Source organism: Rahnella sp. CJA17(1/100), from assembly GCF_963881615.1.
Classification (GTDB): Bacteria; Pseudomonadota; Gammaproteobacteria; order Enterobacterales; family Enterobacteriaceae; genus Rahnella; species Rahnella aceris.
The window spans coordinates 1-57,671 of record NZ_CAWOJA010000064.1 but is presented as its reverse complement, the minus strand read 5'-3'; the positions used below and the strand labels follow the sequence as shown (position 1 = coordinate 57,671).

At 48.3% G+C, this 57,671-nt stretch carries 47 protein-coding genes and 8 pseudogenes (1 of these 55 running past the window's edge); 32 read left to right on the top strand and 23 right to left on the bottom strand.

Annotated features, from left to right (window positions below; translation table 11 throughout):
* Positions 1–254, top strand: the 3' end of a protein-coding gene (locus tag AACU55_RS20915) for a glycoside hydrolase family 32 protein (protein ID WP_134706047.1). The gene continues 1,180 nt to the left of window position 1, outside the view; only the last 254 of its 1,434 coding nucleotides appear in the window; its start codon lies off the left edge, out of view; the stop codon is at positions 252–254.
* A 123-nt stretch (positions 255–377) separates the two neighbouring features.
* Entirely contained in the window at positions 378–1,730 is a 1,353-nt protein-coding gene (locus AACU55_RS20910) for a carbohydrate porin (protein ID WP_134706046.1), read from the top strand.
* A 291-nt stretch (positions 1,731–2,021) separates the two neighbouring features.
* On the opposite strand, the gene AACU55_RS20905 is transcribed toward AACU55_RS20910, so the two are convergent.
* A complete protein-coding gene (locus AACU55_RS20905; protein ID WP_037035923.1) occupies positions 2,022–2,807 on the bottom strand; it encodes a MipA/OmpV family protein in 786 nt (261 codons plus the stop codon).
* 140 nt (positions 2,808–2,947) lie between these two features.
* Here AACU55_RS20905 and AACU55_RS20900 point away from each other — a divergent pair, with 140 nt between their 5' ends.
* The 4 genes from AACU55_RS20900 (at position 2,948) to AACU55_RS20885 (ending at position 8,252) form a co-directional block, all read left to right on the top strand.
* Complete coding sequence (locus AACU55_RS20900; protein ID WP_013574943.1) at positions 2,948–3,112, top strand: hypothetical protein; 165 nt, start codon at positions 2,948–2,950, stop codon at positions 3,110–3,112.
* Between the two features lie 26 nt (positions 3,113–3,138).
* Positions 3,139–4,281 carry an efflux RND transporter periplasmic adaptor subunit gene (locus AACU55_RS20895; RefSeq protein WP_134706045.1) on the top strand — a complete coding sequence of 381 codons (1,143 nt, stop codon included), beginning with the start codon at positions 3,139–3,141 and terminating at the stop codon, positions 4,279–4,281.
* Positions 4,278–7,352 carry an efflux RND transporter permease subunit gene (locus AACU55_RS20890; protein ID WP_134706044.1) on the top strand — a complete coding sequence of 1,025 codons (3,075 nt, stop codon included), beginning with the start codon at positions 4,278–4,280 and terminating at the stop codon, positions 7,350–7,352. Before AACU55_RS20895 ends, AACU55_RS20890 begins: the two co-directional genes overlap by 4 nt.
* Positions 7,353–7,463: 111 nt before the next feature.
* Complete coding sequence (locus AACU55_RS20885) at positions 7,464–8,252, top strand: alpha/beta fold hydrolase (RefSeq protein ID WP_134706043.1); 789 nt, start codon at positions 7,464–7,466, stop codon at positions 8,250–8,252.
* Between the two features lie 94 nt (positions 8,253–8,346).
* Here the strand turns inward: AACU55_RS20885 and sacB are convergent, their stop codons facing one another.
* Together sacB and AACU55_RS20875 are read right to left on the bottom strand one after the other, a co-directional pair.
* Positions 8,347–9,594 (bottom strand): levansucrase, encoded by a 1,248-nt coding sequence (gene sacB / locus AACU55_RS20880; RefSeq protein ID WP_037035912.1) that lies wholly within the window; start codon positions 9,592–9,594, stop codon positions 8,347–8,349.
* A gap of 308 nt (positions 9,595–9,902) precedes the next feature.
* Positions 9,903–11,165: a multidrug effflux MFS transporter gene (locus AACU55_RS20875; RefSeq protein WP_134706042.1), complete on the bottom strand. Its 1,263-nt coding sequence runs from the start codon at positions 11,163–11,165 to the stop codon at positions 9,903–9,905.
* A 36-nt stretch (positions 11,166–11,201) separates the two neighbouring features.
* Between AACU55_RS20875 and AACU55_RS20870 the strand changes: the two genes are divergently transcribed.
* Together AACU55_RS20870 and AACU55_RS20865 are read left to right on the top strand one after the other, a co-directional pair.
* Complete coding sequence (locus tag AACU55_RS20870) at positions 11,202–12,074, top strand: LysR family transcriptional regulator (RefSeq protein ID WP_037035909.1); 873 nt, start codon at positions 11,202–11,204, stop codon at positions 12,072–12,074.
* A gap of 54 nt (positions 12,075–12,128) precedes the next feature.
* The gene (locus tag AACU55_RS20865) at positions 12,129–12,641 is read left to right on the top strand and encodes a GNAT family N-acetyltransferase (protein ID WP_013574950.1); all 513 of its coding nucleotides are present in this window, start codon (positions 12,129–12,131) and stop codon (positions 12,639–12,641) included.
* 86 nt (positions 12,642–12,727) lie between these two features.
* Here the strand turns inward: AACU55_RS20865 and AACU55_RS20860 are convergent, their stop codons facing one another.
* On the bottom strand, positions 12,728–13,618 hold the full coding sequence (locus AACU55_RS20860) for a LysR family transcriptional regulator (RefSeq protein ID WP_037035906.1): 891 nt from the start codon (positions 13,616–13,618) through the stop codon (positions 12,728–12,730).
* 229 nt (positions 13,619–13,847) lie between these two features.
* On the opposite strand from AACU55_RS20860, the gene AACU55_RS20855 reads away from it, so the two are divergent.
* From AACU55_RS20855 to AACU55_RS20845, 3 genes are read left to right on the top strand one after another with little or no spacing between them, the layout of a single operon-like run.
* Positions 13,848–15,044, top strand: a complete 1,197-nt coding sequence (locus AACU55_RS20855) for an MFS transporter (protein WP_134706041.1) — start codon at positions 13,848–13,850, stop codon at positions 15,042–15,044.
* 10 nt (positions 15,045–15,054) lie between these two features.
* Positions 15,055–16,083: an alpha/beta hydrolase gene (locus AACU55_RS20850; RefSeq protein WP_134706040.1), complete on the top strand. Its 1,029-nt coding sequence runs from the start codon at positions 15,055–15,057 to the stop codon at positions 16,081–16,083.
* Positions 16,084–16,131: 48 nt separating this feature from the next.
* On the top strand, positions 16,132–16,560 hold the full coding sequence (locus tag AACU55_RS20845; RefSeq protein WP_134706039.1) for a cyclophilin-like fold protein: 429 nt from the start codon (positions 16,132–16,134) through the stop codon (positions 16,558–16,560).
* Positions 16,561–16,886: 326 nt separating this feature from the next.
* Here AACU55_RS20845 and AACU55_RS20840 read toward each other — a convergent pair whose 3' ends face one another.
* Positions 16,887–17,783: a LysR family transcriptional regulator gene (locus tag AACU55_RS20840; protein WP_134706038.1), complete on the bottom strand. Its 897-nt coding sequence runs from the start codon at positions 17,781–17,783 to the stop codon at positions 16,887–16,889.
* A 97-nt stretch (positions 17,784–17,880) separates the two neighbouring features.
* On the opposite strand from AACU55_RS20840, the gene AACU55_RS20835 reads away from it, so the two are divergent.
* Entirely contained in the window at positions 17,881–18,936 is a 1,056-nt protein-coding gene (locus AACU55_RS20835) for an SDR family oxidoreductase (RefSeq protein WP_134706037.1), read from the top strand.
* Between the two features lie 21 nt (positions 18,937–18,957).
* Here AACU55_RS20835 and AACU55_RS20830 read toward each other — a convergent pair whose 3' ends face one another.
* Complete coding sequence (locus AACU55_RS20830) at positions 18,958–19,161, bottom strand: hypothetical protein (protein WP_205960133.1); 204 nt, start codon at positions 19,159–19,161, stop codon at positions 18,958–18,960.
* A 42-nt stretch (positions 19,162–19,203) separates the two neighbouring features.
* Between AACU55_RS20830 and AACU55_RS20825 the strand changes: the two are divergent.
* Positions 19,204–19,347, top strand: a pseudogene (locus AACU55_RS20825) (TolC family protein); the annotation flags it as partial.
* Positions 19,348–19,445: 98 nt separating this feature from the next.
* On the opposite strand, the gene AACU55_RS20820 reads toward AACU55_RS20825, so the two are convergent.
* Positions 19,446–19,928: a MarR family winged helix-turn-helix transcriptional regulator gene (locus AACU55_RS20820; RefSeq protein WP_134706036.1), complete on the bottom strand. Its 483-nt coding sequence runs from the start codon at positions 19,926–19,928 to the stop codon at positions 19,446–19,448.
* Positions 19,929–19,998: 70 nt separating this feature from the next.
* On the opposite strand from AACU55_RS20820, the gene AACU55_RS20815 reads away from it, so the two are divergent.
* Entirely contained in the window at positions 19,999–20,934 is a 936-nt protein-coding gene (locus tag AACU55_RS20815; protein WP_134706035.1) for a quinone oxidoreductase family protein, read from the top strand.
* 480 nt (positions 20,935–21,414) lie between these two features.
* On the opposite strand, the gene AACU55_RS20810 is transcribed toward AACU55_RS20815, so the two are convergent.
* The gene (locus AACU55_RS20810; protein WP_134706034.1) at positions 21,415–22,314 is read right to left on the bottom strand and encodes a LysR family transcriptional regulator; all 900 of its coding nucleotides are present in this window, start codon (positions 22,312–22,314) and stop codon (positions 21,415–21,417) included.
* Positions 22,315–22,454: 140 nt separating this feature from the next.
* Between AACU55_RS20810 and AACU55_RS20805 the strand changes: the two genes are divergently transcribed.
* From AACU55_RS20805 to AACU55_RS20790, 4 genes and pseudogenes are all read left to right on the top strand, one after another.
* On the top strand, positions 22,455–23,030 hold the full coding sequence (locus AACU55_RS20805) for an NAD(P)H-dependent oxidoreductase (protein ID WP_134706033.1): 576 nt from the start codon (positions 22,455–22,457) through the stop codon (positions 23,028–23,030).
* A 15-nt stretch (positions 23,031–23,045) separates the two neighbouring features.
* On the top strand, positions 23,046–23,324 hold the full coding sequence (locus tag AACU55_RS20800; RefSeq protein WP_134706032.1) for a YciI family protein: 279 nt from the start codon (positions 23,046–23,048) through the stop codon (positions 23,322–23,324).
* Between the two features lie 44 nt (positions 23,325–23,368).
* Positions 23,369–23,521, top strand: a pseudogene (locus AACU55_RS20795) (putative quinol monooxygenase); the annotation flags it as partial.
* 1 nt (position 23,522) lies between these two features.
* Positions 23,523–23,909: pseudogene (locus AACU55_RS20790) on the top strand (putative quinol monooxygenase); the annotation flags it as partial.
* A 219-nt stretch (positions 23,910–24,128) separates the two neighbouring features.
* Here the strand turns inward: AACU55_RS20790 and AACU55_RS20785 are convergent.
* The 3 genes from AACU55_RS20785 to AACU55_RS20775 form a co-directional block, all read right to left on the bottom strand.
* Positions 24,129–24,752 (bottom strand): pyridoxamine 5'-phosphate oxidase family protein, encoded by a 624-nt coding sequence (locus tag AACU55_RS20785; protein ID WP_134706031.1) that lies wholly within the window; start codon positions 24,750–24,752, stop codon positions 24,129–24,131.
* Between the two features lie 228 nt (positions 24,753–24,980).
* A complete protein-coding gene (locus tag AACU55_RS20780) occupies positions 24,981–25,520 on the bottom strand; it encodes a LysE family translocator (RefSeq protein ID WP_134706030.1) in 540 nt (179 codons plus the stop codon).
* A 4-nt stretch (positions 25,521–25,524) separates the two neighbouring features.
* Positions 25,525–25,821 carry a chorismate mutase gene (locus AACU55_RS20775; RefSeq protein ID WP_013574966.1) on the bottom strand — a complete coding sequence of 99 codons (297 nt, stop codon included), beginning with the start codon at positions 25,819–25,821 and terminating at the stop codon, positions 25,525–25,527.
* Between the two features lie 337 nt (positions 25,822–26,158).
* On the opposite strand from AACU55_RS20775, the gene AACU55_RS20770 reads away from it, so the two are divergent.
* Positions 26,159–26,776 (top strand): dTMP kinase, encoded by a 618-nt coding sequence (locus AACU55_RS20770; RefSeq protein WP_112151781.1) that lies wholly within the window; start codon positions 26,159–26,161, stop codon positions 26,774–26,776.
* Between the two features lie 137 nt (positions 26,777–26,913).
* Complete coding sequence (locus tag AACU55_RS20765) at positions 26,914–27,396, top strand: glutathione peroxidase (RefSeq protein WP_134706029.1); 483 nt, start codon at positions 26,914–26,916, stop codon at positions 27,394–27,396.
* Here AACU55_RS20765 and AACU55_RS20760 read toward each other — a convergent pair.
* The 9 genes from AACU55_RS20760 to AACU55_RS20720 all read right to left on the bottom strand — a co-directional run bounded on the left by AACU55_RS20760 (position 27,393) and on the right by AACU55_RS20720 (position 38,411).
* Entirely contained in the window at positions 27,393–28,088 is a 696-nt protein-coding gene (locus AACU55_RS20760; RefSeq protein WP_134706028.1) for an ABC transporter ATP-binding protein, read from the bottom strand. The genes AACU55_RS20765 and AACU55_RS20760 overlap by 4 nt on opposite strands.
* 10 nt (positions 28,089–28,098) lie before the next feature.
* Positions 28,099–29,787: an ABC transporter permease gene (locus tag AACU55_RS20755; protein WP_134706027.1), complete on the bottom strand. Its 1,689-nt coding sequence runs from the start codon at positions 29,785–29,787 to the stop codon at positions 28,099–28,101.
* Positions 29,771–30,808: an extracellular solute-binding protein gene (locus tag AACU55_RS20750; RefSeq protein ID WP_134706026.1), complete on the bottom strand. Its 1,038-nt coding sequence runs from the start codon at positions 30,806–30,808 to the stop codon at positions 29,771–29,773. The genes AACU55_RS20755 and AACU55_RS20750 overlap by 17 nt, the downstream gene beginning before the upstream one ends.
* A 213-nt stretch (positions 30,809–31,021) precedes the next feature.
* Positions 31,022–31,936 (bottom strand): GGDEF domain-containing protein, encoded by a 915-nt coding sequence (locus AACU55_RS20745; protein WP_134706025.1) that lies wholly within the window; start codon positions 31,934–31,936, stop codon positions 31,022–31,024.
* Between the two features lie 573 nt (positions 31,937–32,509).
* Positions 32,510–33,283 carry a FadR/GntR family transcriptional regulator gene (locus AACU55_RS20740; protein ID WP_134706024.1) on the bottom strand — a complete coding sequence of 258 codons (774 nt, stop codon included), beginning with the start codon at positions 33,281–33,283 and terminating at the stop codon, positions 32,510–32,512.
* Between the two features lie 16 nt (positions 33,284–33,299).
* On the bottom strand, positions 33,300–34,085 hold the full coding sequence (locus AACU55_RS20735) for an ATP-binding cassette domain-containing protein (protein ID WP_013574976.1): 786 nt from the start codon (positions 34,083–34,085) through the stop codon (positions 33,300–33,302).
* Positions 34,082–35,878: a dipeptide/oligopeptide/nickel ABC transporter permease/ATP-binding protein gene (locus tag AACU55_RS20730; RefSeq protein ID WP_037035881.1), complete on the bottom strand. Its 1,797-nt coding sequence runs from the start codon at positions 35,876–35,878 to the stop codon at positions 34,082–34,084. The genes AACU55_RS20735 and AACU55_RS20730 overlap by 4 nt, the downstream gene beginning before the upstream one ends.
* A complete protein-coding gene (locus AACU55_RS20725; protein ID WP_013574978.1) occupies positions 35,875–36,822 on the bottom strand; it encodes an ABC transporter permease in 948 nt (315 codons plus the stop codon). Before AACU55_RS20725 ends, AACU55_RS20730 begins: the two co-directional genes overlap by 4 nt.
* Positions 36,823–36,836: 14 nt before the next feature.
* A complete protein-coding gene (locus tag AACU55_RS20720; RefSeq protein ID WP_134706023.1) occupies positions 36,837–38,411 on the bottom strand; it encodes an ABC transporter substrate-binding protein in 1,575 nt (524 codons plus the stop codon).
* Positions 38,412–38,554: 143 nt separating this feature from the next.
* Here AACU55_RS20720 and AACU55_RS20715 point away from each other — a divergent pair, with 143 nt between their 5' ends.
* The gene (locus tag AACU55_RS20715) at positions 38,555–39,205 is read left to right on the top strand and encodes a DUF1028 domain-containing protein (protein WP_112151786.1); all 651 of its coding nucleotides are present in this window, start codon (positions 38,555–38,557) and stop codon (positions 39,203–39,205) included.
* A 563-nt stretch (positions 39,206–39,768) separates the two neighbouring features.
* Here the strand turns inward: AACU55_RS20715 and AACU55_RS20710 are convergent.
* Positions 39,769–40,476 (bottom strand): annotated as a pseudogene (locus AACU55_RS20710) (transposase); the annotation flags it as partial.
* A gap of 388 nt (positions 40,477–40,864) precedes the next feature.
* On the opposite strand from AACU55_RS20710, the gene AACU55_RS20705 reads away from it, so the two are divergent.
* From AACU55_RS20705 to AACU55_RS20685, 5 genes are all read left to right on the top strand, one after another.
* Positions 40,865–42,538 carry an Eco57I restriction-modification methylase domain-containing protein gene (locus AACU55_RS20705; protein WP_240785654.1) on the top strand — a complete coding sequence of 558 codons (1,674 nt, stop codon included), beginning with the start codon at positions 40,865–40,867 and terminating at the stop codon, positions 42,536–42,538.
* Positions 42,531–44,843, top strand: coding sequence for a sensor histidine kinase (locus tag AACU55_RS20700; protein WP_167686149.1), 2,313 nt, complete (start codon positions 42,531–42,533; stop codon positions 44,841–44,843). The genes AACU55_RS20705 and AACU55_RS20700 overlap by 8 nt, the downstream gene beginning before the upstream one ends.
* Positions 44,830–45,936, top strand: coding sequence for a hypothetical protein (locus AACU55_RS20695; protein WP_134706019.1), 1,107 nt, complete (start codon positions 44,830–44,832; stop codon positions 45,934–45,936). Before AACU55_RS20700 ends, AACU55_RS20695 begins: the two co-directional genes overlap by 14 nt.
* Positions 45,933–46,676, top strand: coding sequence for a hypothetical protein (locus AACU55_RS20690; RefSeq protein ID WP_134706018.1), 744 nt, complete (start codon positions 45,933–45,935; stop codon positions 46,674–46,676). The genes AACU55_RS20695 and AACU55_RS20690 overlap by 4 nt, the downstream gene beginning before the upstream one ends.
* Positions 46,677–46,863: 187 nt before the next feature.
* A complete protein-coding gene (locus tag AACU55_RS20685) occupies positions 46,864–48,207 on the top strand; it encodes a potassium channel family protein (RefSeq protein WP_134706017.1) in 1,344 nt (447 codons plus the stop codon).
* 486 nt (positions 48,208–48,693) lie between these two features.
* On the opposite strand, the pseudogene AACU55_RS20680 reads toward AACU55_RS20685, so the two are convergent.
* Positions 48,694–48,921: pseudogene (locus tag AACU55_RS20680) on the bottom strand (integrase core domain-containing protein); the annotation flags it as partial.
* A gap of 66 nt (positions 48,922–48,987) precedes the next feature.
* On the opposite strand from AACU55_RS20680, the pseudogene AACU55_RS20675 reads away from it, so the two are divergent.
* Positions 48,988–49,230: pseudogene (locus AACU55_RS20675) on the top strand (IS110 family transposase); the annotation flags it as partial.
* Positions 49,231–49,455: 225 nt separating this feature from the next.
* On the opposite strand, the pseudogene AACU55_RS20670 reads toward AACU55_RS20675, so the two are convergent.
* Positions 49,456–50,273 (bottom strand): annotated as a pseudogene (locus tag AACU55_RS20670) (IS3 family transposase); the annotation flags it as partial.
* A gap of 71 nt (positions 50,274–50,344) precedes the next feature.
* Here AACU55_RS20670 and AACU55_RS20665 point away from each other — a divergent pair.
* The 5 genes and pseudogenes from AACU55_RS20665 to AACU55_RS20645 form a co-directional block, all read left to right on the top strand.
* Positions 50,345–51,121, top strand: a pseudogene (locus tag AACU55_RS20665) (transposase); the annotation flags it as partial.
* Positions 51,122–51,273: 152 nt separating this feature from the next.
* Positions 51,274–52,071: a tetratricopeptide repeat protein gene (locus tag AACU55_RS20660; RefSeq protein ID WP_134706016.1), complete on the top strand. Its 798-nt coding sequence runs from the start codon at positions 51,274–51,276 to the stop codon at positions 52,069–52,071.
* A 416-nt stretch (positions 52,072–52,487) separates the two neighbouring features.
* A complete protein-coding gene (locus AACU55_RS20655; RefSeq protein ID WP_134706015.1) occupies positions 52,488–53,432 on the top strand; it encodes an ArdC family protein in 945 nt (314 codons plus the stop codon).
* 842 nt (positions 53,433–54,274) lie between these two features.
* Positions 54,275–56,431 carry an AAA family ATPase gene (locus AACU55_RS20650; RefSeq protein WP_134706014.1) on the top strand — a complete coding sequence of 719 codons (2,157 nt, stop codon included), beginning with the start codon at positions 54,275–54,277 and terminating at the stop codon, positions 56,429–56,431.
* Positions 56,428–57,561, top strand: coding sequence for an McrC family protein (locus tag AACU55_RS20645; RefSeq protein WP_240785653.1), 1,134 nt, complete (start codon positions 56,428–56,430; stop codon positions 57,559–57,561). The genes AACU55_RS20650 and AACU55_RS20645 overlap by 4 nt, the downstream gene beginning before the upstream one ends.
* The last annotated feature ends 110 nt before the right edge of the window (positions 57,562–57,671 follow it).

The window sequence follows — 57,671 nt, the reverse complement described above, 5'->3', positions numbered from 1 at the left end:
TGCAGCGTCTGGTGCTGGAGCGCCGCTACCCGCAGTACGGATTATGTGGCACGCGCAGCGTACCGTTGGTGCCCGGCGCTCCTCTGGCTTTACGTGTGTTTATCGACAGCTCATCCGTCGAGGTATTTGTTAATGACGGCCAGGCCTGCCTCAGTAGCCGGATATATCCTGATGCCGGTCGCCGCGAATTAAATTTATTTGCCTGGCATGGAACGGCAACATTATCCGATGCCGGAGCCTGGCAGCTGGAATAAATTCTGTTCAGCGTCGCGAATAACCCGTCTTTGATGATGGGCGGGTTATTACTGCGTTTATCTTCGGGCTGTATTTATACAAAAAATGACACACTAATATAAATAATAAGAAGGTCTTTTCCGATGAATAAAATCTGGGTCGGATGTATGTTGACGTCTGTATGTACCTCAGTAGCCAATGCACAGGATACGCTTTCCCTCGAACAACGGCTGGAACAAATGGAGCAGCGGCTGAAAGTCACCGAGCAACGCGCTGCGGGTGCGGAGGCAGAAATTCGCGCCCTCAGGCAGGAGAAGCAATTAGCCTCCGTGGTAAACAATACGCCCGCAGTTCCCGCGACTCCCGCTATTCAGCTCACCGGGAATAGTAATATTAAATTTTACGGGGACGTTGAATTTAATATGGACGGTGCCAGCCGCACGGGCAGCCTGACGTCGGTAAAAACCAGTACAAATAAAAACTGGGCACCCGGAGATAAAGAACGCTGGGATATGAATGGTCGTATTCTTCTGGGGTTTGATGGTCTGCGAAACGGGGTTAATGGAAAATATGCCGGATTCACTGTTCAGCCACTGGCTGATATAAACGGAAAAATGAATCTCGACGATGCGGCATTTTTCTTTGGTCAGCAGGATGACTGGAAAATTAAAATAGGTCGCTTCGAGGCCTGGGATATGTTCCCGCTGAACCAGGATACGTTCATTGAGTATTCCGGTAATACCGCCAACGATCTCTACAGTGACGGTTACGGTTATATCTACATGATGAAAGAGGGGCGCGGGCGCAGCAGCAGCGGTGGCAATTTCCTGCTCAGTAAGACACTCGATAACTGGTATTTCGAACTCAACACGCTTATAGAGGATGGCAGTTCGCTATTTGTCGACAATAACTATCACGGCAATGCGTTAGATAACCGTAAAAATGTGGTTTATGCCCGCCCGGTCGTGGCCTGGCAATCCGGCGCGTGGTCGGTTGCCGCCGCTGTCGAAAGCAACCTGGTGAACAATGCCTATGGATATCAGGATACTCGGGGTGTTTGGGTAGACCAGTCGGGCCGGACCGGTTACGGCATGACGATGAGCTGGAACACGCTTAAAACCGATGCAGAAGACGGTGCGGTTGTTAACCTGAGTACGGCTTATCTCGACGCCGCTGACGAAAAAGATTTCAGCGCAGGCATAAATGCCTTATGGCACCGCGTGGAACTGGGTTACATCTATGCGCACAACAATATCGACAAGTTCAATATGGCCGGGGTAGCCAGTGACTGTGACAGCGACTGCGCGATTCTGGCGCCGGGGAAATATGACATTCACACCATCCATTCCTCATGGCACCTGCCTGATATCATGGATATGCCTGACTTCAATATTTATCTTGGGGCTTATGCCTCCTGGCTGGAATCGCCGTCGGTAAAAACCGGTAATACGGATGACCGTTATGGTGCCCGTGTGCGCTTTAAATATCTTTTCTAAACAGCGCCAGCCCGGGAATGTGTGCTTATTTTTCTGTGATCACACATATATTTTTTCAGTTTAAGAGGACATCCAGAATATGCCGGAAATGACCGCCGAATTGCGGAGGAGATAACGTCAAAAAGACGCAATAGTATGAGAAAATATAAAACAAAATAATTGAAACCAGCGTTGCGATATCTCCTTTCATGTGTTCTGCCTTTATTATCAGAAAGGTTGTGACTTTGTGTTTTTGGGCCTATGAAAAAGTCGCCGTTCGGGACGACTTTTCATAGGTTCATGTTCATTGCATCAGAAGGTATAAAGCACACCCAAATTGTAAGTCGTGCCGCCACGCTTAACGACAATCGGGCTGTTACCGGCTTTGTCGTCCAGCCAGGTGTAATCGGCACTGATAACGCCGCCCCAGTGGGACGTGAACTGATGGCTCCAGGTCAGGCTGCTGTCCACGCCATAGAAACCCCCGGCCGACTGATAAGGCGCGAAGTCAGTGCGGTCGCTTTGTTCGCGGCTCACCCCATAAAAGGTATTCATATAGCGCCGGTCGCCAAAGAGCGCTGCCGACTGAAGTGCAACAGTGTCAGTGTCGTTTTGCAGCGGCAGTACCGTGACGGAAGTCTGATAATGCACACCTTGCCCGTCCGTCAGTGGCAGGGTGGCTTTGCCTTCAAAAGAGAGCCACGGCGTTGCAGACCAGCCCACCGCGAGCGCGGTATTCATGGTCGCATCGATATTCCCCATGCCTTTGAGCTTATTCGAGCCATCCCGCCAGGTGGAATCTCTGTCTGTCCGCCCGAGGCTGTATCCCAGCGTATGTTCCAGATACAGGCCGTTATCCGCCTGCAGGTCATAACCCACGCCTTTGAGCGAATCGAAGAAAAAGGCGCCATCGCGCGCCTGAATGACCGGCCCGACCAGCCAGTGGCGCTGATCCGAACCGCTGTAGCGCGGCGCGCTTTGTGCGCCCATGCCGACGGTAAACGTCGGCGCAGACGGCGTGGTGTCGGCCATTGCCTGCAGCACTGTGGCGGACAGGCTGAAACAGGTCATCTGCAGCATTAGTTTTCTGGATGTCATTGTGATTCCTCATCACCTAAACGTTGGTTCGTAGCGGATTGCAGCCGCGTCTGAAACCCGAAGTATGAAGAGGCAGTGTCAATAAACTGTCGGGGAATTATGAAGAAACCGTCAAGATGACCTGTATGGAGACCAGGCAGATGCTGATTATTGAAGACGACGATGCGGTGGACGTTGCCGATGTTGATTTACATGCTGCACGTCCGCTGTCACTGCGCCGGTCAGCCATCTTGCAAAAAAGTGCGCATCTTGACGGTTTCTTGATGAAATATTACGGGAATCTGGACAGTGATTGGATTGAATAGCGACATCTCAATTCAGGAAGACTGTCATGGCTGTTACCTTCACCGATTATGCGCGTCACGCCGTTCGCCATTTATCCGCCACCGGTCGGATGCTTCCCTTCATTCCCGCCGCCTGTCTGATCATCGTTGCCATTGTGCTGACTGGTTGTGGTGACAAAGCCCATAAACAAGCGCCCTCTGTCAGGCCGGTGCGCACCATTTCCGCACCGCCTCCTGTTGCTTTGAGTTCCCTGATTCAAACGGGTGAAATACGCGCCCATGAAGAGGTGACGCTCGGGTTCCGGCTGGACGGGCGTATTCTGACGCGGCAGGCTGAGGTGGGGGATCGTGTGATCGCCGGTCAGGTTCTCGCTACCCAAGAAAGCGAGACCAGCCGCAACCAGTTCAGCAGTGCGCAGGCCGATCTGAACAGTGCCCGCGCGGCAGAGCAGGTTGCGGCGCTCAGTCTCAGGCGTATGCAGTTACTGATGCCTTCCGGGGCTATCGCACGCTCGCAGCTTGATAGTGCGCAAGCTGACTGGCAGGCTGCCCGCGCGAAGCGTCAGAGCAGTGAAGATGCGCTCAAAAATGCGCAGGAAAACGTGTCCTGGACAAAACTCACGGCTCCGGCTGACGGCGTGATTACCCAGGTCAGTGCGTCGGCAGGACAAGTGGTCAGTGCCGGACAGTCGGTGATCACCCTGGCCAGTGGCAGCCTGCGTGATGCCGTATTTGATGTGGCCGATCCCCAGTCTGTTCCTCAGCAAGCTGACAGCCTGTTTACTATATCGTTACTTTCTGCCCCTTCCGTGGTTGCGCAGGGGCATTTCCGCGACGTCAGCCCGCAGGCCGACCCGCAAACCCGCACCTGGCGCCTCCGCATTACCCTCGATAACCCGCCACCGGCCATGGCACTCGGTGCCAGTGTTCAACTGACACTTAACGCGTCAGGTCCGCGTCTGATTGCATTGCCTGCTTCTGCGCTGACCCGATCCGGTGATAAACCGGCGGTTTTTGTTGTTGATGAGAAAACGCTGACGCTGCATTTACGGCCCGTGGTTATCGGGCGTTACAGTACCTCTGAAATATTCCTGTCTGCCGGTGTACAGCCTGGCGAAAGGGTGGTCATTGCCGGTGTGAGTAAACTTCGTGAAGGTGAAAAAGTCATGCCCGGGGAGGACAGCGAATGAAACCGTCTTCCCCGGTCGGGGCCTTCAATCTTTCAGCCTGGGCGCTGAATCATCAGTCACTGATTGCCTTTTTTATGCTGCTGTTAATGGCGGCGGGTGTCATCAGCTATGAGCAACTCCCCCGTAATGAAGATCCGGCGTTTACCATTAAAACTGCCGTGGTGTCCGCGAGCTGGCCGGGGGCGAGCGTGGAGGATACGGTTAATCTGGTTACCGATACGCTGGAGAAAAAACTGCAGGAAACGCCTTATCTTGATTTTGTGCAAAGCGAAACGCGTGCCGGGCAATCGGTTATTTTTGTGAATCTTCGCGATAACACGCCCCCTTCAGAGGTGGCGGGTATCTGGTATCAGGTGCGCAAAAAGATGCAGGATATCGCGCCGTCACTGCCAGCGGGTGTGCAGGGTCCCTCGGTGGATGACGAATTTGATGACACGTTCGGCACCATTTATGGCTTTACTGCGGAAGGTTTCACGCCGCGTGAGCTTCGTGACAAGGTCGATGATATCAGCCGCAGTCTGATGTCGCTGCCGGATATGGGAAAAGCCAGCCTGCTGGGCGTGCAGGAGGAGAATATTGTTCTCGCATTTTCACCGGCACAACTGGCGGGAATGGGGCTGGATCTCCAGCAAATCACCGATGCACTGAAGGCGCAAAATGCGGTAGAACCTTCGGGCGTCTTGCGAAGCGATCGTGAAAACATTGCCTTGCGTGTGAGCGGCGCCCTGACGTCAGAGCAAAGTTTACGCGCCGTGACGCTGCATATTGCCGGGCGCTACATTCCGCTGACGGATATCGCGACCATTAGCCGCCAGGATGCCGAGCCCCCGTCACCGGCATTTCGGGTCAACGGTCAGCCCGCGATCGGTCTCGCCATTTCCATGGCTTCTACAGGCAACATGCTTTCTTTTGGCAAGGCGCTGAGTGACCGGATGGCCGTGATTAGCGCACAGCTCCCGCACGGCATTGAGATGGTTAAAGTCGCGGATCAGTCGGCCGTAGTATCGCAGGCGGTAAGCGGCTTTATCCGTGTATTGATTGAAGCGGTGGTTATTGTGCTGGCGGTGTCCTTCGTCTCATTAGGCACCCGTGCCGGGCTGGTGGTGGCTGCGGCGATCCCCATCGTGCTGGCGATGACGTTTATCGGCATGATGCTCGCCGGCATCGGGTTACAACGTATTTCGCTGGGGGCGTTAATCATCGCCCTGGGTTTGCTGGTGGACGATGCCATGATCACCGTCGAGGCGATGGTCTCCCGTATTGAGGCCGGTGATTCTAAATGGCGGGCGGCGACTTACGCATTTGAAACCACCGCCTTCCCGATGCTGACCGGCACACTGGTGATGATAGCGGGCTTTATTCCGGTAGGCTTTGCCGCCTCAAGTGCGGGAGAGTATTGCTATTCTCTCTTCGCCGTGGTGCTGATTGCGCTTTTATGTTCCTGGGTAGTGGCCATTCTGTTTTCACCGCTGATCGGAACCTGGCTGTTACCTGAGAAACTGGCATCACACGCTGAAAAACAGGGCAGACTGATGCGTTTCTATCAGCGTCTGCTGAATCAGGTTTTGCAAAGACGCGTGGCGACTCTCAGTTTCGCCTGCCTTTTGTTAGGGCTTGCCGCTTATGCGACCACGTTTATGCAGGGCGAATTTTTCCCGGCGTCCGATCGCCCGGAACTGCTGGTCAGCCTTACGCTTCCCGGTAACGCTTCGCAAAGCGACACGGCACGCCGGGCGGAGAGGCTGGAGCACGCCCTGAAAGACAATCCGAATGTAGATCATTTTTCTACCTACGTGGGGTCAGGCGCGGTGCGGTTTTACCTGCCCATGGATGTATTACTGAATGATGAGAATACGGCACAACTGGTTGTTGTCGCCAAAAGTCTGGAGGACAGGGATAAGTTACGTGCGCAACTGGACACTATTTTGGCCCGGGATTTCAGTGATATCACGACGCGCGTTTCGCCGCTGGAACTGGGGCCGCCGGTCGGCTGGCCGGTAAAATATCGCGTCAGCGGACCGGATTATGCGAAGGTCAGGCAGATTGCGCAACACCTCGCCAGCGTTCTCGGAAACAGTCCCCGGACCCGCGAAGTTAATCTGACCGCCGGTGAACCTGAGCGGGTCATCACGTTACAGGTGAATCAGACCGCAGCACGAGCGGCGGGTGTGTCTTCCGAAAGTCTCGCCACGTTGCTCAACACTGTCTGGTCTGGCAGCGTTGTCACCACCGTCAGGGATAAAAACCGGCTGATTGACGTTGTTCTGCGCGGGAATAAGCGCGAACGTCAGGATTTGACCACGCTGTCCGGGCTGATGATCACCACGGCAAGCGGGCAGAAAATCCCCCTGAGTCAGGTGGCGACGCCGGTCTGGGGAGTTGATGACCCGGTTATCTGGCGTCGGCAGCGCCTGCCGTTTATCACGGTACAGACGGATTTAGCTGCAGGTCTGCGGGCAGAGGCTGTTTCTCAGCAACTCTCTCCTTTGGTCTCACGTATCAGGGCAAGCTTACCGCCGGAATATACGATAGAGGAGGGCGGTGTGGTAGACGAGTCGGACAAAGGCAACAGCTCGGTGTTCGCGGTGTTGCCGGTCACACTGTTTGTTATGCTGATCCTGCTGATGGTCCAGTTGCAGCGCTTCTCCCGCATGCTTCTCGCGTTGTTCATGGCGCCATTCGGACTGATTGGCATTGTGCTGGCGATGTTGCCGACGGGTACGCCGATGGGATTTGTTGCGTTGCTCGGTATCATCGCATTAGCAGGCATGATTATCCGCAATGCGGTGATCCTCATCAGTGAAGTGGACAATAACGTCAGGGAGGGGCTTGACCGCGATGAAGCCATCAAAGCGGCGGCACAACACCGTTCCCGGCCCATATTGCTCACGGCGTGCGCTGCCATACTGGGAATGATCCCGATTGCTGAGCAGGTTTTCTGGGGGCCGATGGCCTATGCGATTATCGGCGGGCTGATCGTTGCCACTTTCGTCACGCTGACTGTTTTGCCCGCTGCGCTGAGTCTTATTATGCAGTTCGAAAATAATCGCGTTAATCAAAAGGTCAGTTAGCGATCTCTCGGGAGATAAGACATTAGCGCCAATTAAACAAGTAAATTCTTGTTTAATTGGTGGGGGATCGGATAGGTTAGTTATCCACTCACTTCACTACGGGGCGAAAACATGCCTATTTTGCATACAGAGCATGGCGATATCGATTATCAGGATATCGGTACGGGTGACATAACGCTGTTCCTTATGCCAGGCTGGTGCCAGCCAAAAACTGTCTTCAATGACTTCTCTGAACTGGCCGCTGCTTTTTTCCGTGTTGTTATTATTGACTGGCGTGGTCATGGAAAATCATCGACCGATGGCAAGGATTTTGACGGTGCGGCGTTATTAACAGACGCTTTGACACTCATTGACCATCTCGGTCTGACCCGCGTAGTACCGGTTTCCGTTGCACATGCCAGCTGGATAGCGGTTGATTTGGCTGAAAGTTTGAAAGAACGTGTGCCTGCGGTGATATTCCTTGACTGGATCATGAATCAGCCTGCAACGGCGTTTTTCACTTCAATCAACGAGATGCAGCATGAAGATCGCTGGCAGTCTGCACGGAACCAGCTGTACGAATTTTGGCTGGCAGGAAGCGAGTCACCCACCATGATCCATCATTTCAAAACCGAAATGTCTGAATCCAGCTACCCGTTGTGGCGACTTGCAGGGCAGGTGATCGCCGATGCCTATCAGACATACGGTTCGCCGCTCCAGCGCCTCCAAAAACTCAAAAACCCACCGAAGGCTACTCATATCTATTCCCTCGACAGAAACGACGAATACCTTGCTTTACAGCAGCGTTTCGCTATGGCGCATGATTTTTTTGAGGTGAAACGTTTGGAGAATGCCAGAACTCACCTGGCCGTGCTTGAAAGGCCGGGAGATGTATTGGCAGGGATTTTGGAATCAATATAAATCTTTAATCGTTCAGCCAGCGGGGGGCCGGGGCCGTTTTAATCCAGTTGCACTGCCTTTCCGCAAAGCCTATGCGGAAAGGCAGATCACCTCATTAATTTAAAATAATATTCTTCATCGGCGGGATATACCCATAATCAAACACGCGTTCTACAAATGAACGGTTTCCGGTAAGGACAATTTTTACAGTAGGAGCCTCTGTCCCGCCAATACGATAATTACCGTCGGTGGTCGGAACGTTATCAATAAAAGATGTCACCAGGCCATTGGGCATTACGCAGTGCGAGTAAGTCTGGAAGGGCTGAGAAGGTGGATTACCTAATACCAAACCGGAGCCGTTCATCGGAGAATAAGGGCCGGTAAGGCGATCACTCAGGAAACCGTACACACCATCAGGCCCCGTCAGACCCTCCGCATAGGTAAACTTATGACTGATCGTGAACAGGTAATATTTTCCATCCTGGAAGACAAAATGAGGGCGTTCGGTTTGATCATTGACGCCGACAGCGGTCACCAGAGGAGGGAGAATTTCCCATTCATCTCCTGAAAGATCTTTGGCGACGGCCATACCAATACAGCCCGCCTGGTATCTTGCATTGCCCACATCACGATGGTCCGGCGGAAGGGTACCCATTTCCTGTTTGCCAATGACGTGAGAACCCCGCTCACCCGCCACGTTACCTTCAAACACCATGTAGAGTTTACCGTCATGAGGATCGATAAACGGGCTTGGATCCCTGAAGTTCCAGTATGGATTCTGGCTTTCAGTCTGGTAATACACACCGTCGGCTGAAAATAATGATTTAACCTCGTTGAAACCGGCCAGTGTTACGCCTTCTTCTGAGGTCAGCACTTTGCCTCTCACTTTTGCAATGGTCGCACCTGGCGTGACACAGGTATAATAAAGATCAATATCGCCGTCTTCATTGAGCAAAATTGGCGTCCCTGCCCATTCGCGGGTCGTAGGGGAAACACCTTCAGCCATCACACGGCCACCAAAAATCCAATCCTTACCCGTACGGGAATACCAGTAACAAATTTTGGCGCGCCCGTGGCGATTATTCCAGTCACTGGTAATATCATAATTTCCGTCTGCATCGAGATATTCTGAATTATTGTTATTACGCTGCGCTGTCAGCGTGAAAATAACGGACCATCCGTCGACAGAAACCACCGTGCCGTCTAATGACCGAAGCGGCATCGTATCCCAAATGAATACTTCATCACTCATAACCGGAAAATCGGCGCTAACAACAGGCTGTGTGGTGGTCGGGTCATTTTCGTTGACCTTCAGAGCATCAGCACGTGTCCAGATTGTCGGTTTATAATTTAAATTTGTCATGCAAATATCCTTTAATTAAATAGATGTTAATACTGTTTGACGTTTGAAGTCGTGAGAATATTGGCATGATCAAAAAAGGCATGCACTCAATGAGTGTTGTGCCATTATTTATACATTATTTATATAAAACTCCGGGATATGTATTTGCGGGAAGACAATTGCATCGTTGATGACCTGTTATTTGTTAATCCTGAAGAAATTCATTAATAGTGAAAATAATGCGCTATTTTAAACTTTGATTAATTACTCTTATTTCGAGACAGAAATAAACATTACAACTTTCACAGCCGGTCAGGCAGGTCAGCGGCTCAACGAGAGGATTGAATATGATGGCGCCGGATACGCTGTTTACGGCAGGCCACAAGTGCGGTGAGAGCCAGCAATAAAACTGAAGAGCCCAGTACCGGCTGGCTGAAACCAAACTCTGCACTTATGAAGTTGGCAAAAACAGCCGCGCTGCCTATCTGCATAAAACCAATCATTCCGGAGGCCGTGGCGGCATGACCCTGCCCGCTGCTGATTGCCCCGGATATTGCCAGTGAAAGGCTGGAGCCGTTTGCCAGACTGACCAGGCACATAGGAAGCAAAATAGATAAAATCCCTTTTTCTGCCGTAAACATTACTGTGGCATAAGCCAGACCACCCAGCACAAAACACATGATGCCGGCAGTAACAATGCGATCATATTGCCAGAAGTTTAAAAGCCGTTTCGTTAACACATTGGCACTGATAATACCTGCCGTTAAGGGAATATAGAGCCATCCTCGCGTCTCCTCACTCATCCCGAGCTGCGCAAATAAAAAAGGAGACTGAGTCAGATAAATAAACCATGCACTGTAGATGCAACAGACGATAAGCGTATAACGCCGGAACCCCGTATCGCTGCAAATTACCCTAAATCCTGAAAACGGCGAGGCCGGAGCAGAGATATTTTCAGGTCGCGTCTCGCGCATGAAAATGATCATCAGCATGGTAGCCATGCCGAAAATGGCGACGAAAATGAAATCCGTATGCCACCCAAATGTGGCGGCGAGATGTCCCCCTATCATCGGTGCTATTGCAGGTGACAATGAGACCAGCGGATAGATGACCGAGTAGACCCTGGCAGAAATGGCTTTATTACAGGTATCCGCGATCAGCGTGCGACCAATGACGAGACCAGCCGCTGCACCTGCCCCTTGCAGCAGGCGAAAGAGCAGAAAAGAAGAATAGCTTTCAGCAACGGCACATCCCAGCGATCCGCCAATGTAAATCGCAATGCCAGCGAGCAGTACGGGTTTTCGCCCAAGGCGATCTGCAAGCGGACCGTAAAAAAGCTGACATATGGCCAGTGCCAGTAAATAGGCTGAAATGGTCTGAGATATCTGCGATGGATCCACCGCAAATTCGCGTGCCATATCTGGCATCGCCGGAAGATAAATATCGGACGCGATGAGACCGAACGCGCTCAGCATAGCAACGGTAATAATAAAAGAGAGTCGAGGCATAAAATTCCCGGTGTTGAAAAGGGTTATCAGCAGAAGAATTGCGTAGCTTAACGGCTGTTTCATCCTGCTTAAATGCATTATCATGCAGGCAATACCTGCAAAAATGCAGCATGAGGAACGATGAACTGGGATGATGTCCGGATTTTCCTGGCGGTATACCGCGCAGGTACTTTACGCAGCGCGGCTGAGCAGCTTTCAGTTGATCAGACTACCGTAGGCCGCAGACTCAATACGCTTGAAAAATTATTGGGGAGTAAACTATTTTTAAAAAGCCGTCAGGGCTGGGTTCTGACCGCTGGCGGGCGAAAAATACTCTCACTTGCAGAAGAGATTGAACGCCTGACGGTCAGCTTTGAACGTCGCGGCTCCGGGGATGATGACCGGCTTGAAGGAGAAGTGCATGTGACTGCCACTGACTCGCTGGCCATTGATTTTGTTTTACCGGCAATCGAGCGCGTACAGCATAACTTTCCCAATATTCGGGTAAATCTGACCACCACCACACGCCTGCTGGATATCGGCCGACGCGAAGCGGATATAGCGGTACGCACCATTCGGCCAGAACAGCCGGATTTGATTACCCGTAAACTGGCCTCCAGGGAGGTGGGACTTTTTGCGACGCATAAGTATATTGACAGGTTTGGCATACCAGAACCCGGCAAAGGCTTTGACGGGCACCGTATCGCGCTTTACCAGTCAGGCATTACGCGCTCTCAGGATGGACTGCTGGCAGGAGAACCGAGACATAAAGGGCGCGTAGTGGCAGAGCTGGACTCCAGCATGATGTTAGCAACGTTTATTCGCGCAGGGCTGGCCCTGGGTGAGCTGCCAGATTATCTTGCGAAAATGTACCCGGAACTTATCCGCCTGTGGCCAGAAAGAACGCGTAAAAGCCCTTATGAGGTCTGGCTGGTTATGCATCAGGATCTGTCGCACACTGCAAGAGTCAGGGCAGTGATGAATACCCTTGCTGAAGAGTTCGACCGTTATTAAAGTAAGTTTGATATGTTAAGTCATTCCAATTTATTGCTGGTTTAAGGTTTCTGCATGAATATAAATACACGAATCGCCCACCCGGTAGATGCCAGCCTGTTGCGCAGCCTGGCTTTCAATATATATCCGGCGCACTTCAGACATATGTGGTTGTCAGAGCGCGAAATGAATACGTATCTGGAAAGTGAATTCTCTTTGTCCGCACTCAATGACGGACTAAGGGATCCAAAAGTTTGCTGGTTTCTTGCGCAAAACGATAAACCGGTTGGATTTGCCAAACTCACGTGGATCAATACGATTCCGGGAACGGCTATTTCTGGGGTATCGCTTGACCGGCTTTATCTTGCACCGGAAGCGACGGGTAAACACTTTGGAAAAGAGATATTTAAAGAAATCGTTACAGCTGCGCAAAAGCAAGATAAGAAATTTTTGTGGCTTTCGGTGAGAGAGAAAAACGATCGCGCTCGTAAATTCTATGAAGCTTCAGGCATGCGACACATAACTGATACTGAATTCAGAACGGAATCACAGATAAGTAAGTTGCACATCATGGGCATGGAAATTTAGACGCCATATGTCGGCCTGCCACTGGCTAACATAACAAGACCTGGTCATCTCTTCGCTCATCGTTGCCTGAAGGCCCGCGGGCTTTTCTATGCCTTGTGGCGTAAGGCATCAGCGACCAGTGAAAATGCGGGTGAGGGTTGCTTACGGCTGGGATAATACAGGTAATAGCCGGGAAATGGCTGGCACCACGGTTCAAGCACGCGTATCAGGCGCCCCTCCTCAATATGTGATTCAAACTCTTCTTCCGGCAGAAAAGCGATGCCAAGCCCGGCTAATGCCGCGTCCACCATGTGTGCTGTCGTATTAAACGTCAGTTGCCCGGTAACCCGGACATTTACCGGGCCTTCTTCATTGTCGAACTCCCAGACGTAAAGTCCCCCTGACGTCGCTTGCCGCATATTAATGCAGTTGTGCTGGAGAAGGTCGTGTGGCGTCTGCGGCATCGTATGGGTAGCAAAATACTCAGGCGATGCGACCGCAGCCATTTGCAACTTCGGGCTAATCGGTATCGCTATCATATCCTTATCGATGGTGTCACCCAGACGGACGCCCGCGTCAAACCTGTCGGCGACGATGTTGCGAAAACCGTGGTTAGCGTCAAACTCCAGTCTGATATCCGGATAGTGTTTCAGCAGAGGCGATAATTTGGGCAACAGTATGGTTTTCAGAACATGGGGGCCGCAGGTGATGCGAACAGTTCCTGCGGGTTTATCACGCATCTCAGTCAGCATGTCTAACTCGGCGAGTATGCCATCAACATGATCGCCTATGGTCAGTAGCAACCGTTCTCCGGCAGAGGTCGGCGATACGCTACGGGTTGTACGCGTCAGCAGGCGAATTTGCATATCCTCTTCAAGTGCCGAAATCGCCTGGCTCAGTGCGGATTGGGTGACGCCCAGCTTGGCAGCGGCGCGGGTGAAGCTGCTTTCACGGGCAACCGTAATAAAATAAAGAAGATCGTTCAGGTTGCGTTTCATAAAGTCCTTCCCGCCTTATTAATAAGTAATGCTTATAAGCCCATTCAGTATCCATTAGCTAGTAATGATGCACACCGCGTGTAAAATTTTCAACAAGAGCTTATTCCGCGAGGGAAGATTAACGCTCTTATTTTTTCATCTTTATTTCACGTTTTATTTTTTACGTTATTTCTGCGAATAGCGTTCAGCGGGTGTGCAAATAACCCTGGATTATTGGGAATTACTATTTATGTCCGCATTGCCGAGTCATACAAAACGTCAAAAAGAGCACGCTTACTGGAGCGGGGTTTTCGCGATGACGTTATGCGTCTTTGCGCTCATCGCTTCGGAATTTATGCCTGTGAGCTTGCTGACGCCGATATCAGCCGATTTAGGTGTCAGTGAGGGACGCGTGGGGCAGGGGATCGCGATTTCCGGTCTGTTTGCGGTACTGACCAGTCTCTCCATTTCTGCGCTGGCCGGAACACTCAACCGCAAGGTATTGCTGCTGAGCATGACGTTGCTGATGGCCGTTTCCGGTGCAATTATCGCGCTGGCACCCGGTTATCTGATTTACATGGTGGGCCGCGCATTAATTGGTATCGCGATTGGAGGATTCTGGTCACTTTCTGCCGCTACGGCTATTCGCCTGGTTCCGGCGCATCGGGTTCCCCGTGCACTGGCTATTTTTAACGGCGGTAACGCGCTGGCAACCGTTATAGCCGCTCCGCTGGGGAGTTATCTCGGGTCTGTCATCGGCTGGCGCGGGGCGTTCTTTTGCATCGTTCCGGTGGCGGTCATTGCCTTTATATGGCAGTGGTTCAGCCTGCCTGCAATGACCACGGAGAAGGCCGGTAAGAGGACTGCCAATGTTTTTCGTCTTTTTGCTAACCCGCTTGTGGCCGCTGGCCTTACCGCCTGCGGATTGTTCTTTATGGGGCAGTTTTCCTTATTCACCTATTTGCGCCCGTTCCTTGAGACAGTCACGCAGGTAAATATCACCACGCTGTCGCTCATTTTGCTGACCATCGGTATGGCAGGCTTTATCGGCACCCTGGTGATTGGCACGTTTTTGAAGACCGCCTTTTATCCCACACTTATCACCATTCCCTTGCTGATGGCTGCAATCGCCGGGGCGCTGATCGCTTTTGGAAACAGTGTATGGATCGTTGCGCCGTTGCTGGGGTTGTGGGGATTAATCGCCACGGCGGCCCCCACCGGATGGTGGACATGGATTGCCAGAACCCTGCCGGAAGATGCGGAGGCGGGCGGAGGTCTTATGGTCGCCATCGTGCAACTGTCAATCGCCATGGGCTCCACTCTCGGGGGTTTTGCCTTTGACCATAGTGGCTATCAAAGCACTTTTCTCATCAGTGCCATTTTACTCGTCATCGCGGCTGCCCTGGCTTTATTAACGTCACGTAAAGATATCCATCCAACCCACTGAGGATTCATCAATGAAAGTATTTACCCTGATGTTAGGGCTGTTAATCAGCTCATTTGCTGCGACAGGAGCCGATATGTCTAACGGAGCCGATAACTTTTACCAAAGCGATAAGGTCACCCGGCAAAAAGTGACCTTTAAAAACCAGTATCAAATGAAAGTCGTCGGTAATTTGTTTATACCGAAAGGGATGAAGCAAGACGTGCAGCATCCCGCTATTGTCATTGGTCATCCGATGGGGGCGGTGAAAGAACAAAGCTCAAATTTATATGCCCAGAAACTGGCGGAACAAGGGTTCGTGACGCTGGCGATTGATCTTTCCTTCTGGGGGGAGAGTGACGGCAAACCCGGTCATCTGATTTCCCCTGAAATCTATGCGGATGACTTTAGTGCTGCAGTCGATTATCTCAGCACTCAGCCTTATGTTGATCCGCAGAGAATTGGTGCACTGGGTATCTGTGGTAGCGGCAGCTTCGTTATCAGTGCTGCCAAAATTGACCCGAGAATGAAGGCCATTGCCACCGTCAGCATGTATGACATGGGGTCTGTGTTCCGTCATGGTCTTAATCATTCCGTGACGCCTGAACAGCGCAAAGCGTTTATTACGTCTGCTACAGAACAACGGCTGGTCGAGTTTAAAGGCGGCGATATTGCCTATATCCCCGGAACCGTGAACAAGCTTGATGATTCAACCTCTGCGGTTCAGCGGGAATTCTTCGATTTCTATCGCACACCACGGGGGGGTTATACGCCACAGGGCGAGAAAGAAGAGCTGACAACAAAACCGATGCTGAGCAGCATAGGGAAGTTTATGAACTTCTATCCGTTCAATGATATCGAAACGATTTCTCCGCGCCCGATGCTTTTCATCACCGGCGACCAGGCGCATTCGAAGGAGTTCAGCGAAGATGCTTACAAACGTGCCGGACAGCCGAAAGAATTGTATATCGTCCCGGGTGCTGGCCATGTCGATTTGTACGACCGTACCGATTTGATCCCTTTCGCCAAGCTGGCGTCATTCTTTAAAACTCACCTCAGTTAAACGCCAAAGCCACATCCTGCCGGGTGTGGCTGCTCTTCCGGAGGTCATGTGAAATATTTACTCACGAGCCTGTTTTGGGTGTGCGCTTTTGCAAGCCATGCCGACACCACACTGCGTAAGGATAACGTCATGAAGGCGAGAATGATCATTAATGGTCAACCATTTGAAGTCAGAATTCACGACAATCCGGCGGCTAAATCCTTTGTTAATATGTTACCTCTGCAACTCGAAATGACTGAGTTAAATGGTAACGAGAAATTTGCCGAACTGCCTCATCGCTTGCCTTCCAGCCCGGTGCGGCCGGGGACCCTTCATGCCGGTGATCTCATGTTGTACGGAACGCAAACGTTGGTTTTATTCTATGCCTCATTTGACTCTTCATATCGCTACACCCCCATCGGGAACGTTGTAAATCCCGGGACACTCCCCGCGATGGGGGATACAGATAAAATAGAGGTAGAGTTCAGCAGACAGTAATACAACGATATTGATATCGCAGGAAGTTTCTGCATGCACGCTTTGCCGTCGTCTATTGAGAAACAAAGCGTAGCGGTGCCCCCGCGCGCAGTCCCGCCATCACCATGTCTATGAGCCAGGTTAAAGGGAACGCAAATTCCTTTGCCAGATCGCATAAGCCCCGGTCAATAAATGCGTCAATCAGCGCGTTACCCACAGTGAGGGTCTTCCACTCTCTGAATTGAAGCCAGCGTTTGTGGGGGGGAGTTCATGTTGATGGGAGGGAAGGGGTTGGGCGTATTGACTGTCAACCGGAAGGCACGAGCCGTATTTTTATGAAAAAAGCATTATAGAATGCGTAAAGGCTCCGTCATCTCAGGCAGTAATTGTTCGATTACAGTGATAATGCTTCTGACCCTCCGCGGGATAAAGCGGGCGTCCGGGTAGACCGCATAGAGGAAGCAATCAGGTAACCGGTAGGCGGGTAAGACCGGAACCAGCGTACCGGCTTGCAAAGCCCTGGCCGCGAGCGGTAGCTGCATGCCACCGATACCCATGCCTGACTCTATCGCCTGTAACAGCGCTTCACTGGTATTAGCCCGGAACACGGTATTAACTTTGATGTCGATAGTTTCACTATCAGAAACTAACCGTAGTGGTGCCTCCGGCGCGATGCCGCTGAATCGCACATGTGGATGTGCCGCCAGCTCACTCACAGAATGAACCGGTTTAAAACCGGGGGCGGCAAAAAGCGCCGTTTCAATACGTGCCAGCACGCGCGCCGCATGCGTTTGCGGAGGCTCACGGGTCAAGCGCAGCGCGACATCCACCCCTTCAGTGACAAGATCGGCGATGCGGTCATCAAGTGAAAGCGTAAGGTGCAATCCTGAGTTCATTTTCTGAAGCGTCAGCAGATGGTGTAAAAAGAGCTGGCCCAGCCCGCTCGGCAACTGCACATGAACCCTGCCATGCCAGTGGTGATCGGCAGGGTTCAGACGCCTTTCTGCTTCCCGCATGGCCTCCAGCAAAAGCTGCATATCACGCCGGTAACTTTCTCCCTGCTCAGTAAGCGCCATCACACGCGTTGTACGATGCAGCAATACCACACCGAGCTCCTCCTCAAGTGCGGCAATCTGCTGACTGACCGCAGATTGCTTCATACCGCTCTGGCGGGCGGCTGCAGAAAAAGAGCCTGCTTGTGCTACGCGCAGAAAGGTGGCAATGGCATTGAGCTTATTATTCATTTAATGATTCTGCTTATAAGTGCCATTAGTTTCATGGGATATGTGTGAAAAAAATAATATATCACACTGTATCTGTCACCTTCTCTGGAGAAACACCATGAATAAGACGCAGCAACAAAAGGTCGCGCTGGTCGCCGGCGCCAGCGGTATTGTCGGCAGCCAGCTTGTCAAAACACTTCTGCAAAATAAGTGGGAGGTTATCGGGCTGAGCCGCAATGCATTATCTCACCCTGATAATATTCAGGTTGTAAACGTCGATTTACTGGATGCGCAAAACAGCGCGCAGGCACTGCAACCACTCAGCCGCATCACCCATATTTTTTACAGCGCCTGGGTGAACGCCGCGAACTGGACAGAAATGGTTGAACCGAACGTCACCATGTTGCGCAATCTGGTCAGTAACATTGAGAAAACGGCACCCCTCCAGATTGTAAGCCTGATGCAAGGATACAAAGTTTATGGCGCACATCTTGGACCGTTCAAAACCCCGGCGCGTGAAAGCGATCCCGCCATACCCGGTGCAGAATTTAACGCGGCTCAGCTCACATGGCTCAGCCATTTTCAGCGTGGGAAAACGTGGCACTGGAATGCAATCAGGCCGGGTGTGGTTGGCAGCGCGGTGCCCGGCAATGCCATGAATCTTGCAATGAGCATCGCACTGTATGCGTCGCTGTGTAAGGCTCAGGATTTACCTCTCCGCTTTCCCGGTTCAGAACAAACCTGGCATAGCATCGTTGATCATACTGACGCCGGGTTGCTGGCAGAGGCGACATTGTGGGCTGCAACCTCGCCTGCGGCAGAGAACCAGGCTTTCAACGTGAATAACGGTGACATCTGGCGCTGGAGCGAGCTCTGGCCGCATATCGCGCGCTGGTTTGAGCTGGAATACGCACCGCCGGTCCGGCTGTCATTTCATCAGTTGTTTAAGGACTACCGCACGACATGGCGTGAACTTGCCGGGCAGCGGCTGATGGAAACTGACATTTTACAGCTGAACGACGGGAGTTTTGCAGATTTTGTGTTTGGTTGGGATTACGACATGTTTGGTGATGGCAGCAAGCTGCGTCGGGCAGGCTTTACCCGTATGCAGGCCACCCACGAAATGTTTTTCAGCCTGTTCACGCAACTGAGAGCGGCACGCATTATCCCCTGACAAAGCACCGGGCAGCATATTTCAGATTAAGCTGCCTATCGCTCCTGCCAGAGGCTCTACGAATTCGTCATAATGACGATCAACAATTTCCGGAAGACGTAAACCCTCAGTCAAAGACAAGCGCAGCATTTGCTGGATTTTTTTGTCCTTTGATATTTTCTCAAAGGCAAAGAGAAGCCGCTGACGCAGGCGTTCCGCGCAAGTGCCTTTGAATGAGTCAGACATGCTCAACACATCACGGTAGGGTTGGGAATGGTGATGAGCCATCGCTATGCTAACGGTGCGACGGACTACCTGAATGTGCTGGATGCGCAGCGGACATTATTCTCTGCGCAACAGTCTCTGATTCAGAGCAGACTTTCGCAGCAAAACAGTCTTATTACCCTTTACAAGGCCTTGGGAGGAGGGTAGGAGCGTGGAGCTGTAGACTAGCGGACCCTGCCATGTACGGCTGTTTACGTGCAGGCTAAGTTTATTGCGCACTTCGCCTGCATATTCATAAGTCCGGATCAAACGGACTTAATGGATTCCAATGCATTAAAATCATGAACGAAGTTTTTCAATAATCTTTCGAATTCGACGCGGTCATTGTCCGGCCAGCTATTGAAGATGTCGTTATAAATGAGTGCTCGCGTGTGATCGATTTTATCGGTCATCATTTTTCCTTCAGGCGTAACGACCGCTTCGTTAATTCGCTTATCTTTAACATTTCTCTGTCGATGGGTTAGGCCCATTTGCCCGAGTTTAGTTACCTGACGGCTTACCGTCGTATAATCCCGCCCCACCCGATCAGCGAGTTCTCCTACACCTATAGGGCCAAAGCGGCCTATCAGGACCAGCAGTGGAAATAATGCACGGTCAATATTAATACCGGAGTTTTTTATCATTATTTCATCACGTTGCGGCCGATTGAAAGCACCGACGATAGCCAGCAACGTATCATGTAAATCATCAAAATAATCGGGTTTATGTGTATTTTGCACTCTTTTCATTGACGGCATCCGGGAGTGGGAATAATGTGTGCATTGTACACATATATTTCTTGAGCTAAAGGTGAACTTAATGAAAGCAGCACTTGTTAATGGCAAAGGCGAAACGCCGATTTACGGTGATTTCATGGACCCTCAGGGAGATGAGCAGCATATAGTGGTCAACGTTAAAGCCGCTGCAATCAGTCAACTGGCCAAGTCGCGGGCCGCAGGAACACACTACAGTTCAGCAATGGAATATCCGTTTATACCCGGAATTGATGGCGCAGGTTATCTGACTAACGGAGACCCGGTCTTTTTTTTCGCATTGAACTCCCCTTTTGGCAGTATGGCTGAGATGACCCTGGTTACGCCTAAAAGTATTGTGCCGCTCCCGGCAACACTTGATCTCTCAATGGCAGCCGCCATTGGTAATCCCGGAATGTCATCCTGGACAGCATTAACGCGCAGGGCGCAGCTGCGAAAAGGGGAAACTGTTCTCATCAATGGCGCGACAGGCACCTCCGGCGGTCTGGCGGTGCGTATCGCTCGTCACCTGGGCGCGGGGAAAATCATCGCGGCTGGGCGTAATACTGAAGTCCTGGCGAAACTCCGTACTCAGGGGGCTGATATCACGCTTACGCTGGATGAATTATCGCATGAACTCCCGGCACTCATGGAACAGGGTGTTGATGTCGTTTTGGATTATCTCTGGGGGGAGAGTGCGCTTGATATTATGAAGTCTGCCGCTGCCGGAGGTGCCAGATTGGTGCGTTTTGTGCAGATCGGCTCATTAAGTGGACAAGAAATATCATTACATAGCAAATTACTACGCTCATCAGGACTGACCCTGATGGGGAGCGGACTTGGCAGCGTATCCGATGCTGAACTGGTCGCTTCGGTTGGTGAACTATTACAAGCTGCTGCTTTGAGTGATTTCTCAGTCCCATTTCGTATTCGGCCATTAAGCGAAGTGAATGATGCCTGGAATGAAGATGACAGCCGTTGCCGTACTGTTTTCAATATCTGATGTTAAACAAATGCAGTCTGGTCCTTAGCGGGTTTCTCAGAAATGGTATGGAAAAATCATAAAGTTACCTAAATGCTAATGCATGGAATCTGTGGCTGTCTTCGGAAATTTCACACTCACTGATTGCATCAAAGCCATAAAGGCATAGTACCGGAGCATGAAAAGCAAGAAGCCCGCTGAGTTTCCTAAGCGGGCTTCTTAAATTTGGCTCCTTTGACTGGATCACCTTTGCCATGAGCTGGCTAATAAATAAACTAAATTTGAACTCTTATCCTGTCAAAACCACCAAAAGACTGAGGTAACATCGCACCTGTCATATTTATCAACGGCTTAACCGGTACTTTGAGGGATCCGAAATTTCACAGACCTCCGGGTGGTCGGCCAGTTATTGCTCCTGACCTTAACGGCTACGGCGCACGCAGCGATATACCTGTTTAGCGCTTCAAACGGATGTGGACCTTTAACAGGTTATGTCGTCAGCTATTTTTTGGTTTTCATCATTAAAAAATCAATCAGCGCTTTGACTCGTTTTGCCTTGCCGGTGTTTTTTAAGTAGTAGAGATAAACCGGTGGATAGGTTTTCCAGTAAGGCATCATCACCGGGATAAACTGCTCTTTATCGTGTTGCAATTCATACACCGGCTCAAACAATCTGCCAATTCCAAGACCGCTGCGTATGCCATCTGCCATGACATCAATATCATTGCTGATGAGCTGCCCTGGCATCTCAACGGTTAATTGCTGACCTTTATCTTCCAGCATCAGAGGGAGGAGGCGGTTATTGGTAATAAAGCGGTAGCCGATGAGTTGATGCTGATGCAAGTCCGCTGGCAGTTTGGGTGTACCGTGTTCCGCGAGATAGGCCGCAGAAGCATACAAACCTTCACGAAACGGTTTCATCAACGGGCGGGCCACAACACTCTCTTCAAGGATATCGCCAAAACGAATGCCCAAATCAAAACGTTCATCAACCATGTTTACTGTTCCGTCATAAACGGATATCTCAAGCTGTATTCTGGGGTAGCTCTGGCAAAACTCTGCCATAAAGGGCTTCAGGATAAGCAGGTAGGCAAAGCGTGACAGCGTAATTCTGACTAGCCCGGAGGGTTCCTGATTCAGGTCTTTGATGCTTTCCACCGCACTTTCCAGTGACGCCACAGCCCGCGATGTCTGTTGCAACAATTGTTCCCCGGCATCCGTCAGCTCAATGCGCCGGGTGGTGCGCACAAAAAGCGGGTGACCAATATGCTGCTCAAGCAGTTTTAGCGCTTTGCTGACCGAAGGTGGCGTTATCTCAAGTTTCCTGGCCGCAGCAGTGATGCTGCCTTCACGGGCGATGCTCTGGAAAATACGGATTTGGTTGTAAATGACATTGTTCATGGCGACATCCAGCAGAGGAAACAAAGTTAGATTATTAGCTATTGGCTAAGAGTGTATGACCTATTACTGCTCTAAAAAACAGAATCAGGGTTGGTTATACTCACTTACAGTAAAACAAACCCCTGTTAAAGAAGCCAAAAATGCAAAATGTACTGATTATTTCAGGTCATCCGAATCTTAGTGAATCCATTGGTAACGCCACTATCCTGGATGAAGTCGCAAAAGCGTTGCCCGGGGCCGAAATTCGCTTTCTTGATACTCTTTATCCTGACTACCACATCAACGTGGCACAGGAACAGGAAGCCTTACTCAAAGCTGATGTGATTGTCTGGCAGTTTCCTTTTTCCTGGTATTCAGTGCCGGGCTTAATGAAGTTATGGATTGATCAGGTTTTTGTTCATGGTTTCGCTCATGGTTCTGCTGCAAAACTGGGTGGCAAAAAGCTGATCATTTCCTTTACCGCCGGAGCACCAGAGGGCCTGTATTCCCCTGAAGGTTTGTTCGGCCACGACATTCAGCAATACATCACACCGTTTGAAACCACAGCACTGCTGTGCAATCTGGATTGGCAGGATCCGGTCTACACCTTTGGGATGAGCTATGCAGGGCGTGATGAAGCTAAAGTCCTGGAACAGAAAACACTGGCAAAAGTTCATGCCGCGCGTCTGATTACCGCGATTAAAGAAACTACCCTTGCTTTAAAAATGGCTGTGTAAAGGAGAAGAGGGAAAATGTATCTCATCAATATTACGGTGAATGGCGATATTACGGCTGTTCAGCATGAGGCGCTTTTCATACGCCATGTCAGTTGGTTTCGGCAGTATTTCAATGCAGGCAAGTTTGTTCTCATCGGTCCCTATTCCGATCGCGAAAGAGCAGGGGTGATTATTGCTCAGACTGAAAGCCGGGAAGAGCTGGACGCTATTCTGAGCGAAGACGCCTATCACCCCAATCTCGCTGAATATGAGATTCGTGAATTCATCCCGAAAATGGTGGGAAGCTGGCAATAACAGACGTCGCAATTTTCATTAAATAACGTGGCAGGGAGATGATTATGCAGTATGTAAACCTGGGGCGAAATGGCCTGAAAGTCTCACGACTGTGTCTGGGATGCATGAGTTACGGCGAACCGGAACGCCTTCCTCAGCCGTGGTCGCTTGATGAAAGTGCTTCGCGACCGTTGATTCGCCAGGCACTTGAGGCGGGTCAAGCGTAGAATTGATGTGGCCCCGCAATTTCTGGCAGATAAAAAGATTGTGCAAAGCGATAACACGATAAATAACTTTGTCATCGTTGATGTGAAATCAGAGTTTGGGCAGGCTTTTCGCCATGTCGTTTTGCCCGAAATGGCACAGTCCATTAAGCTGGAGGAGGGGGTTCTGGCCATGTACGCCGCTATCGATAAAGCGAACCCTAACCGCTGGTATTTCTATGAAATATACGCCAGCGAAGAAGCTTATCAGGCCCATCGTATAACCCCCCATTTTAAAGAATACATTGAGCAGACAGCAGAAATGACGACTTATAAAAAAGCCATAGCAATTAAACCTGGTTTGCTGATGAATAAAGGCGGTCTGAAATATGAAATTGAGTGAATAACTGCTCTGCCCGGCAAGCAGGGCTGAAAAAAATTAATTCAATTCTGAAGTTCACAGGATTCATCTATCAGATGAAAGATTGCCTGAGCGTTAAGGATTGTCAATCCAGGTTCGCATTCCGCCTTCCCTGCGTTTCGCCGGAGTATCAGGTATCAGGGGATTGCTGGCTGCTTCGGCATATCGATGCTGATGTTATGTAGTCGCCCAACATTACAATCAGTAAAGTGTGTTTTTCAATCGCTCCGGCAAGGCCTCGTCGTAAGCCAAACCATCAATTTCTGACCGTGAAATCATACTCAGGATACTTCCTGTGCTGGGCAGAGCCTGCCTGTCAATTTGTGCGGCAGGATCCCAGAGTTTTGAGCGAATGATCGCTCGGCTACACTGGAAAAAAACGCTTTCCACTGAAATGCGCAATACCGTTTTAGGCGGGTGATTATTGATTGCGAATTTATCCAGCAAAGCCGGGTCTTTACGTATTTCAGCTGTCCCACTTATACGCAAAGTTTCGCCAATGCCGGGAATTAAAAAGAGCAGCGCAACCCGATTGTCATTTAATATATTGCGTAGACTATCAATGCGGTTATTACCCCGGCGGTCTGGCAAGAATAAAGTTTTAGCATCCTCGATGTAAATGAAGCCTGCAGGATCCCCTCTTGGCGATACATCCAGACCATCAGGTCCCGATGTTGCAAGCGCCACGAATGTTGATGCTTCAATAAAGGGGCGGTAGGCAGGATGAATATGGTCTGTCACCTTCGTTAAAGAAGGTTTTGCTACCGCACCGTAAAGTTGCTCAAGCTCATTACTATCAGTAATTAGCATTTTTTCATCAGCCATCTCATTCACTTCCATTGATTTCAAAACACAATGCATGCTGATATTTATAGCAGATGCTTTTTTATTTGTTCATTTTTATGGCTAATAAGTATTTATTTTCCAGGAGTAGCGTCAGCTCTTCGCTCAGAGCCGACGTTTCCAACGTAGCGGGCCGGTTAGTGCCAAAATCGGACATCCAATAGCTCTTATAAGCACACTTTTTCCAGTGCTATCTAACATGAATGCTTATTATTGCACGGCCATCGCCAGTCGAATCCCAACTGCAGTAAAGGCCAGCGCTACACCCCAACGAATGCCGGTCATCACCCTGTGATTTCCTAATACACTATGACTAACAGCCGAAGCAAAAATGCCATACAGAGAAAACACAGCAAAAGTCATTGCCGCAAAAATTGCAGAAAGAAGCAACATACTCTGTGTGGGGTGTACATCCCTGGTGGCGATAAACTGCGGAAGAAATGCGAGGAAAAATAGCGAAAGCTTGGGATTAAGAAGATTGGCAACCACAGCCTGCTGTATCAAGGCGCGATGAGATAACGCCAACCCGGGGCGGTCAGCGGATAGAAGTGTCTTATCCCGAAGCGTTTGCCACGCCATAAACAGCAGGTAAGCCACACCGGTATACAGGGATTTTTGCCCGCCGCTGTCCATCAAACCAATGCCGAACGGGTCGTGATTATTCCGCCCAAAAGAGATATCGCTGTTGGCGTTTACCGCCTCGATACCCGCTACAGTAAGGGGAATAAGCTGAATGGTATGTTGGCGCATGATGTCAGCGTTTTTCCTGTCGCAGCTGGTCGTGTTGCTCGAGTTCATAATCGATAAACGCACCGATCATTGTCCGGTAGACCTTTTCGATAATCACTTCGGGCAGTCCTGCTTCAGTGGCCTGTTGACATACCTTGTCGATGACCTGTTGGACGCGGTCAGGCGCGCGAACGGCTGAGTGGTCAATTTTGAAAGCTGCTGCAGCTTTAACACATTCGCTGCGTTGCGCGATCATCTTAACCAGTTCGCGATCAATCTGATCGATTCGATTTCTAACATCTTCAATTGACAAAAAATTCATCTTCAATCCATCTGACTAGTACGTGAGTTCATGAGCTTACATAAAATTTCGATTAAATACAGTTTTGAACCTGAAAGGTTCTGGCTGAGAGGACGATATATAAAGTAAAACTTATCCAGAAGCTCGCTGCTATTGGCATGGTGATGAATTTGTGAGGCTTAACGTGGGATGTTTTCCGTTTGCTATGCGGATCCCTTAAACTACACCGTGCAGGTCACAACCCGTGAGTCAGAACCCTTGCCGGAATGTTCATCAGTGTCTGTTCATCTGAAGGAAATAAGATGCTTTTGCCAGATTTGAGCTTTACAAAAACCCTGTATCAATCGTCATTTCAGGAATGAGTCGTCCGTTGTTTATTTCTCTGGATGGGCCCAAGGGGGTCGGCAAAACCACACTGTTGGAGGCCATGACGAAAGTACTCAGGGCTGACAACAAGAAGGTGGTCCGGCTTTGCGAGAAAAAAAGCGATCCTTACAGGAGGGAAACAATGGCCCTCGTGAACAGGCTCGCCAGAAATCCCTCCCGGGATTTGGAGCTGGAGGTTTGTGAGCGCTTTGCTGATAGCCGTGCATGGATTTCCCGGCATGTGCTGACTAAACAGCCACCGGACAGCATTATCTTGATGGATCGTTGGTACCCGTCGGAAGCCGCGTTTCGCCGGATGGTTCCATTTGCAGAGATTTTACAGCTTAACATTGAACGAAATGTGAGAATGCCAGACCTGCATGTCGGGGTGGTTACCGCGCCTGATATTTCATGGGCGAGGGCCGCAGCCCGACCGCGTGGGCTAAGTAGTACGGTGATTCATAAATTGGAAGATCATGTCGCCTGTACCCAGGCGTTCGAGCGGGAAGTTGCAGATCACGGCTGGGTTTTATGCCGTAATGAAGGAATGATCGAAGACGCAACCATGCAGGTTATTTCTGAGATCTACAGAGTGCCCGGATGCCCATAGTCATCGGTTTTGCGGGCAGACTCATTGAACCGGCGCTGCGACTGACTCTATCTTACTCATCGCGACGCGAGGCCTTTAGCACGTCGGTTTGTTTTTCTTTTCGTTCGACTTTGCCAATCCCCTCTGAGGAGCCCGACATGATCACCTTTCATCAACTCACCGCCACCAGTCTGGATGGCCAGCTCATCTCTATGGCCGACTATGCGGGTAAGCTGGTTCTGGTGGTTAATACCGCCAGCCATTGTGGCTTCACGCCACAATACGCAGGCCTTGAAGCGCTCTACAAGAAGTACGCTGCACAGGGTCTGGTGGTGCTTGGTTTTCCCTGCAACCAGTTCGGTAAGCAGGAACCCGGCGGCGCCGACGAAATCGCGCAGACCTGCCACATCAACTATGGTGTGAGCTTCCCGATATTCGAAAAAGTGGAGGTCAACGGCGCTGCTACGCACCCGGTGTTTAGGTATCTGAAAAACGAATTGCCCGGTGTGCTCGGTGGGCGGATCAAGTGGAACTTCACTAAGTTCCTGATCGGACGCGACGGCAAACCGGTCAAGCGTTTTGCACCGTTCACCACCCCGGAGAAAATGGAAACCGTAATACTTGCTGCACTTGAAATCTAAATGTTCGCGTAATTTGAATCGTCCACCTTTATTTTGTGATATTCACCCTGTTGCACATAACCAATATGATCTGCCATCAATTGCGCTTCTTGCTCACTGTGCGTCACCAGAAGTGCCGTTTGCCCGGCTTCACGCAGAATATCGCGCACCTCGCCGCCGAGTCGCTCGCGCGTTTTTTTATCCAGACTGGAAAAGGGCTCATCCAGCAATAGAATCTCTGGATTCGGTGCCAGCGCGCGAGCCAACGCAATGCGCTGTTGTTGCCCGCCGGAGAGTTCGTGGGGATAGCGGCTGGCATGGCTATGCAATTCCACCAGTCTTAACAGCGCCGTCACTCTGGCTTGCTGCTCCTCACGCGGTATCCTGCGCAGGCCAAACGCGACATTCTGTTGAGCTGTCAGGTGTGGGAATAACGCATATTCCTGAAAGACCATGCCGACATGACGTTTTTCTGGCGGCAGATGAAGACCTGGCCCGGCAACGCGATGCTGTGAAACATAGATCTCACCGCTTTGCAGCCGTTCAAACCCGGCAATGGCACGCAGCACCGTGGTTTTCCCGCAACCCGAGGCTCCCAATAAGCAAGCAAGCTCCCCCTCACGTACTGACATTGAAAATCCTTTCAATACCGGTTGCTGGCCGTTGTCATAAGCCACATGCACATCCTGAAGGCGTAACGCAATTTCTGACATGGTGGTTCCTTTAGCCGTGGCGAGTCATCTGATGACGCACCAGCAATATAACCGGCAGCGTGCCTGCGAGAACAATCATTAAGGCGGCAATGGCCCCTTCTTCATAGGTTCCACGAGCTGCTTCTGCATAGAGTAACGTTGCCAGCGTCTCGAAGTTTACCGGGCGTAAAAGCAAGGTTGTCGGCAGTTCTTTCATCGCGTCGGCAAAGACTAATAATGCGCTGCTAACCAGCGCGGGGCGCAGCAACGGGAAGTGAACCCGCACGAAAGTCCCCGCACCATTTTCCCCCAACAAACGCGACGCTTGTTCCAGCGAAAGAGGGATACGGCCAAGCCCGGAATCCAGTGCACCGATGGCAATGGCCTGGAAGCGCATCGCGCAGCAGATAACCAGCAAGATACCGGCGGACATCAGCGGTAAGCCGCGAATATCCATTAAATCTGCCAACCATTTGTCTGCTGCCATTGCCGGAGTGAGAAAACCAATCGCCAGAATGGTGCCAGGCACCGCATAGCCTAAGGACGCAAGGCGCATTACGCCGCGACGAAAGCCCGACATCGTGTTATCTGCGGCACTGTGCCTCGCGCTCCAGGCCACCAGTAAACTGACGCAAACCACCACCAGAGTGGTGCCTGCCGCCAGCGACAGCGTATTTTGTAAGGCTGAAAGCAACGAAGGGGAGAGGGGATTTTCTTCACCTAAACGCTTTGCGCTTTCCCAGGCTAAAAATACAACCGGTGCGAGGAACCCCAGAATAACCGGTAACGCAATAACCGAGCTGAGCAGCCATCCACGCCAGCCGCGTACTCTGGTAGGTTGAATCTCTCGCAAGCTGCGGCTGTTAAGGCCTTGTTTTCTGCGACCATAAAATTCCAGCGTCAGAATGCAGAAAATAAACATCAGCATCATGCAGGCGATTTGCGCGGCACCGGCAAGATCGGAACGCGAAATCCAGGTGGTGTAGACGGTGACGGTTAACGTTTGTACGCCAAGAAATTCAGATGCGCCGATATCATTGAGCGTTTCCAGTAGTGCCAGGCTGATACCGACAGCCAGCGCCGGGCGAGCCATCGGCAGGGCAACACGAAAGAAAACACCGGCAGCGCTGCAACCCAGGGTGCGAGCGGCTTCCAGCAAATGTGCAGGTTGGCTGATGAACATCGCACGGGTGGTCAGATAAACGTAAGGATACAGCACTAAGCCGAGCAGAATAATGGCGCCGGGCAGGGAGCGTAAATCCGGTAAACGGAACTGCCGCGGACTGTCGAAGCCCAGCAAAAAACGAATGAATGTTTGTAGCGGGCCAAGGGGATGCAGCAGGTCAAGCCAGGCAAAGGCCACAATATAAGTCGGCATGGCTAGCGGCAGCAGTAACGCCCAGCTAAGTATTTTGCGTCCGGGGAAATCCCATGCTGTGACCGCCCACGCGCTGCCGACGCCAGTCACCCCCACGATCACGGCGACACCTGCCAGCAAAAGCCCGGTATTTTTCAACACCGAAGGCAGCACAAAAGTAATGAGATTATCCCAGTGCGAGAAATCAGCCTGCGTCGCCTGCCAGATTAGCGCAACGATAGGTGTGAGTACGCCAAGCGCAATACCTAGCGCGGCAAGATGCAGCGGCGTTAATAATGACTGCGGCCCGGAAACCAGGCCGCGTAACGTCGGAAGACGAAGTGATTTATTGATCGAATCCAACTTTATCTACCAGCAGGCTCGCTTGTTTACGGTATTTCACCATCTCGGTTAACGGGATTTTATCGACATCGATTTCACCGATGGTGGCGGTGATCACCGGATCAAGCGCCACACCTTTCAGCACCGGGTATTCAAAGTTCGCTTTGGCGTATTGTTGCTGGGCGGGTGCGGAAACCAGATATTCCATCAGTTTTACGGCATCAGCTTTGTTCGGCGCATAACGAGCCACTGCAGCACCACTGATATTCACGTGCGTGCCGCCTTGTTCAAAGGTAGGTTTCACCACTTTAATGGCATCGCCCCACTTACGCGCATCGGTGCCTTCTTTGGCGTTTTTCATATGGCCGATATAGTAAGAGTTTGCGAGGCCAATATCGCAAATACCGCCGAGGATATCGCGGGCAACGTCACGATCGCCGCCAGTCGCTTTACGTGCCAGATTAGCCTTCACACCACGCAGCCACTCTTCGGTTTTCGCTTCACCGTGGTGGGCGATCATGGCGGCAATCAGTCCGGTATTGTAAGGATGCTGGCCGGAGCGAATACACACTTTGCCTTTGTATTCCGGGCTGGAAAGCTGTTCGTAATGCCAGTTATCCATCGCCAGCGATTTCTCGGCGTAAAGCACGCGAGCGCGCATCGAAAGCGCAAACCACTGATTATCTTCTCCTCGCAAGTTTGCCGGAATAGCCGTCTTAAGCGTTTGTGACTCCACCGGCTGTGTCACACCTGCTTCCACTAAATCAATGAGATTTCCTGCATCTACCGTCATTAGCAGGTCGGCAGGGGAGTTCTGGCCTTCCGCTTTAACACGTTCGAGCATGCCATCCTTGATGTAAACCGTATTGACTTTTATGCCGCTCGATTGTGTCCAGCTATCCAGCAATGGCTGGATCAGACCGGGTTCGCGAGTGGTATAAAGCGTCAAAGTATCTTGGGCGAAAGCCGGAAGGCTGACGGAGAAAACCAGAGCCGATGCAAGCGTGATACGGCGCAGTCCGGTGCGAGGCAAAGCATTCATCGTTGATATCCCAGAGTAATTGAAACTAATTGTGACCCGGGCAGGACAAGATCCCTGCGGCATGCGCACAATAAATGATAATCACTCACAGTTACAATCATTGCAAAGTGTAAATGATTCACATTTACACAACTTTAATCAACGCGATGATATGGCCGGACACGGAATCGGGAGGGCTTATGCAGGGGGATTGATACCCGATCGTTTTACCTCTTACTCCTCCACCCATTCGACACGATTTCTTCCAGAGTGCTTCGCCTGGTACAACGCGATATCTATACGTCGGAACAAGCTTTCCTGGCTTTCATTTTCTTTTTTTATCCCGGCACCGATGCTGACGGTGAAGCGAATTTCATCATTAATCACTAATTCTCTGACATGAACTAATATTTTTTCGGCCATTAATCGTGCTTCTTCAAATAACGATGTTTGCACGATGACGGCAAATTCTTCTCCGCCGACGCGGGCGGCGATGACGTTATTTTTAAAGAGTTCACTGAGCATCAGGCTAAAGGCTCTCAGGACATCATCGCCAATGTAGTGGCCGTATTGGTCATTTATATTTTTGAAGAAGTCAATATCGATTAAAAAGACGTAAACACTGACATTATCTAAGTCCATAAGGGCGTTTTTGAAATAACGACGATTTGGCAAACGCGTAAGCTCGTCACGGAATGAATTAATGCTCATATCCGAATATTTATTATTCACATAACGTACGATGAAATAGATGCCTGCCGAGACGCAGACCATACCTGCCAGCTTACTGAGATCCTCAAGATAATACCCGACCCACATCGGCTGGCGAATAATTTCATCCATCAGATCAAATGCAGCAGACACAATCCATATCATCAGCCCCGCGTTTATCCATCGGCGAAGACTGGTTTTCAATAATAATCGATTAAAGTTCCACAAGATAAAGTTAAGTATCAGCAATTGGATGCCATCAAATATCCAGCCAGAATTTTGTATCCAGGAACCCTCGTTCTGTTTTGTAGAAAATGCGACAAGATTAAACACCATAACAAAAATACACAGCATCACCGATAATGCCATTGGCATATACAGAATTTTACGTGATTTGTTTTTAGTAAAAAGTCCGCTTTCATACTTCAAAAATGGCATAGTTAGTCCCTGATACAGGTAGATACTAAAATCAGATTTCGGGAGTGTCAGACTCTGATCTTCTTATTGTCTGAGAAAGCGCCGCAACACGCACAAAACAGGCTGAGTGATGATGGGGGATCAATCGGGACTTCTTCTTTATCAGATGAGCCAGCAAACTGTCAAGATGACAGTTTAGGCGTGACATCGGGGCGTGAGCAGGCTGACCCTGCCCGAGACTGTTCACTCTCGCACGCTGTTTTTACAAGGTTATTTAGCGCGCCTCGAACTTTTCTCATCGGGCTGACCGGTAGCTGAACTACTCAGAATCACACCCGGGGAAACAGCAGCCACCGTTTTCAGCGGCCTTCGTCTGTCTGAATCAAATATCCCGGTACAGGTATATCACCCGGCTGCATAGTCCCCAGGTAAAGCATGTACAGGCGCATAACATTTTCTCTTATTTTCATCAGCATAATAAAAATAGATGAATATCTGGCTGCTCACAACACCAGCGACAGCCATACCTCTGTTCTGATCTAACTTCCGCTTAAGCGGGATACTTACACGCTGAAACAGGTTTCAGAAGACGCGTCACTCCGCCCGGTCGCTCAAAAAGCGCTCCTCAAGCGTGGCTTCCAGCCCAAGCATGGCGTCTTCGGCATGCTGCATGTGTTCGGTCATGATCTGCTGAACGGTGGCGGCATCCTGACGGCGCATCGCGTCGATCAGGCGATATTGATAATCAATGCCGACGCTGCGCGCCACCGGCTCGGGGCGCTGGTAAATATCTTTGCAGACGGCCAAATCTTTGAGCAGACGTTGCAGGAAATGGCAGATAAACGCCAGCAGCACGTTGTCAGAATAACTGGCCACCACGCCGTGAAAATCCAGTTCGGCCATGCGCTGTTCCCAGCGTTCAGCTTCGTCAGCGGGTTCATGATCGTAGACGGCAATCAGATGATGCAGTTGCACGAAGCCTTTGGCGTCGATATTGCCGATGGCGCTGACCGCCACCAGAGGCTCCAGCGCTTTGCGCAAGGCGTAGATATTGCTGATGGAAAGCTGACGGGTAAACAGATAATTGGACAGCAAACTCATGGCGCGAGATTCGGTCATTGAATCAATAAACGCACCGCCACCGGGGCCGGTTTTGGTGCGGATCAGCCCCTGAACCTCTAAAGATTTCAGCGCTTCACGCACTGTGCCTTTGCCTGCGGCATAACGCGTTATCAGATCTTTCTCCTGCGGCAGACGGTCGCCGGGCAGCAGATTCTCGCTGATGATGCTCTCTTTGATGGCATCGACAATTTCATCAGTGCGCTTGCGGCGTACCGGTTCCGGTTGGTGTGTCATTTCAATACTCATAAATCCCTTCATTGATTTAAACCCTTGGCGCACTGGCCAGAAGACGTTGCGTGTAGGCGTGCTGCGGTGCGTTGAACAACCGATCATTATCCGCGCATTCTACTAAATCACCGTGATACATCACCGCCACGCGATCGGCAATGGACTCCACCACTGCTAAATCATGGCTGATAAACAGATACGACAGGCCGAACTCACGTTTCAGGCGATCGAGTAATAACAAAACCTGTGCCTGTACCGATACATCTAAAGCACTGACCGGCTCGTCAAGCACCAGAATACGGGCCTCGGCCGCCAGTGCGCGGGCAATCGCTAACCGCTGAGCCTGACCGCCAGAAAACTCATGCGGATAACCACTGAGCGCGTCGGCAGGCATCTGCACTGCCTCCATCAATTCCAGCATTCGCGCTTTACGTCGCATGGTGGGGTAGGCGCATAAATAACGCAGCGGCACATCCAGCGTATCAGCGATGGTTTTTCGGGGGTTGAGCGAGGCCACAGGATCCTGAAAAACATACTGAATCATCTGGCCGAAGGCTTTGTCACTGCGTTTAGCATGTGTCGACATCGCTTCGCCCATCAGTTTAATGGTGCCGGACGTCGGACGTTCCAGACCGACCAGCATTCGCGCCAGCGTACTTTTACCTGAACCACTTTCACCCACTACCGCCAGCGTTTCGCCTTCAGCCAGATGCAGAGATATCCCTTTTACCGCTTCAACCTGCAGTTTGCGGCCGGAGAACCAGCCGGAGGTACTGCCGAAGGTTTTCACCAGCCCGTTGACTTCAATCACGTTGCTCATATTGCCCCTGGCTGTGGTTTTGAGTTGGCATACAGTTCGCCGACCTGTTTGAGGAAATCGCGTCCCTGGCCGAGTTTCGGCACGCTGGCAATCAGCCTGCGGGTGTAATCATGCTGCGGGTCCCGCAGCACTGACCGGGTTTCACCGCTTTCAACAATTTCGCCGTTACGCATCACTGCCACCCGGTCGCAAATCTGGGCGATCACGCTAAAATCATGAGTGATGAATAGCAGCGTCAGGCCACGTTCACGACGCAGCTGTTGCAGCAGCTCGAGAATACGTGCCTGTACCGTGACATCCAGCGCGGTAGTGGGTTCATCGGCGATGATGATTTCCGGGTCATTGGCCAGTGCCACTGCGATGCCGACACGCTGACGCTGCCCGCCAGAAAGCTGATGGGGAAAGGCGTCGAAGCGCGCCGCAGCCTCATCAATTCCTACGCTGTGGAGCAGCGTCAGTGCTTTCTCTTTAGCCAGCCGGTTTGACAGCGGCTGATGGGCCTGAATGGCTTCAATGATTTGTGCGCCAATGCTGAACTGAGGGTGCAGGGTGGTCAGCGGATCCTGGAAAATATAGGCCACCCGCGCGCCGCGGCACTGTTGCAGTTGGCTTTGCGTTCGCGACAGCATCTCTTCGCCGCCAACGTAAATCGCGCCAGCGGTGATTTCTCCCGGTGGGGAAGATACCAGCCCCATCACAGAAAGCGCAGTGACGCTTTTTCCAGATCCGCTCTCCCCAATCAGCCCCAGACATTCCCCTTTGGCAACGTAAAAACTTACGCCTTTGACCGCTGCGACGGATTGTTTTCCCGAGCGGAAATTCACTTGTAAATCGACCACTTCCAGCAGCGCATTATTGCCCTGTATGGCAGAGGGAACGCTGGCACGATTGACCGTAGTGACGGCTTTCCCGCGCAATAGAATGCCGGACTTCAGGCGTGGATCGAGCAGGTCGCGCACGCCGTCACCCAGCAGATTAAAACTCATGACAAGAATGAAAATCGTCAATCCAGGTACGATGGAAACGTGCGGTGCGCTGAACATCTGTGCGCGTCCCTGACCCAGCATCGAGCCTAAATCAGCGTTGGGTGGCTGGGTTCCCAGTCCGAGGAACGACAACCCGGCGGTCTCTAAAATCATCCAGCCGACGGTGGTTGACATGGTGACCACCACAACCGGCATCATGTTGGGTAGCACTTCGGTCAGCAAAATTTGCAAATGATTTTTGCCCGACAGCCGCGCCGCCTGAATAAAATCGCGCTGACGCAGGCCAACGGTCAGACCGCGAATATTACGGGCGAAGAAAGGAATATTCACCACCGAGATGGCGTAAAGCGCATTGAGCAGTCCGGGACCCAGCACCGTGACGATCACCAGCGCCAACAGTATATAAGGGAAGGCCATCAGCATATCGATCAGGCGCATCAACAGGCTGTCGGTTTTACCTCCGGCATACCCGGCGACCAGACCAATCAGTGTACCGAACAGTGCGGCCAGCAGCGTGGCGCAAACTCCCATTGCCAGTGACACGCGGGTTCCCCACAGCAGGCGGGAGAGCATGTCCCGGCCCAGCGGGTCTGTGCCGAGCCAGTGGCCGGGCGAAAACGGTCGCAGCAGACGGTTGAGCAGATCGGTGGCGTCAGGGTCTGGTAACGGCAGCAACGGCGCGGCGAGGGCGGCACCTGCCACCAGCACCAGCAGGATAAGGCCGAGCGTGGCCAGCCGGTTGGCCAACAGCAGCGCCCACAACGGCTGGCGATGACGAGGCGTGACAGTGGTGATGTTCTGGCTCATGATTTTAACCTCGGGTCGAGAAGCGCCTGTAAAATGTCAGCACACAGGTTGATCAGTACATAGGCCGCAGCGGCAACCAGCACGCCACCCTGTACCAGAAGCAAGTCGCGGGTGGCGACGGCTTTCACCATCATTGCGCCAAGCCCCGGCCACTGAAATACCGTCTCTATATAGACCGCGCCGCCGAGCACAAAACCGGCCTGAATACCGATCACCGGAATGACTGACACCAGCGCCATACGAAAGGCGTGCTTATAGATCACTTTGCGCTCGGACAGGCCTTTGGCGCGGGCGGTACGAATGAAGTCCTGACGCAACACTTCGAGCATCGCGGTGCGGGTCAGGCGAGCGATAACGCCGGTGGCAACAATCGCCAGCGTAATAGCGGGTAAGGTCAGATGATGCAGCAAGTCGAGCCAGCCGCCACCGGCCCAAATGGCATACATACCAGAAGCAGGGAACCATTGTAGTTCTACGGCGAACAGCATGATCAGCAGCAGACCAATCCAAAACGAAGGCATGGAAATTCCCAGCAGCACCAGCAACGTAATGATGTGGTCGCCCAGGCCAAACTGGCGGACGGCGGAGAGTATTCCGGCCAGCAGCCCCAGCACGGTGCTTAACAGCAGTGCGCAGCCTCCGAGCAACAGCGTGGCGCCAAAACGCTCCATCACTTCATCAATGACCGGGCGATTAAGCACGTAAGAACGGCCAAAATCGCCGTGCAAAATATTGCCCGCCCAGATCAGATATTGTTGATAGAGCGGTTTATTCAGCCCGAGTTCCTGATTGATCCGTGCGACGTTTTCCGGCGTGGCCCAGGCACCGAGCAACGCCTGAGCCGGATCCCCCGGGATCATTGCCATAATCAAAAAAACAATCAGCGACAACCCGATAAACACCGGAATGGTCGAGAGCAGCCTTTTAAGCACGTAACTCCCCATAAGTTTCTCTCCGATTACTGTTTGGTTACCCGGTTGAGCAACAGATTGAAATTCGGTTGCAGTGCGAAGTGCTGAATTCGCGTGAAGGTTACGGCGTTCTGTTTCCAGTTGGCGACGAAAATCCACGGTGCATCGTCATGTACGAGCTGCTGCACCTGCCTGTAAAGCGCGGCGCGCGTTGCGGTGTCTGTGGTCATGCGCGCTTGTTGCAACAGATTGTCCACCTGTGGATTGCTGTAATAACCGGAGTTAAAACCGCCTTTTTTCGGCCAGGCGTCGGTGCGTAGCGTCAGGAAAGGTAGGGTGTCAGGGTCGTTGGTCATCCAGGCCATTTCCGCCATATGGGTGTGATTGTCCAGACCGGCATTAACCTTCGATAGATAGGTATTCCACTCATAGGTCTGGAGCGAAACATTCAGACCTACTGCTTTCAGGTCAGCCTGAATGGCGGTGGCCATCGGGATGGGGTCCAGCATGCCTGATCCCCCCTCGGCGACGTAGAAGGTCAGCGTTGTCCCTTCTGCTCCGGCGGCTTTCAGCAGTGCGCGGGCTTTAGTCGGATCATAAGGATAGGGCGTCACCTCTTTATTGGTCGCCCAGTTAAAGGCGCGGGGGATCGGGCCCTCGGCTACGTCGGCCGAACCCTGCAAAATTTTATCTGTCAGCGACTGTTTATTGATGGCGTAATTCACCGCCTGTCGCACCCGCACGTCGTTAAAGGGTGGCACTTGTGTATTGAGCATCACGTACCAGACGTGTGGGCCGGTAGTCTGGTACAGGCGGAAGCGGTCACTTTTCTCCTTGAACAGTTTCACCGTGTCAGGAGGCACTTCTACCATTGCATCAATGCCGCCGGAAAGCATCTCGGCGACCCGCGTATTACCATCGGTGATGGGGCGGAACACCACGTTTTGTACCGCAGGTTTACCGTCCCAGTAATCACTATTGGCCGTCACCACCACGCGCTGATTGGCTTTCCATTCTGCAAAGCGGAATGCGCCAGTGCCGACCGGGTGACGGCCAAACTCTTTGCCGTATTTTTTCACTGCCGCTGGTGACACGATAAGGCCGGTTGGCGTGGCGAGGTTGGAGAGAAACGGTGAGAACGGCTCTTTCAGCGTAAAGACCAGCGTATTTTGGTCCGGTGTTTCGATGTTTTTTATCGAAGAGAAGAAAAACGACAACGGGAAAGGCCCGGTGTCATGCCACGGATTTTTATCATCCAGCATACGGTCAAAGGTAAATTTCACCGCATCGGCATTAAACGGTGTTCCGTCCTGAAATTTCACCCCCTCGCGCAGATAAAAGCGGTAAGTAAGGCCGTCGGGACTGATTGTCCAACGGGTGGCCAGCGCCGGTTCGATATCCAGTTTCCCCTCACCGTTACGCACCAGTCCGTCGTAAACGTTCACCAGAATGCGCGAGTCGTTGGCTGCGGTAGCAACCTGTGGATCCAGCGATTGTGGCTCAGCCACCTGACCAATCAACAGCGCATCCGCAGGGGTTCTGGCCTGCACCTGAGCCTGCCACGACAGCGCAAAGAGACAAAAACAGATTGGCATAAATGACTTTTGCAAAGCTGGCAGCATATCGACCTCGTCGCTTAATAAAACGCTATGTGGAAACCTCAGAAAAAAATCAGGCGTTGTCCTGTTTATTATTTATGCGTATAAATTAACTGAATTGCAATAATTTATACGTATAAATTTAACCAGACTGTCGCGGAGTACTTATGACTTTTTCAATCGTGGCGCGGGATCCGCACTCAGGTGCGGTGGGTGTCGCCACCGCTACCGCTGGCCCTGCCGTGGGTGCATTGGTGGTACACGGACGTGCGCAGACCGGCGCGATTGCCACCCAGGCAATGACCAATCCACTTTACGGTGAGCGGGGTCTGACGTTGTTACAGCAGGGGGCCGATGCGGCATATACATTGAAAAACCTGCTGGCGCAGGATGCGGACGCTGCCCGAAGGCAGCTACTGATAGTCGATAATCAGGGCAATACGGCGCAGTGGAGCGGGGCAGATTGCGGAGTCTGGGCCGGAAGCATCGCGGGGCATCAATGTGTCGTCGGTGGGAATTTACTGACTGGGGAACGAACGCTGTTTGCGATGCTGGAAAATTATCACCTGCAAACTGACCTGCCGCTGGCCGACCGCCTTCTGGGGGCCATGAACGCCGGTGCGCAGGCCGGCGGCGACCGACGCGGGCTTAAATCTGCGGCGCTGAAAATCTGGTGCGACCGCCAGTATGCCAGCGTTGATCTGCGCGCTGACTGGTCCGATGCGCCGTTGGAGGCGTTAGCGGAGATCCTGCAACAGACGCGCTCTCCTTCTCATGCCGATTTTTTTTCCGCCTTACCGAAAGGCCAGCTGCGTTAATCAGTCATAAGATTGCATAAAGGTACAGGCCATGAGAATCAGAAACATTAAAGGGTTTTGCGGGGAGTTTTAATTTGCGGATTTTGGAGTCGTTAAGAGATATTTGGGGGTCACTGCGTCATCGAACTCACCTGACCCCAAATCTGACCACCAAATTTTCCCGGCGCGGAGGGAAAACTGAAAATGCATCGGGAAGATTTTTCACACTCACTGATTGCATCAACGCCATACAGGCCCGGGCTCCGGGCATAAAAAGCAAAAATCCCGCTTAAGTTTCCTTAAGCGGGATTTTCTAATTTGGCTCCTCTGACTGGGATCGCCTTTGCCAGTAACTGGCTAATAAATAAGCTAAACCTTAATTCTCTGTCTGTCAAGACCACCAGAATGACCACCAATATTCCTAAGGTTACATATTGCTGATTTGAGCGACCTCTTTGCTCATGTGGACTGCTGCTCTGTCAGGAAAGCGCCGTCAGTGCATACGCCGAAGATTATGCCGCATTGTAAGTATCCCGCTTAACCGACCCAGCCAGTTCTGTCGAACGCAGATTCTATCCCACGCATATCCCCAGGCATTCGCGGGTGTAAAGGTCGAAAACCGTCAACAGGCGCAGTCGTCGCCCGTCAAACAACGCATCAAAAACAAAATCCATGCCCCAGACGTGATTTGGATATAAGCCCTGAGGCTGCCCCGCTGGGCAGATTTATTGCGGCGTGGCCGTTCGAGGCGTAGCGACAGCCCTGCTCACATTAGAGACGGTAGATCCGTTTATGATTTTCCTGCCAGCCCTCACGCCGGAGCATCCCGTGTACCCGGCGATACCCGCAGTGAATTCGCGTTTGGGTGATCTCACGGAGACGCAGGCGCAGTGCACTGTCATCGGCAGCAACAGAACGATACCTGAACGAGCTGCGGCTGAGCCGTAGCGCAAAACAGATTTGTCTTCTGCTTGCACCGTATTGGGCCTCTAAATCCCTAACCCATTCGCGCAGGCGTGCCAGCGTCAGTTATTTTTGCCAGCACATCCTGCAGCATCGCTTTATCGAGGCTGAGATTAGCAACCAGCCTCTTCAGCCGCAGATTTTTCTCTTCCAGTTGCCGCATATGTTTGAGTTCAGATGGGGAAAATTTTGCCGTATTTCTTACGCCAGATGTAAAAGGTGGCATCGGAGATACCCAGCTTGCGGCAAACATCCGATACGGACGTACCCAGCTCGGCCTGCTTCAGGGCAAAGACAATTTGCTCTTCGGTGAATCGTGGCTTTTTCATTGGCACCACCTCCGTTCAGGGGAGTGTTTATCATGCCGGAATTCTGTTTCTGAATGGAGCAGGATTTTGGGGTAGGGTCAATACTAAAATTTGCCCCAAAATTGAGAGGGTTATAAGCGTTTCTATGGTATGTTGGTGATGATTAACATGGGGTGGTACACTCGGCGGTAGCGTGTGCGAGAAAGAGATCTTTATTTTTTTTATTATTAATTATCAATAGGTTAGTGATTTAGTGATTTGTTATAAAAAAAATAGGTAGCTGATACACCATTAAATCCATCTCAAAACTAAATACTCGCATAAAATATTTAATTATGGCTGCTTTGGGTAGAAAAAAATAAAGTGGTAAGCTTGATGATTGAACTTAAATTAGGGTGTGATTAATAAAATGAATGCCCATAGTCTTGAAATGCGCAAAGAGTTAGGTGCTTACTATACCCCAAGAGTTCTGAGTCAGATTATGTCTGATTGGGCTATAAGGGACAATTCTGATAGAATATTGGAACCCAGTTTTGGAGGGTGCGGGTTTTTAGAAAGCTGTGAGCAAACATTAATAAAATTAGGGTCTTGCAATCCATTAAGCAACTTATTTGGTATAGATGTTGATATCAAGGCGTTTGAAGCATTAAAAAATAAATTTTCATTTAATATTTTGAGTGAACAATTCATATTGAATGATTTTATTAATGTAGAGCCTGGTAGTTTCGGAGCTAAGGAATACGATGTTGTAATCGGCAATCCTCCATATATATCAATGCACAATATGAGTATTGAACAGAGGCTTTCTTGTGAGAAAATTTTAAAAAAATCAACATATAGTAGTAAAACTTTAGGGCGTAATGCTAGTTTATGGGGATTTTTTCTTTTACACGCACTGTCTTTTTTAGCCGAAAAAGGGAGAGTTGCATGGGTTTTGCCAAGTAGCTTTCTTAATGCTTATTATGCTAAAGAATTAATAAACATATATAAAAAACATTTCGATGAATTAAAAATTATCAAAATAAACGAAAGGCTTTTTAAACATGAAGGAGCGGATGAGATGTCTGTTATTTTTCTTTGTGATGGTTTCCATAAAGAAAAAAAAGATTGCAAATTTTTCTCGCTGGCTTTTTCTGAGTCAGTTAAAGAATTAGGTAGTGCAGTTTACGACTCGGCTTCTGGTGAAAATGTTAGTTATGATAATTACAAGTTTAGTTTATTGGAAGGAAAAAACTTAAATTCATATAATGATATTATCTGTCGCAGCTTTAGTAAAAAAATCACAGATTTTGCTGATATTAAAATAGGTATGGTTACTGGTTATAACAGTTTCTTTATACTTAGTGAAGAGCAGGCAAGAGAAAAACACTTAGATTTGAATCTTTTTAAGCCGGTTGTATCAAGATTTTCTCACCTTAGAGGGGTTAAACACAATCTGACACGGCATAAAAAAAACACCTCACAGAATAAAAAAACATTGCTATTAAATGTTGAAGAAAGTGCATTAAAACAGCGAGGTTCATTTTTAAGAAAATATCTTTCTAATGTCACGAAAGACGAAAGAATAAAAAATAGAACTTTCAAAAAGAGACCATTCTGGTACCTGCCAGACGACGGTTTGTATCCTGATGCATTTTTATCATATATGGTTCATGAATGCCCTAAGATGGTTTTAAATCAAGGGGAAATAAACTGTACAAATTCAATACATAGAATATTTTTTAAAGAAAAGTTTTCATATAAAGAAAAGATTGCGTATTGTATTTCATTATTATCTACTTTCTCTCAACTCTCCGCTGAAATCGAAGGGAGATCGTATGGTTCTGGCGTGTTAAAAATAGAACCTACAGCAGGGAAGAATATTAAGATTTTGATCGATAAAATAGTGATTAATGATTTATATCAGTTATCTAAAAAAATAGATAATTTGTTGATTAATAATAATTTGCATGAAGCTGCTGATCTGGTTGATCAAGTGCTCATAAATAGAAAATTGCTTAATAACGAAGAGTTGTCATCACTGAAAAATGGACTTGCCAAGCTCAGAACCGATCGCTATAAAGGGGTTAAGAATTATGAGTGATAATATTAATGTTTTGAAAGAGAAAATGAAAAGTCTCTTGGCCTGTGAATCAGTTAACTTTGATGAGGTTTTAGAGACAGCTGTCAAAATAAGTGAGAACGATGACGAAAATATAAGATTTACCGTTGATGCAAATCTAGTAAAACGCTTAGGAGAGCAGTTGGTTTCTAAAAAAACAACAGCTGTTAGTGAATTAATAAAGAACTCATATGATGCTGATGCTTCCAATGTAAATGTTTTTTTTGATTTAGATAATCCTCTGTCAAATATTGTTATTCATGATAATGGAACAGGGATGTCAAAGGATGACATAGTAAATGGGTTCATGAAAATTAGTACTAGCGATAAAGAGGAACATTCTTCTTCTTTGCTTTATGGTAGATTGCGGGCTGGCAGAAAAGGTATAGGTCGATTTTCCACTCAAAGATTAGGTAATAGACTTAAAATAATAACTAAAAGAAATGATGATGAGTTAGGATATTTGATTAATATCAACTGGGAATTGTTCTCGAAAAATAAAAATATTACTTTTATATCGAACGAAATATCCAAAATAAATGTAGATTTTGAACATGGTACAAAGTTGATTATTGAAAAATTGAATGATAAAGATTGGACCAATGGGAACATAAAAACAGCATATAAATATATAAAAAATATAATTAAAATAAATCCGAGTGAAAAAGATCCTGGTTTTAAAGTTAATTTCTACATCAAAAATGGGAATGACTTTGAGCTTATAGCGGATGAAAAAACAGAAATTTTATCTGACAGTGATGCACATATTACTGCATCCTTAAAAGAAGGATTAGGGACTGTTCATGTAACTAGTAAAAGTTTAAATATACATGATGAAATAATAGATGTTTGGAGAGATGAGAAAAACAACATAAGAGAGTTTAGTAAAATAAAATCTCCGGTTGATTTAGATGTCTACTATTTTAGTCTGGCAACGGTGAATTCGAGGAAACACGCGGCTTACTTGCGTGAAAATGGAGGGGTTAAGCTGTATAGAAATGGTTTTAAGGTTTCACCCTATGGAGATCAATTTGATGACTGGATTGCACTAGATGATTCAGTCCGCAGAAGAAAAATTCTTCCCCCACACGGAAATCAAAACTTCTTTGGCGAAGTGAAAGTTAACGACATCAATGGCATAGACTTTGAGGAAACTTCTTCTAGAGAGGGACTCATTCATACTGACGCATTTGAAGAATTGCAGCTTTTTTTATATAAAGCTCTAACTGTTGCTGTAATAAGAATAAGTGAAGCGAGAAATATCAAAACTAATCCAAATGATCGAACCTATTCGAAAGAACCTAAAAAAACTACAATAGTCAAAGAAAAGTTAGAAATTATTTCTGATAAGATTGAGCAAGTTAGTAGAATTTTTAGCGATAAAATCATAAGTGATGATGGAGAAACATCAACTAATGGTTCTTTTAACGCATATAAAAACACGTATGAAGAAGACATAATTAATGATTTGAATGATGCAGCTGGTGTTTTGAAAGAAGCTACTTTTATCTCACAACAATTGATAGATGAAATAGAGTTGCTTAGAGTTTTAGGTGCAATGGGATTGGCAATAGGTGAATTCACTCATGAAATTAATCTGTCAATCACAAATCTAAGTATTAATGTCCAATCTCTTAAAATTGCTAATTTTACTGACTCTACAAATGAATCTGCCATTATTAGTCTAGAGAATAACATTACAACATTAAAGTCATTTACAAGGTTTTTCGATAGTACAATCCGTGAAAATGTCAATAGAAATAAAAAAGTAATTGAAATAAGAGATGCGATTGAACCATTTTATGAATCGATGAAACCAATAATTGAAAGGAAAGGAATTCTCTTTGATATAAAATACGGCGGGTTTGAATTATTTACCAAATCTATCCATATTTCCGAATTATATTCAGTTTTCATCAATCTCTTTACAAATGCTTATAAAGCAATTCTTAGATCGGGAAATATTCCCCGGAAGATGGCTATTGATGTGCAAAAGGATAGCGAAGATATAATTGTCAGATTTGAAGATAGTGGTGATGGAATTAATCCTGCTAATAGAGAAAGAATTTTCGAACCTTTTTTTACAACTAGCTCACCAAGTGGTCCCTTCGAATATGACGATTTATCATTGAAAGGAATGGGTCTCGGCTTATCAATCGTGCGTGATCTTGTTGATTCAATGAATGCGGAGATTTCTGTGGTCGATGCTTCTGATGGCTACACTACATGTTTTGAGCTTAGGATACCTAAAGCGGAAGAAAAGGAAATACCTGATGACATCTATTAATTTACTATATATCGATGATGATCAACCTCAACAAGTTCAATTTTTAATTGATACTCTAATTGCAAATTCAAACTTTGATCTTAAAATTACACATAAACCACCAAGCAAAATGTCGAATATTTCTAGCGATTTGCGAAATGATTTTGATGGAATAATAATAGATCAAAAATTAGACAATGCAACCAATGGCTTAGAGCCTGTTGATTATTTTGGTGCTGCTCTTGCTCAAAACTTAAGAACTTTAATGGCTGGTAAATCTGATAACATTCCCTACAAGCCAGTGTTTCTTTTTTCACTAGAAACCTTACTTATTGAATATTATAACCCTGACTCTACCTCGCACGATTTATTTGATCTGGTAATAAGTAAAAGTATTTTAGAAGATATTAAAAAGCTTAATAAAAAAACATATCTTATGGCTTCGATTGTTAAAGCTTATAAATTTTTACATTATGAAAAAAACATAAATAAAATTTTAAATATATCCAACTCAAAAGTCTTTCTGGACAAAAGGTTTGAGAATTATGTCCAAAATTGTGAGCAAGATATTCATAAAATAGTTGGCTCTGTCCATACTACTTTGCTTCGAAGTAGTGGCATGCTTGTGTCGGAAAGAACTTTAGCAACACGATTAGGAATAGATATATCAACTTCTCCTGACTGGTATCAAGTCATTGAAAAATTAAATGGCATTAAATATTCTGGTATATTTTCCGACTATTATCATCGGTGGTGGTGGGCTGGTATAGAATTATGGATTAATGATTTCTTAGGCAGCCCAATATTCAAAGGCCTAACTTCTGAACAGAGGGTTATAATTCTAAAAGAAAAGCTGGGTTTAACTGAGCTAAATCCGATCGGTGTAAAATATAAGAACCAAAGTACTAAGTATTGGGTTAATTGTGTTGTCAGCGGAGTACCATTGGACACTATAGATGCTGTTCGTACTTCATCTATGGATCTAAAACCTTGGGAAGAGGATAAATACCTAGCTGTACAAGTAATACTGGAGAGACAAGCCGGATCATATAAAGTTCATCCAGAAGATAGAATGAAACTGGATAGAATTAGAGCGAGGTTTAGCTTGGAATGAATAACAATGAAGCTTTACTTGATGATATGTATCGATTAAGATCGTTCTTAGATAGATATGGTATTTGCCAAGACACCGGACCAATAAATAGGTTGATTGTCAAATTGAATGCCAATAAGCAGGGTGAACATGCTGAGGCTTTCGAATATTCATTAGATGATCTCGTTTTTCATATTGAGGAAAAAAATGGCACTATTTGCCCACCTCAAATAACACCCAAAAGTAGTCCGATTGAAATTCATTTAGAGCTAATTTTGAAAAGTAATGGTGTATATAATTTCATCAATATCAAGGAAATGTCTGGGCAGTTAAGACTTGTTGCAGAATGGTTAAATGATGCATCTGATGATGGTGAAATTAAAACATCACACACTGCATGGCATTTCGACTTTCATGTTCCTGAATCAAACGATGGCACAAATTTGTTTTGTCATCCTCGGTTTCATATTCAAAATGGCGGTAATAGGCTCACTGATAGTTTACAGAACTATGGTGACTTAATGATAATGGATGCACCTAGATTACCTCTACCGCCGATGGATGTTGTTTTAGCTATTGATTTTATTCTCTCGAATTTTTTTGGTAGCGTATGGCAGGAGGCGCTATGCGACTCTGAATATAGAGATGTGGTAAGCCGTGCCCAAGAAAGATGGTGGAGACCTTACTATGAGGGTATTTATCAACACTGGACAAACAGAGAACAGAAACTTTCAGTTGCTCTTCTTCCAAATTTGATTTAACTGGCACATATAGTTACCACAATTACCATAGTTACAAGTTAATAAAATTTAATTTAGCTATCACAGTTCACTGTAAGATAATTGCCACGTAAAGAGATTCTATGTTGATATCATAAATAAAAAGTAAAGTGGTATATACTTCGAGTAAAGATATTTTCTTATCGGGACGGAGCTAAGGGGTAATATAATGAACCAAAATTATTTGTGGGAAATGTCTCCAGAAGAATTTAACAAATGGCGCAGAAATAATGACTACCCAAGGTTATTTGAAGCATTCAAATCTACCCTGCCATTCTTTAATGAATGGATGCAGGAAACTAATATAACTAAAGAAATTATGTTTGCACATGGGTTGGGGGTGTTTATTGGAGCTGAGGAAAACTGGTCTGTTTTTGAGTATACATACAGTAAAGAAAAGCATGTTTTCAGAACGAATGATCCGAAAATTTCTCATCTCAGAGACCCTAACATAACAACTAGTGAACTTATCTTTGATCCTTATTTCTATTGGTTGAAGAAAAATAAAGGTAATAAAATTTATTCTGATACTAGAAGAAACTTTCGTATAACTAGTTGGGTAGGTGGTAAGCCAGAGTTTATGAAAAAAGCATTCCTTCTTAATCTTGGCAATGTAAGCATAAAATCCCCGATAATCTCCGGGAGGCTTTTAGATTTTGTTTGTTTAGATAGTCTAAAGATGATCGGTGCTATCAATAATACAAGAATACAAATTTGGTTTTCATCAGCTAAAGGCTTGGAAATTGAAGGTGGAATAGCTTTCTTAAGTTTTCTACAAACTCCTTTATGGGATTGGGGGTATGGCGATATTAAGAAAGAGTTTATACTATCAAATGGTTTATTTCAGGAATTAAGCTTCAAGAACTGTTCGCTCAGAATACATTCTATTAGAAGCAAGTTGAATTTATGTAGTTTTGAGGGCATGGATTTTGAAGCAACTATGGAACACTCAGAAATATCGAATTCAACATTTACACCAGGGAAGGATGAGTGCAGCAGCAAGGAAAGTGAAAGAAACTATTATAGAAAATTGAAAAATTTATATACTGGCTTTGGCAATCAGATTGAAGCTGGTAAGTTTTTCTATAAAGAAAAAAGGTCAGAGATGTTATCTTTTCTAATGCCAAGTAAAAACTTCAAGGATAGGTTGAAACATAAAAACATAATAGGAAAAACTATTTTTTATTTGTATTGTTACTTAAGTTTTACCATTTTACTTTTATCTTTTTTGATATGGGGTTTTGGTGAAAAACCCATAAGGAGTCTTTATAGCTCAATAGCAACAGTTTTTGGCTCATCAATGATTTACTATTTTAATACGTCTTCTGTTACATTAGGAGACTTTGCCAACTCCTTTTATTTTAGCTTGGTTACTTTTGTTACGCTTGGATATGGTGACATTTATCAGACAGAAAAATTTCTAAAACTCTATGCTGCTTTCGAAGCCTTTATTGGATTGGTGCTTATGGGATCCTTCCTTGCTGGCCTTGCTTCAAAGTCGAAACAGTATTAGCTATTGCCAGCTTTTGGCCTATCGTACTGAATGGCTAAGCTGCGCACGGTGTGCCGACATATATTTTCTGTAAATTTCGACGCCATCAGAACGACGATTTGAAAATCAATATTTATCCTGATAGCGTATTACATATCGCAAAAGATGCTATCTGACCGTTGTTTTCAGTGTTTATTCATCGTTTCGGAGGTTATAATATACGTCATTATCCGTAAGCTGCAAAATAGACCTCTTGCTTTATAGAGTAGGTTAGTAAATATAATATCTGCTTTTCGATCAAAGCAGAATGTCAGATTTGAGTGTGCCCTACCTCATAGCATTGCCAACTCAGGTCTCAACTGATATAGCTAAATTCGACTTCAGAACCCCAACGGTAAGTGTCAAGGCAGTTGTCACCCTTAGTTAATTTAAGCCGCCTGTTTTCCCCGTTCCGGATTCAGAGTTACCGGGCTTCCGGTTGCCAGTTTCTTTGTAAGTATCCCAGCTTTAATTCCACACACTTTTTGAGATTTCCGGTTTTTCAGCCATCAGCCGGTATTCTTCCGGTGTCAGGTTATTCAGGGACTCATGAGGTCGCTCACTGTTGTACTCATTCAGCCAGCGCTCCGTTATTTCTCGTACTTCATTCAGTGTTCTGAACAGGTAAAAATCCAGTATTTCTCTCCGGTATGTTCGGTTAAACCGTTCTATAAACGCGTTCTGTGTTGGTAATCCCCCCATTTTTAACCGCTCTGATAAGTAGGATCAGTTAAGCGCTGAATATGCTGTATTGGCGTAAAGTCAAAACGTGGAAACGCACGGTTAAGATATGCCTTCTGGCTTGCCGCCACCGTAGCCGTAAGAACGAGAGAAAACAGCTTCCGGTACAAATATGAACGTTATATCCGGGAAAATGGAGATAAACCCGATCAGAAAAGAAAAGCCATGACGGCAGTGGCAACAAAAGTCGCCAGAGTAGCGCATGCGATTGTAAAACAGGATATTGATTATAAAGGGTATTATGAAATAAGCCATGGGACGTGATTCAATGGGCCGTAAGGCGCATCGCGACCATTAGATAATGCTCAACGTCCATGGCTTCCCAAAATGCTGTGTTAAGTCCTGTCGGGCCATCCGGACCCTTGTATATCATGGTAAGCATGTTTATAAGCCAAAAGGAAATGAGCAATATCGGATATAAAATAAACCATCACCTTCTTATCAGATGGCGGGAGCCCTTTGCGTAAAAACAGTTGACTCAGACGGTAGTCCGTTGTCACAACGAATTGATGCAGGTTTTCCTTTCCATTCAATAAGTTGTTCCAGTGTTCTTACCACACGACTGGCAGGCAGTGAAAAATCGACTTCTATTGTTAATGCTTCACGATTGAAATCATCAATAATATTCAGCAAACGAACGGAACGCCCGTCAGCTAACTGATCATGCATAAAATCCATCGACCAGCTCTCGTTGCTACCGGACGGGACACTCAGTGGTTCTGGTTTCTCACGTTTTAGCCGTTTTCTCGGTTTTATCCGCATATTTAGCGACAGTTCGCGGTAAATACGGTAAATCCTTTTGTGGTTCCAGGTGAATCCTTTCACATTTCGCAGATACAGATAGCACAGGCCAAAACCCCAGTTTTTCTGGTTGTCGGTGATACGCATGAGCCAGTTAGCAATATGCCGGTTTTCCTGATTTAACCGGGGAGTATAGCGATAGCAGCATTCACTGAGCAGAAAAAGATGACAGGCCTGACGGATACCCACACCATAGTGAGCCACTGCCTGTTGTGCCATCCTCCTCCTGTCTGATGGCTTCACCACTTTTTTGCCATAGCTTCCTGAATAATCTCGGCTTTTAGCCGTTCTTCGGCATACATTTTTTTCAGGCGGCGATTTTCTTCTTCCAGTTCCTTGAGACGGCTCATCAGTGCGGCATCCATTCCGCCAAACTTTGAGCGTCATTTGTAAAAACTGGCACTGCTGATGCTATGCTCGCGGCATAACTCCGAAACCGGCGTTCCGGCTTCAGCCTGTTTAAGAATAGCGATGATCTGACTGTCGGTAAAACGTGATCGTTTCATAGAAATCCCCTCTGTATTCAGATTATGAGAAAATTCTACTTATGCATGCACTTGTTTTTCGGGGGGATTACCGGCTCATTAACACGCTTAAGCAGTATTATCCTCAACCCCTGGAATGGTTCTCGCATCGGGACAGTTCATTGTTCTGTGAGCTCATAATCCGCTGGCCAAGCCTGCAACAGCTCAAACGTGCCCGGAGTGATACCGTCCGTCATTTTATGAACGCAAGAGGTGGTCCCGCTGTTGCGTATACAGAACAGCGGGTTACAAGCATTGCCAACGCGATTCCCCTGACCACTGATAAAAGTGTCATCGAGGCGAACGCGCTAATGGCAACAGCACTTGCATCACAAATCAAACTTGTAGGTGAACTTATCAGAACCTACGACGAACGAATCGAATCGTTATTCGATACGCTTCCGGATGCAGGGCTGTTCAAATCACTACCGGGCATGGGGCCGTGTATGGGCCCACATATGCTTGCCGCACTGGGTGATAACCGCGACCGCTTCAACAGCGCTGAGGAAATTCAAAACTACGCAGGTATTGCCCCGGTGACAGAACGAAGTGGCCAGAAATCCTGGGTTCACTGGCGATGGCAGTGTGCCAAGTTCGTCAGGCAAACCTTTGTCGAATGGGCTGCCAAGACGGTTAACTCATCATACTGGGCCAAGCTGTATTATCAGGGGATGCGAGAAAAAGGAAAATCTCATCAATCAGCGATCCGGGCTCTGGCATTCAAATGGATAAGGATTATTTACCGCTGCTGGAAGACCAGAACCCGTTGTGACGAAGCGAAATATTTGCTGGCACTGGAAGCGCGAAAATCGCCCTTACTAATGCCGTAGAAAGCTTGTCGAATGTCTCAGGGCGTGAAGCGGACATTACACATGTCACCTAAATATATAAACATACCACTATCAATGGGTTTATAAATAAAGAAAATTACTTTATTGCCGATAATGGTTGTAATAAAAATTTAGACTTGGATGATAAATAAATGTCGACATTGAACACTGAAAATAAAATCAAGATAACTGAGTTAATAATGGTTTTTATTGCAACCCTCCCAATGGGAATGGCAAATATTTGGATAACAAAAAATCAAAACGATGAAAAGCTTGCTTTCGATAGACAAAACGCACAAAGTATTCTCTCTATTCAAAATAAAGAGTTATTCATAAAGAGTGCAGAGCAAGGTTTGAATTCACAGAAACTTGATATTGATTTTTTAAGAACAAGCTATGAAGAATGCCAAAAAGATGGAGAGTTATCCATTGGGAAAATAAAATCTTATGCTGATGCTTACTATTCTTCATCAGAAAAGAAAAACATCATGATTGCAAAGGTTCAAGCAAACTGCTTATCAAAAAACAATAATCAATCAGTAGATAATCAAGATAAGCCGACGTACAGCATCGAGCATTACAAGAGTCTTGGGTTCGATTATTTGAAAAATAAAAAATTTCTGGAGGCAGCAGAGTCATTCTCCCTGGCAACTCAAATGACACCCGTAGATGCTTCTTTGTGGAATCAAAAAGCTTATGCACAATTTAGAGCAGGAAATTATACTGATGCAATGAATAGTATTTCCATTGCGCTTAGGATTGGCAGTGATAATGATAAAGTAAAAAAATATATGGCAATTAATGCAGCTAAAATATTATGTGCAAAAGGGGATGTAAATGATGGGAGGAATTACATACAACAATCAATAAATGCCATTCCGGATTTAATGCCAATGGCTAAGAAAGATTTAGAACTGGGTAGCATTTGTAAAATTGATCTCAGTAAATAAAAATGATCGTATTGCTTCGAAGTGAAGCATTTGTTTTGCTTATTTGTGAAAGTGGACGTAAGTAAAGTCCGCTTTTCGCTGAAAGCAGAAAGCCAGATTTGAGTTTGTTCTACCTCAGAACACTGCTATATCAGGTCTGAAGTTATACAGTTTAATTCAATTTCTAAACCACAACCTTCAACCCATTTCACCGCTGCGAACCAAGGGGCGCTACGCCCGGCTATGTAGGTCATATCTTTTCCTTTCGTGTGCTTTTCGTTCCCGTATCAGCTCCGGCTAATCGTTTCCCAACACAACCCGTCCCGCAAGGGTAAATTGGCACGCATTCTGCGCCCTTGCGTGCCGGAACGATGCCGGGAAAGCGAACCGTCAGGCGATACGAAGACGAAATTCACACCACTGACGGAGAAAAAACCATGACGATTTCCCTACATACCCAGACTAGCGCCCCTAACACCGCAGCGGCGACCAGCGCATCCCCGCTGGACCCGTCAGGCTCCTCAAAAACGAAATTTTCCAAAACCAAAACTGATATTTATCAGACCGTCACTGGCAGCATCATTGCGGCACTGGAAACTGGTGTTAAACCCTGGGCGTGTCCGTGGCAGCGTACCCCCGGTATGTCTGGTTTACCGTCCAATTACGCAACTGGTATGGGTTACAGTGGAATGAATATCATGTTGTTGTGGAGCAGTGCGTCAGAACAGGGATTCAAGGATTCACGCTGGATGACTTACAAACAGGCGCAAGCGGAAGGCGGGCAGGTGCGTAAAGGGGAACACGGCACTACCGCCATTTTCTATACCACACTGGAAAAGGAAAATGACGACGGAGAAACTGATTATATCCCGATGCTGAAGACGTTCACCGTGTTTAATGTTGAGCAAATCGATGGTTTGCCGCTGAGTGATGAAGCCGTTTTCCCGGCAGAGACCTTTGAGCCGTTACCGCAGGCGGAAGCGATTTTCCGTAACAGTGGTGCAACCATCATTGAGAAGGGACAAAACGCCTTTTTTGCACTGTCAACCGATGAAATCCGTTTACCTGAACGTCGTCTTTTCAGCGATGCTGCCAATTTCTACGCTACAGGTATGCATGAGCTGGTTCACTGGAGTGGAGCCAAAAGTCGGCTGAATCGTGAAATGAAAGGGAAGTTTGGCAGTGAGGATTATGCTTTTGAGGAGTTAATCGCCGAGCTGGGAAGCGCGTTCCTGATGGCGGATCTGGGGATCGCTGGAGAGGTTCAGCATGAAAGCTACATCGCTTCCTGGCTGAAAGCACTGAAGAACGACAAACGCTATATTTTCAAGGCCGCTAGTGCAGCATCCAAAGCGCATCGTTATTTGATGGATAAAGCCTGAGGGCAGGGGCAAGAAGCCGCAAAGGAATGTGGCTTTAACCTTACATAGCGGTGGGAGGAGTAGCAGTGGTGTTAGGGTGTATAATTCCAATGCGAATTTTCCTGGCATACAGTGTCAGGAAAATTCGCAGACTGCGGGGCGGGCGGCAAAGAGCCCGCTCATTCCTTTCAGATGCATTAGAGCAGACTTGATCTGGCAGTGTTCTCTGTTAGAACACGATTTCACCTGATAGTCGGCAACGAGCGATGAGGGGAAGTTCGCATTTATTTGCCAACTTAAAAGCGCTTGCAGCCCGTCTCGGATATTTTCTTGCAGACGAATGACCGCGGGCCTTTGAAATTCTGCCTCAGGAACACCAATCTGCATCTGGCTTATGTTCACACCAGCGTCACAGGGGTGGGTTCTAGCATGAGAGTGAAACACGGGAAGAAGTTGTTTTATATTCCCACTCGCTTTCTGTATGCCTGTACCTTCAGTTGATGCGTAGCTTTGGATATGACGATTAGTTAAAAGGCTCATAAAGGTTCAAATCATTACATAATAACTATTATTGTTCTTTATCAATAAATTATGGAAAAACATATCTTGACCACGGCATCCCCAGTGCTATGTTTACGGGAAGCGGCACAGCGCCTGGACTGCACTCCAGATGGACCATGACCTTCAAGGATAACGCCTGTCTGCTATGCCAGGTTGGTCAAGCCCTTAGCCCCGCAAGCGAGACAATCAGCAGGGAAGATTAACAGTATTGGCAATCTGTAGCGAAGAGCTACAGTACTGCCCCTTCCATCATCCACAATGATAGCTATCAGTAAGTTAACGAAAATGAGAGGGCATCGGAAATGCTCGAAGTTGAATTTCAGGAATGGTTGAAGAACAGAGGTGCCAAAACACAAGCAGGCCTCAACTCCCGTATTTATGCTGTCAAAACTATCGAAAAAAATCTCGCAGCGCTTGGTTCTCCTCATGCAGATCTGGATGCAGCCTACAAGGCGGATGGGTTTGCGCAATTGCGACAGCGGATCAAAGAGATTCGCCGTGATGCTAAAGACAACGGCGAAGACTATCGGTTGCTAATGCCCGAATCAGAGCAACCGCTTAACCGATTGTCCAACTGGAATAGCTGGCTCGGACAATATGGACGCTTCCTGAGTGGTGATGATTCTCAGGCCGGCGAAATTCGGGATTATGTCCTTGAAAACTACATCATCCCAGGCAGAGAGCGAGGTGACGCCAGTGTCACCCTGGTAGTTGGCTCTCTGAATACTGAAATGGGCCTCGACAAGGGATGGCCGAACATCTGTCAGGTTCTTGATGGTCAAAAATTTCAGGAGCTAGCGGATGTTCCCCCTCCGGTGACGGAAGGGCCTAAAAAGAGCACAACCCGGAAATATACGTTCATCCTTACGGAAGGAAGCGAACTGGTGGCCCAGAATAAAACAACTCCGACTAACCTTATTTTTTACGGCCCTCCTGGTACCGGAAAAACCTATCACACGGCGAGGGAAGCCGTAGCGCTCTGCGATGGCAAAGACGCCTATCCGAACTCAAAAGATGGGCGTGCGGCCCTGATGGCGCGCTATAACGAACTGATGGCAGAAAAGAGGATCTCTTTCGTCACCTTCCATCAGAGCTATGACTACGAAACCTTCGTTGAGGGCCTTCGCCCAGAAATCGGTGAAGATGAGTCTTCGTCTGCAGGATTCAGACTCATGCCTACGCCGGGGCTCTTCAGAGAAATTTGCGCCCTTGCCGATCAGGCCAGAACACAACCCCGTGCACAGACGGATGCCTCGGCACTGCAACTGTCCCAAAAACGCTTCTGGAAAATGGGGCAAGGGACAATTGGCACCGAAGACGATGTGTATGAAGATGCTCGCGACAACGGGTATATCGCACTGGGTTGGGGTGGGACCATAGACTGGAGTGCGGATAGATTTTCATCGTTCCACGCGATTCATGATGAATGGAACAAGCAAAATCCAGGGAACCTGACGCCTAGTAACTGGACGCAAACCTATCCCTTCCGTTGCGAAATGAAGCCTGGCGATATCGTGATTGTCCCTTACGGGAACACTGCGTTTCGCGCTATCGCTGAAATCACTGGTGATTACTATTTCGTTCCTGAAGCCGAAGGTTACTATGCCCACCGCCGCCCAGTTCGCTGGCTACTGACTCTTGATGAACCACTGCCACTCGATACCATTATCGATGGTAACTTCACCATGCGAACGCTCTATTCCATTGCCACCAGTCGTGTGAATATCCCGGCGCTGGGCAGACTGCTGTCGAGTACAGAAAACCCGGATAATCGTTCCGATGTTAAAGGGCAACCAGAACAGTTCGTCCTCATTATTGATGAGATCAACCGGGCAAATATCTCGAAAGTGTTCGGTGAACTGATTACGTTAATTGAGCCGGATAAACGTCTGGGAATGCCTGATGCACTCACCGTAACTCTGCCTTATTCGAAAAAGAAAGATTTTGGCATCCCCGCCAACCTTCATATCATAGGCACCATGAATACCGCCGATCGATCGATCGCCTTACTTGACACAGCATTAAGGCGGCGATTCAACTTTCGGGAAATGGCTCCCGACGCGACTCTGCTAAGTGAAGTCGAGGGGATCGATCTCAAAGCAGTTCTGAATACCATCAACCAGCGAATTGAATATCTTATAGGCCGGGAATATCGCATTGGACACGCCTTCTTTATCAATTGTGAATCCAGGGCACAAGTTGAAGATGCGGTGCGCAGTAAGGTCATACCGCTGTTACAAGAGTATTTCTTCGAGGACTGGAGCCGAATCGCGGCAGTGCTGGGTGATGGTTTTATGCAGGAAGAGCAGATCTTACCGCCGCCTGGAATAGAGGGTGAACCGTTATCAAGCTGGTCAGTACGTGAACCGTTCAGAAATGACGCCTTAGATCGACTGGTAGGCAAAGCCAGAACGTTAAATACCACCGCTCCCGAGGTGGCTGGTGAATCGAAAGAATGACGCACCTCACGGTTCGCGAATGGGGTGCTGTTTATGTGAGCACGGAAAGCAGCATAAATGCTCCTCATGCTTTTACACGCCCTCAGGCTAACGCGCTGCTTACGGCGGCGCGCGAGCATCCGCTGGCAAATCAGCACGGAACTAATATCTTAATCGATCGCCATAACAAAATTATTGCCGGGCAAATGGTTGGGGTCATTGCCGCTCCGGGATGTAGCCTTGAGATTTTGCCTAAATTCGACGACGAGACGATAGAACCGGACGCCACAATACGCAATCGCCTGATACGTATGCTTGATGTTGCCCTCGGCCTTAAACTCGGCAATGGACAGGCTGCAACAATGGCGAGACAAGCTGAAAGCTTGCTAGAGATACTTATCCGCTTGTTCGCCGATATACTCTTGTCTGAAGTACATCGGGGATTACCACGCGCCTATTTGGCACAGGAAGACGATTTGCCCTCATTGCGTGGAAGGCTCAATATCAAACGACAATTCACTACGCTTGCCGTCCGCCCTGACCGTCTCGCCTGTCGTTATGACGTTCTGTCGGCTGATACCAGCCTACTTCGAATTATGAAGGCGTGTGTAGTTTTGCTTCACCATTATGCCCGAGCTGCTGATACGCTTCGCCGTCTGAATGAATTGCGTATCCTGCTGACGGGTGTTAGCGACGTTCCCTTAAGTCACCTGCCTTGGTCACAGGTGCGGATCGACCGAACCAATCATCGCTGGGAAGCACTCTACAATCTGGCACGTCTTCTCCTGCGACGCGACTGGCAGGCTACACACCACGATAAACGAGCGCAGAACGGGATTACACTGCTTTTCCCGATGAACTACCTGTTCGAGGCATATATAGCGGCACTGGCGAAGCGTGCTGTACGCGGTACGGAATGGACAGTTCGTGCACAGGCTGGCAGATTATACTGTCTGATCGAGGATGGATTAGAAGGTAAACCACGTTTCCAGACCCGGCCGGACCTGCTTATCGAGCGGGACCATCAGACTATTATGATCATAGACACTAAATGGAAGCGTATTGGGCGTCATCCCGAAGATGCCCGGCATGGCGTATCGCAGGCTGATGTCTACCAGATGATGGCCTATGCCCTAATGCCGGTCACTTAAGGTGACCGGCATTGTTTTTTAAGGGATATTTCGACCTTTTTTCTCTCACTTCCCTGACATATTCACGCTCACGTCTCGAGGGCAGTTTTAGCATCGCTGCGTTGCTGTAA

What these genes read in the sequence shown, in the direction of transcription:
- AACU55_RS20910 (WP_134706046.1), top strand. Translation starts at nt 378, where the DNA reads ATGAATAAAATCTGGGTCGGATGTATGTTGACGTCTGTATGTACCTCA.
- AACU55_RS20905 (WP_037035923.1), bottom strand. Translation starts at nt 2,807, where the DNA reads ATGACATCCAGAAAACTAATGCTGCAGATGACCTGTTTCAGCCTGTCC.
- AACU55_RS20900 (WP_013574943.1), top strand. Translation starts at nt 2,948, where the DNA reads ATGCTGATTATTGAAGACGACGATGCGGTGGACGTTGCCGATGTTGAT.
- AACU55_RS20895 (WP_134706045.1), top strand. Translation starts at nt 3,139, where the DNA reads ATGGCTGTTACCTTCACCGATTATGCGCGTCACGCCGTTCGCCATTTA.
- AACU55_RS20890 (WP_134706044.1), top strand. Translation starts at nt 4,278, where the DNA reads ATGAAACCGTCTTCCCCGGTCGGGGCCTTCAATCTTTCAGCCTGGGCG.
- AACU55_RS20885 (WP_134706043.1), top strand. Translation starts at nt 7,464, where the DNA reads ATGCCTATTTTGCATACAGAGCATGGCGATATCGATTATCAGGATATC.
- sacB (WP_037035912.1), bottom strand. Translation starts at nt 9,594, where the DNA reads ATGACAAATTTAAATTATAAACCGACAATCTGGACACGTGCTGATGCT.
- AACU55_RS20875 (WP_134706042.1), bottom strand. Translation starts at nt 11,165, where the DNA reads ATGATAATGCATTTAAGCAGGATGAAACAGCCGTTAAGCTACGCAATT.
- AACU55_RS20870 (WP_037035909.1), top strand. Translation starts at nt 11,202, where the DNA reads ATGAACTGGGATGATGTCCGGATTTTCCTGGCGGTATACCGCGCAGGT.
- AACU55_RS20865 (WP_013574950.1), top strand. Translation starts at nt 12,129, where the DNA reads ATGAATATAAATACACGAATCGCCCACCCGGTAGATGCCAGCCTGTTG.
- AACU55_RS20860 (WP_037035906.1), bottom strand. Translation starts at nt 13,618, where the DNA reads ATGAAACGCAACCTGAACGATCTTCTTTATTTTATTACGGTTGCCCGT.
- AACU55_RS20855 (WP_134706041.1), top strand. Translation starts at nt 13,848, where the DNA reads ATGTCCGCATTGCCGAGTCATACAAAACGTCAAAAAGAGCACGCTTAC.
- AACU55_RS20850 (WP_134706040.1), top strand. Translation starts at nt 15,055, where the DNA reads ATGAAAGTATTTACCCTGATGTTAGGGCTGTTAATCAGCTCATTTGCT.
- AACU55_RS20840 (WP_134706038.1), bottom strand. Translation starts at nt 17,783, where the DNA reads ATGAATAATAAGCTCAATGCCATTGCCACCTTTCTGCGCGTAGCACAA.
- AACU55_RS20835 (WP_134706037.1), top strand. Translation starts at nt 17,881, where the DNA reads ATGAATAAGACGCAGCAACAAAAGGTCGCGCTGGTCGCCGGCGCCAGC.
- AACU55_RS20830 (WP_205960133.1), bottom strand. Translation starts at nt 19,161, where the DNA reads ATGTCTGACTCATTCAAAGGCACTTGCGCGGAACGCCTGCGTCAGCGG.
- AACU55_RS20820 (WP_134706036.1), bottom strand. Translation starts at nt 19,928, where the DNA reads ATGAAAAGAGTGCAAAATACACATAAACCCGATTATTTTGATGATTTA.
- AACU55_RS20815 (WP_134706035.1), top strand. Translation starts at nt 19,999, where the DNA reads ATGAAAGCAGCACTTGTTAATGGCAAAGGCGAAACGCCGATTTACGGT.
- AACU55_RS20810 (WP_134706034.1), bottom strand. Translation starts at nt 22,314, where the DNA reads ATGAACAATGTCATTTACAACCAAATCCGTATTTTCCAGAGCATCGCC.
- AACU55_RS20805 (WP_134706033.1), top strand. Translation starts at nt 22,455, where the DNA reads ATGCAAAATGTACTGATTATTTCAGGTCATCCGAATCTTAGTGAATCC.
- AACU55_RS20800 (WP_134706032.1), top strand. Translation starts at nt 23,046, where the DNA reads ATGTATCTCATCAATATTACGGTGAATGGCGATATTACGGCTGTTCAG.
- AACU55_RS20785 (WP_134706031.1), bottom strand. Translation starts at nt 24,752, where the DNA reads ATGGCTGATGAAAAAATGCTAATTACTGATAGTAATGAGCTTGAGCAA.
- AACU55_RS20780 (WP_134706030.1), bottom strand. Translation starts at nt 25,520, where the DNA reads ATGCGCCAACATACCATTCAGCTTATTCCCCTTACTGTAGCGGGTATC.
- AACU55_RS20775 (WP_013574966.1), bottom strand. Translation starts at nt 25,821, where the DNA reads ATGAATTTTTTGTCAATTGAAGATGTTAGAAATCGAATCGATCAGATT.
- AACU55_RS20770 (WP_112151781.1), top strand. Translation starts at nt 26,159, where the DNA reads ATGAGTCGTCCGTTGTTTATTTCTCTGGATGGGCCCAAGGGGGTCGGC.
- AACU55_RS20765 (WP_134706029.1), top strand. Translation starts at nt 26,914, where the DNA reads ATGATCACCTTTCATCAACTCACCGCCACCAGTCTGGATGGCCAGCTC.
- AACU55_RS20760 (WP_134706028.1), bottom strand. Translation starts at nt 28,088, where the DNA reads ATGTCAGAAATTGCGTTACGCCTTCAGGATGTGCATGTGGCTTATGAC.
- AACU55_RS20750 (WP_134706026.1), bottom strand. Translation starts at nt 30,808, where the DNA reads ATGAATGCTTTGCCTCGCACCGGACTGCGCCGTATCACGCTTGCATCG.
- AACU55_RS20745 (WP_134706025.1), bottom strand. Translation starts at nt 31,936, where the DNA reads ATGCCATTTTTGAAGTATGAAAGCGGACTTTTTACTAAAAACAAATCA.
- AACU55_RS20740 (WP_134706024.1), bottom strand. Translation starts at nt 33,283, where the DNA reads ATGAGTATTGAAATGACACACCAACCGGAACCGGTACGCCGCAAGCGC.
- AACU55_RS20735 (WP_013574976.1), bottom strand. Translation starts at nt 34,085, where the DNA reads ATGAGCAACGTGATTGAAGTCAACGGGCTGGTGAAAACCTTCGGCAGT.
- AACU55_RS20730 (WP_037035881.1), bottom strand. Translation starts at nt 35,878, where the DNA reads ATGAGCCAGAACATCACCACTGTCACGCCTCGTCATCGCCAGCCGTTG.
- AACU55_RS20725 (WP_013574978.1), bottom strand. Translation starts at nt 36,822, where the DNA reads ATGGGGAGTTACGTGCTTAAAAGGCTGCTCTCGACCATTCCGGTGTTT.
- AACU55_RS20720 (WP_134706023.1), bottom strand. Translation starts at nt 38,411, where the DNA reads ATGCTGCCAGCTTTGCAAAAGTCATTTATGCCAATCTGTTTTTGTCTC.
- AACU55_RS20715 (WP_112151786.1), top strand. Translation starts at nt 38,555, where the DNA reads ATGACTTTTTCAATCGTGGCGCGGGATCCGCACTCAGGTGCGGTGGGT.
- AACU55_RS20705 (WP_240785654.1), top strand. Translation starts at nt 40,865, where the DNA reads ATGAATGCCCATAGTCTTGAAATGCGCAAAGAGTTAGGTGCTTACTAT.
- AACU55_RS20700 (WP_167686149.1), top strand. Translation starts at nt 42,531, where the DNA reads ATGAGTGATAATATTAATGTTTTGAAAGAGAAAATGAAAAGTCTCTTG.
- AACU55_RS20695 (WP_134706019.1), top strand. Translation starts at nt 44,830, where the DNA reads ATGACATCTATTAATTTACTATATATCGATGATGATCAACCTCAACAA.
- AACU55_RS20690 (WP_134706018.1), top strand. Translation starts at nt 45,933, where the DNA reads ATGAATAACAATGAAGCTTTACTTGATGATATGTATCGATTAAGATCG.
- AACU55_RS20685 (WP_134706017.1), top strand. Translation starts at nt 46,864, where the DNA reads ATGAACCAAAATTATTTGTGGGAAATGTCTCCAGAAGAATTTAACAAA.
- AACU55_RS20660 (WP_134706016.1), top strand. Translation starts at nt 51,274, where the DNA reads ATGTCGACATTGAACACTGAAAATAAAATCAAGATAACTGAGTTAATA.
- AACU55_RS20655 (WP_134706015.1), top strand. Translation starts at nt 52,488, where the DNA reads ATGACGATTTCCCTACATACCCAGACTAGCGCCCCTAACACCGCAGCG.
- AACU55_RS20650 (WP_134706014.1), top strand. Translation starts at nt 54,275, where the DNA reads ATGCTCGAAGTTGAATTTCAGGAATGGTTGAAGAACAGAGGTGCCAAA.
- AACU55_RS20645 (WP_240785653.1), top strand. Translation starts at nt 56,428, where the DNA reads ATGACGCACCTCACGGTTCGCGAATGGGGTGCTGTTTATGTGAGCACG.